At 56.7% G+C, this 52,339-nt stretch carries 59 protein-coding genes, 1 tRNA gene, 1 other RNA gene and 10 pseudogenes (1 of these 71 running past the window's edge); 30 read left to right on the forward strand and 41 right to left on the reverse strand.

Annotation, left to right across the window (positions count from 1 at the left end; all coding sequences use genetic code 11):
* A protein-coding gene (locus B4967_RS02610) for an outer membrane protein assembly factor BamE (protein WP_083023374.1) crosses the window boundary here: on the forward strand, positions 1-308 show its 3' portion. It extends 157 nt beyond the left edge of the window; 308 of the gene's 465 nt are visible here — the last part of the coding sequence; the start codon falls outside the window, past its left edge; it ends in the stop codon at positions 306-308.
* An 8-nt stretch (positions 309-316) separates the two neighbouring features.
* On the opposite strand, the gene B4967_RS02615 is transcribed toward B4967_RS02610, so the two are convergent.
* A complete protein-coding gene (locus tag B4967_RS02615; protein WP_083023376.1) occupies positions 317-628 on the reverse strand; it encodes an RnfH family protein in 312 nt (103 codons plus the stop codon).
* The gene (locus B4967_RS02620; protein ID WP_083023377.1) at positions 618-1,052 is read right to left on the reverse strand and encodes a type II toxin-antitoxin system RatA family toxin; all 435 of its coding nucleotides are present in this window, start codon (positions 1,050-1,052) and stop codon (positions 618-620) included. Before B4967_RS02620 ends, B4967_RS02615 begins: the two co-directional genes overlap by 11 nt.
* Before the next feature lie 127 nt (positions 1,053-1,179).
* On the opposite strand from B4967_RS02620, the gene smpB reads away from it, so the two are divergent.
* Positions 1,180-1,671, forward strand: coding sequence for an SsrA-binding protein SmpB (smpB, locus tag B4967_RS02625; protein WP_062360527.1), 492 nt, complete (start codon positions 1,180-1,182; stop codon positions 1,669-1,671).
* Between the two features lie 44 nt (positions 1,672-1,715).
* Positions 1,716-2,095, forward strand: a transfer-messenger RNA (tmRNA) gene (ssrA, locus tag B4967_RS02630).
* A 65-nt stretch (positions 2,096-2,160) separates the two neighbouring features.
* Here ssrA and B4967_RS18635 read toward each other — a convergent pair.
* Both B4967_RS18635 and B4967_RS18640 read right to left on the reverse strand, forming a co-directional pair.
* Positions 2,161-2,511 (reverse strand): SOS response-associated peptidase family protein, encoded by a 351-nt coding sequence (locus tag B4967_RS18635; protein ID WP_243470284.1) that lies wholly within the window; start codon positions 2,509-2,511, stop codon positions 2,161-2,163.
* Positions 2,459-2,818, reverse strand: a complete 360-nt coding sequence (locus B4967_RS18640) for an SOS response-associated peptidase family protein (protein ID WP_243470285.1) — start codon at positions 2,816-2,818, stop codon at positions 2,459-2,461. The genes B4967_RS18635 and B4967_RS18640 overlap by 53 nt, the downstream gene beginning before the upstream one ends.
* A gap of 179 nt (positions 2,819-2,997) precedes the next feature.
* Between B4967_RS18640 and B4967_RS02640 the strand changes: the two are divergent.
* Positions 2,998-3,952, forward strand: a pseudogene (locus B4967_RS02640) (calcium/sodium antiporter).
* Here the strand turns inward: B4967_RS02640 and B4967_RS02645 are convergent.
* The 4 genes from B4967_RS02645 to B4967_RS18645 form a co-directional block, all read right to left on the reverse strand.
* Positions 3,949-5,433: a diguanylate cyclase gene (locus B4967_RS02645; RefSeq protein ID WP_161491464.1), complete on the reverse strand. Its 1,485-nt coding sequence runs from the start codon at positions 5,431-5,433 to the stop codon at positions 3,949-3,951. The pseudogene B4967_RS02640 and the gene B4967_RS02645 sit on opposite strands and share 4 nt — an antisense overlap.
* A complete protein-coding gene (locus B4967_RS02650; protein ID WP_161491465.1) occupies positions 5,426-5,701 on the reverse strand; it encodes a CHASE3 domain-containing protein in 276 nt (91 codons plus the stop codon). The genes B4967_RS02645 and B4967_RS02650 overlap by 8 nt, the downstream gene beginning before the upstream one ends.
* Before the next feature lie 189 nt (positions 5,702-5,890).
* On the reverse strand, positions 5,891-6,589 hold the full coding sequence (locus tag B4967_RS02655) for a TAXI family TRAP transporter solute-binding subunit (protein ID WP_340638676.1): 699 nt from the start codon (positions 6,587-6,589) through the stop codon (positions 5,891-5,893).
* Positions 6,493-6,873: a TAXI family TRAP transporter solute-binding subunit gene (locus tag B4967_RS18645; RefSeq protein ID WP_243470286.1), complete on the reverse strand. Its 381-nt coding sequence runs from the start codon at positions 6,871-6,873 to the stop codon at positions 6,493-6,495. Before B4967_RS18645 ends, B4967_RS02655 begins: the two co-directional genes overlap by 97 nt.
* Before the next feature lie 398 nt (positions 6,874-7,271).
* On the opposite strand from B4967_RS18645, the pseudogene nhaD reads away from it, so the two are divergent.
* Positions 7,272-8,749: pseudogene (gene nhaD, locus B4967_RS02660) on the forward strand (sodium:proton antiporter NhaD).
* A 64-nt stretch (positions 8,750-8,813) separates the two neighbouring features.
* On the opposite strand, the pseudogene B4967_RS02665 reads toward nhaD, so the two are convergent.
* The 5 genes and pseudogenes from B4967_RS02665 to B4967_RS02690 all read right to left on the reverse strand — a co-directional run bounded on the left by B4967_RS02665 (position 8,814) and on the right by B4967_RS02690 (position 13,647).
* Positions 8,814-11,338: pseudogene (locus tag B4967_RS02665) on the reverse strand (EAL domain-containing protein).
* Between the two features lie 83 nt (positions 11,339-11,421).
* Positions 11,422-12,094, reverse strand: a pseudogene (locus tag B4967_RS02675) (glutathione S-transferase).
* Positions 12,095-12,332: 238 nt separating this feature from the next.
* Positions 12,333-12,911, reverse strand: a complete 579-nt coding sequence (locus B4967_RS02680; RefSeq protein ID WP_083023382.1) for a putative antibiotic biosynthesis monooxygenase — start codon at positions 12,909-12,911, stop codon at positions 12,333-12,335.
* A gap of 116 nt (positions 12,912-13,027) precedes the next feature.
* Positions 13,028-13,411 (reverse strand): hypothetical protein, encoded by a 384-nt coding sequence (locus tag B4967_RS02685; RefSeq protein WP_083023384.1) that lies wholly within the window; start codon positions 13,409-13,411, stop codon positions 13,028-13,030.
* A gap of 8 nt (positions 13,412-13,419) precedes the next feature.
* Complete coding sequence (locus B4967_RS02690; protein ID WP_083023387.1) at positions 13,420-13,647, reverse strand: DUF2835 family protein; 228 nt, start codon at positions 13,645-13,647, stop codon at positions 13,420-13,422.
* 72 nt (positions 13,648-13,719) lie between these two features.
* On the opposite strand from B4967_RS02690, the gene B4967_RS02695 reads away from it, so the two are divergent.
* Entirely contained in the window at positions 13,720-14,346 is a 627-nt protein-coding gene (locus tag B4967_RS02695; protein WP_083023389.1) for a putative metalloprotease CJM1_0395 family protein, read from the forward strand.
* Positions 14,347-14,366: 20 nt separating this feature from the next.
* Here the strand turns inward: B4967_RS02695 and B4967_RS20015 are convergent, their stop codons facing one another.
* From B4967_RS20015 to B4967_RS02760, 18 genes and pseudogenes are all read right to left on the reverse strand, one after another.
* Entirely contained in the window at positions 14,367-14,609 is a 243-nt protein-coding gene (locus tag B4967_RS20015; RefSeq protein ID WP_279384638.1) for an EAL domain-containing protein, read from the reverse strand.
* A 25-nt stretch (positions 14,610-14,634) separates the two neighbouring features.
* On the reverse strand, positions 14,635-15,684 hold the full coding sequence (locus tag B4967_RS02700) for a putative bifunctional diguanylate cyclase/phosphodiesterase (RefSeq protein WP_279384633.1): 1,050 nt from the start codon (positions 15,682-15,684) through the stop codon (positions 14,635-14,637).
* A complete protein-coding gene (locus B4967_RS18655; protein ID WP_243470288.1) occupies positions 15,674-16,129 on the reverse strand; it encodes a PAS domain-containing protein in 456 nt (151 codons plus the stop codon). Before B4967_RS18655 ends, B4967_RS02700 begins: the two co-directional genes overlap by 11 nt.
* Positions 16,130-16,362: 233 nt before the next feature.
* Positions 16,363-16,821 (reverse strand): methyl-accepting chemotaxis protein, encoded by a 459-nt coding sequence (locus B4967_RS18660; protein ID WP_243470289.1) that lies wholly within the window; start codon positions 16,819-16,821, stop codon positions 16,363-16,365.
* Positions 16,818-18,047 (reverse strand): methyl-accepting chemotaxis protein, encoded by a 1,230-nt coding sequence (locus B4967_RS18665; RefSeq protein ID WP_243470290.1) that lies wholly within the window; start codon positions 18,045-18,047, stop codon positions 16,818-16,820. Before B4967_RS18665 ends, B4967_RS18660 begins: the two co-directional genes overlap by 4 nt.
* Positions 18,048-18,176: 129 nt before the next feature.
* Entirely contained in the window at positions 18,177-18,299 is a 123-nt protein-coding gene (locus B4967_RS20020; protein WP_279384634.1) for a hypothetical protein, read from the reverse strand.
* 196 nt (positions 18,300-18,495) lie between these two features.
* Positions 18,496-18,974, reverse strand: a pseudogene (locus B4967_RS02710) (C40 family peptidase).
* An 82-nt stretch (positions 18,975-19,056) separates the two neighbouring features.
* The gene (locus B4967_RS02715) at positions 19,057-19,686 is read right to left on the reverse strand and encodes a histidine phosphatase family protein (RefSeq protein WP_083023391.1); all 630 of its coding nucleotides are present in this window, start codon (positions 19,684-19,686) and stop codon (positions 19,057-19,059) included.
* A gap of 25 nt (positions 19,687-19,711) precedes the next feature.
* Positions 19,712-19,870, reverse strand: coding sequence for an ABC transporter permease family protein (locus B4967_RS18670; protein WP_243470291.1), 159 nt, complete (start codon positions 19,868-19,870; stop codon positions 19,712-19,714).
* Positions 19,840-20,526 carry a PhnE/PtxC family ABC transporter permease gene (locus tag B4967_RS02720; RefSeq protein WP_243470292.1) on the reverse strand — a complete coding sequence of 229 codons (687 nt, stop codon included), beginning with the start codon at positions 20,524-20,526 and terminating at the stop codon, positions 19,840-19,842. The genes B4967_RS18670 and B4967_RS02720 overlap by 31 nt, the downstream gene beginning before the upstream one ends.
* A gap of 62 nt (positions 20,527-20,588) precedes the next feature.
* Positions 20,589-21,416 (reverse strand): phosphonate ABC transporter, permease protein PhnE, encoded by an 828-nt coding sequence (phnE, locus tag B4967_RS02725; RefSeq protein WP_083023393.1) that lies wholly within the window; start codon positions 21,414-21,416, stop codon positions 20,589-20,591.
* Positions 21,413-22,288: a phosphonate ABC transporter ATP-binding protein gene (gene phnC / locus B4967_RS02730; protein ID WP_083023394.1), complete on the reverse strand. Its 876-nt coding sequence runs from the start codon at positions 22,286-22,288 to the stop codon at positions 21,413-21,415. Before phnC ends, phnE begins: the two co-directional genes overlap by 4 nt.
* Positions 22,289-22,411: 123 nt before the next feature.
* A pseudogene (phnD, locus tag B4967_RS02735) lies at positions 22,412-23,378 on the reverse strand (phosphate/phosphite/phosphonate ABC transporter substrate-binding protein).
* Between the two features lie 102 nt (positions 23,379-23,480).
* Positions 23,481-25,235, reverse strand: a complete 1,755-nt coding sequence (locus B4967_RS02740) for a bifunctional diguanylate cyclase/phosphodiesterase (protein ID WP_083023396.1) — start codon at positions 25,233-25,235, stop codon at positions 23,481-23,483.
* 119 nt (positions 25,236-25,354) lie between these two features.
* Positions 25,355-27,276 (reverse strand): annotated as a pseudogene (locus B4967_RS02745) (metallophosphoesterase family protein).
* 42 nt (positions 27,277-27,318) lie between these two features.
* Complete coding sequence (locus tag B4967_RS02750) at positions 27,319-28,683, reverse strand: sensor histidine kinase (protein ID WP_083023399.1); 1,365 nt, start codon at positions 28,681-28,683, stop codon at positions 27,319-27,321.
* Entirely contained in the window at positions 28,680-29,354 is a 675-nt protein-coding gene (locus tag B4967_RS02755; protein WP_083023401.1) for a winged helix-turn-helix domain-containing protein, read from the reverse strand. Before B4967_RS02755 ends, B4967_RS02750 begins: the two co-directional genes overlap by 4 nt.
* Before the next feature lie 54 nt (positions 29,355-29,408).
* A complete protein-coding gene (locus tag B4967_RS02760; RefSeq protein ID WP_422821835.1) occupies positions 29,409-29,774 on the reverse strand; it encodes a PepSY domain-containing protein in 366 nt (121 codons plus the stop codon).
* A gap of 157 nt (positions 29,775-29,931) precedes the next feature.
* Between B4967_RS02760 and B4967_RS18675 the strand changes: the two genes are divergently transcribed.
* Positions 29,932-30,225: a PepSY domain-containing protein gene (locus B4967_RS18675; RefSeq protein WP_243470293.1), complete on the forward strand. Its 294-nt coding sequence runs from the start codon at positions 29,932-29,934 to the stop codon at positions 30,223-30,225.
* A 48-nt stretch (positions 30,226-30,273) separates the two neighbouring features.
* Positions 30,274-30,408, forward strand: a complete 135-nt coding sequence (locus tag B4967_RS20025; RefSeq protein WP_279384635.1) for a hypothetical protein — start codon at positions 30,274-30,276, stop codon at positions 30,406-30,408.
* A 4-nt stretch (positions 30,409-30,412) separates the two neighbouring features.
* On the opposite strand, the gene B4967_RS20030 is transcribed toward B4967_RS20025, so the two are convergent.
* Both B4967_RS20030 and B4967_RS20035 read right to left on the reverse strand, forming a co-directional pair.
* Complete coding sequence (locus B4967_RS20030; RefSeq protein WP_279384639.1) at positions 30,413-30,997, reverse strand: Glu/Leu/Phe/Val dehydrogenase; 585 nt, start codon at positions 30,995-30,997, stop codon at positions 30,413-30,415.
* On the reverse strand, positions 30,994-31,845 hold the full coding sequence (locus B4967_RS20035) for a Glu/Leu/Phe/Val family dehydrogenase (RefSeq protein WP_279384636.1): 852 nt from the start codon (positions 31,843-31,845) through the stop codon (positions 30,994-30,996). Before B4967_RS20035 ends, B4967_RS20030 begins: the two co-directional genes overlap by 4 nt.
* A 116-nt stretch (positions 31,846-31,961) precedes the next feature.
* Between B4967_RS20035 and B4967_RS02775 the strand changes: the two genes are divergently transcribed.
* Complete coding sequence (locus B4967_RS02775) at positions 31,962-32,690, forward strand: DUF1853 family protein (protein WP_340638674.1); 729 nt, start codon at positions 31,962-31,964, stop codon at positions 32,688-32,690.
* A 105-nt stretch (positions 32,691-32,795) separates the two neighbouring features.
* A complete protein-coding gene (locus B4967_RS20645; protein ID WP_340638675.1) occupies positions 32,796-32,993 on the forward strand; it encodes a hypothetical protein in 198 nt (65 codons plus the stop codon).
* 8 nt (positions 32,994-33,001) lie between these two features.
* Here the strand turns inward: B4967_RS20645 and proB are convergent.
* The 4 genes and pseudogenes from proB to rplU form a co-directional block, all read right to left on the reverse strand.
* A pseudogene (proB, locus tag B4967_RS02780) lies at positions 33,002-34,163 on the reverse strand (glutamate 5-kinase).
* Between the two features lie 39 nt (positions 34,164-34,202).
* Entirely contained in the window at positions 34,203-35,393 is a 1,191-nt protein-coding gene (gene cgtA / locus B4967_RS02785; RefSeq protein ID WP_083023403.1) for an Obg family GTPase CgtA, read from the reverse strand.
* 171 nt (positions 35,394-35,564) lie between these two features.
* Positions 35,565-35,822 (reverse strand): 50S ribosomal protein L27, encoded by a 258-nt coding sequence (gene rpmA, locus B4967_RS02790; RefSeq protein ID WP_083023405.1) that lies wholly within the window; start codon positions 35,820-35,822, stop codon positions 35,565-35,567.
* A 30-nt stretch (positions 35,823-35,852) separates the two neighbouring features.
* Positions 35,853-36,164, reverse strand: a complete 312-nt coding sequence (gene rplU / locus B4967_RS02795) for a 50S ribosomal protein L21 (RefSeq protein WP_083023406.1) — start codon at positions 36,162-36,164, stop codon at positions 35,853-35,855.
* A 295-nt stretch (positions 36,165-36,459) separates the two neighbouring features.
* Between rplU and ispB the strand changes: the two genes are divergently transcribed.
* From ispB to B4967_RS02810, 3 genes are all read left to right on the forward strand, one after another.
* Positions 36,460-37,464 (forward strand): octaprenyl diphosphate synthase, encoded by a 1,005-nt coding sequence (gene ispB, locus B4967_RS02800; protein WP_083023409.1) that lies wholly within the window; start codon positions 36,460-36,462, stop codon positions 37,462-37,464.
* A gap of 111 nt (positions 37,465-37,575) precedes the next feature.
* Positions 37,576-37,652, forward strand: a tRNA-Pro gene (locus B4967_RS02805).
* Between the two features lie 114 nt (positions 37,653-37,766).
* Positions 37,767-38,033, forward strand: coding sequence for a hypothetical protein (locus B4967_RS02810; protein WP_083023410.1), 267 nt, complete (start codon positions 37,767-37,769; stop codon positions 38,031-38,033).
* 430 nt (positions 38,034-38,463) lie between these two features.
* Here B4967_RS02810 and B4967_RS02815 read toward each other — a convergent pair whose 3' ends face one another.
* The 4 genes from B4967_RS02815 to B4967_RS02825 form a co-directional block, all read right to left on the reverse strand.
* Positions 38,464-39,174, reverse strand: coding sequence for a DNA adenine methylase (locus B4967_RS02815; protein ID WP_207953563.1), 711 nt, complete (start codon positions 39,172-39,174; stop codon positions 38,464-38,466).
* A 129-nt stretch (positions 39,175-39,303) separates the two neighbouring features.
* Complete coding sequence (locus B4967_RS18680; RefSeq protein WP_243470294.1) at positions 39,304-39,705, reverse strand: phage portal family protein; 402 nt, start codon at positions 39,703-39,705, stop codon at positions 39,304-39,306.
* A 61-nt stretch (positions 39,706-39,766) separates the two neighbouring features.
* Positions 39,767-40,348, reverse strand: a complete 582-nt coding sequence (locus B4967_RS18685) for a phage portal family protein (protein WP_243470295.1) — start codon at positions 40,346-40,348, stop codon at positions 39,767-39,769.
* Complete coding sequence (locus B4967_RS02825) at positions 40,345-42,126, reverse strand: terminase large subunit domain-containing protein (RefSeq protein WP_083023412.1); 1,782 nt, start codon at positions 42,124-42,126, stop codon at positions 40,345-40,347. Before B4967_RS02825 ends, B4967_RS18685 begins: the two co-directional genes overlap by 4 nt.
* 146 nt (positions 42,127-42,272) lie before the next feature.
* On the opposite strand from B4967_RS02825, the gene B4967_RS02830 reads away from it, so the two are divergent.
* From B4967_RS02830 to B4967_RS02910, 17 genes and pseudogenes are all read left to right on the forward strand, one after another.
* Positions 42,273-43,091 carry a GPO family capsid scaffolding protein gene (locus B4967_RS02830; RefSeq protein ID WP_083023413.1) on the forward strand — a complete coding sequence of 273 codons (819 nt, stop codon included), beginning with the start codon at positions 42,273-42,275 and terminating at the stop codon, positions 43,089-43,091.
* A 15-nt stretch (positions 43,092-43,106) separates the two neighbouring features.
* Positions 43,107-44,151, forward strand: a pseudogene (locus B4967_RS02835) (phage major capsid protein, P2 family).
* A 109-nt stretch (positions 44,152-44,260) separates the two neighbouring features.
* Positions 44,261-44,844: pseudogene (gene gpM, locus B4967_RS02840) on the forward strand (phage terminase small subunit).
* Between the two features lie 111 nt (positions 44,845-44,955).
* On the forward strand, positions 44,956-45,429 hold the full coding sequence (locus tag B4967_RS02845) for a head completion/stabilization protein (RefSeq protein ID WP_083023415.1): 474 nt from the start codon (positions 44,956-44,958) through the stop codon (positions 45,427-45,429).
* The gene (locus tag B4967_RS02850; protein ID WP_083023417.1) at positions 45,426-45,641 is read left to right on the forward strand and encodes a tail protein X; all 216 of its coding nucleotides are present in this window, start codon (positions 45,426-45,428) and stop codon (positions 45,639-45,641) included. Before B4967_RS02845 ends, B4967_RS02850 begins: the two co-directional genes overlap by 4 nt.
* 8 nt (positions 45,642-45,649) lie before the next feature.
* Positions 45,650-45,853 (forward strand): hypothetical protein, encoded by a 204-nt coding sequence (locus tag B4967_RS02855; protein ID WP_083023419.1) that lies wholly within the window; start codon positions 45,650-45,652, stop codon positions 45,851-45,853.
* A complete protein-coding gene (locus B4967_RS02860) occupies positions 45,843-46,328 on the forward strand; it encodes a lysozyme (RefSeq protein ID WP_083023421.1) in 486 nt (161 codons plus the stop codon). Before B4967_RS02855 ends, B4967_RS02860 begins: the two co-directional genes overlap by 11 nt.
* The gene (gene lysC / locus B4967_RS18195) at positions 46,325-46,948 is read left to right on the forward strand and encodes an Rz1-like lysis system protein LysC (protein WP_207953564.1); all 624 of its coding nucleotides are present in this window, start codon (positions 46,325-46,327) and stop codon (positions 46,946-46,948) included. The genes B4967_RS02860 and lysC overlap by 4 nt, the downstream gene beginning before the upstream one ends.
* Positions 46,857-47,342 carry a phage tail protein gene (locus B4967_RS02870; protein WP_083023423.1) on the forward strand — a complete coding sequence of 162 codons (486 nt, stop codon included), beginning with the start codon at positions 46,857-46,859 and terminating at the stop codon, positions 47,340-47,342. Before lysC ends, B4967_RS02870 begins: the two co-directional genes overlap by 92 nt.
* Positions 47,339-47,785 (forward strand): phage virion morphogenesis protein, encoded by a 447-nt coding sequence (locus B4967_RS02875; RefSeq protein ID WP_083023425.1) that lies wholly within the window; start codon positions 47,339-47,341, stop codon positions 47,783-47,785. Before B4967_RS02870 ends, B4967_RS02875 begins: the two co-directional genes overlap by 4 nt.
* A 708-nt stretch (positions 47,786-48,493) precedes the next feature.
* Complete coding sequence (locus B4967_RS02880) at positions 48,494-49,033, forward strand: phage baseplate assembly protein V (protein WP_279384640.1); 540 nt, start codon at positions 48,494-48,496, stop codon at positions 49,031-49,033.
* Positions 49,033-49,371 carry a GPW/gp25 family protein gene (locus B4967_RS02885; RefSeq protein WP_083023428.1) on the forward strand — a complete coding sequence of 113 codons (339 nt, stop codon included), beginning with the start codon at positions 49,033-49,035 and terminating at the stop codon, positions 49,369-49,371. Before B4967_RS02880 ends, B4967_RS02885 begins: the two co-directional genes overlap by 1 nt.
* A complete protein-coding gene (locus tag B4967_RS02890) occupies positions 49,368-50,279 on the forward strand; it encodes a baseplate assembly protein (protein ID WP_083023430.1) in 912 nt (303 codons plus the stop codon). The genes B4967_RS02885 and B4967_RS02890 overlap by 4 nt, the downstream gene beginning before the upstream one ends.
* Entirely contained in the window at positions 50,272-50,745 is a 474-nt protein-coding gene (locus tag B4967_RS02895; protein WP_083023431.1) for a phage tail protein I, read from the forward strand. The genes B4967_RS02890 and B4967_RS02895 overlap by 8 nt, the downstream gene beginning before the upstream one ends.
* A gap of 146 nt (positions 50,746-50,891) precedes the next feature.
* On the forward strand, positions 50,892-51,596 hold the full coding sequence (locus B4967_RS02900) for a phage tail protein (protein WP_083023433.1): 705 nt from the start codon (positions 50,892-50,894) through the stop codon (positions 51,594-51,596).
* A complete protein-coding gene (locus tag B4967_RS02905; protein ID WP_207953565.1) occupies positions 51,596-51,913 on the forward strand; it encodes a hypothetical protein in 318 nt (105 codons plus the stop codon). The genes B4967_RS02900 and B4967_RS02905 overlap by 1 nt, the downstream gene beginning before the upstream one ends.
* Positions 51,913-52,326, forward strand: coding sequence for a hypothetical protein (locus B4967_RS02910; RefSeq protein ID WP_083023437.1), 414 nt, complete (start codon positions 51,913-51,915; stop codon positions 52,324-52,326). Before B4967_RS02905 ends, B4967_RS02910 begins: the two co-directional genes overlap by 1 nt.
* Positions 52,327-52,339 lie beyond the last annotated feature (13 nt).

Consider the following 52,339-nt stretch of genomic DNA (forward strand, 5'->3'; position numbering starts at 1 on the left):
TAGCCTACGTAATGGGCCGCCCACTGCCGGAAGCGCCCTTCGACTCCCGCGAATGGGACTACGTCTACCGCATCGATAAAGCCTATGAAGGTGTTGAGCAGCGCCGCGTCACGCTCACGTTTGATGACGCGAGCCGACTGGTCAACATTGAGCAGGAGGGAGACCTATCCCGCGACCTGCCGGTGAGCACAGACCGCGGTATGGGGCCAGCCGTTGAAGGTGCCGACCCGCTAGATGCACTGCCCAGCCAGCGAACGCCCACGCCGGAAACCGCCCCCGAGCCGCAGCCGATCATCACTGGCGAGTAAGCGCGGAGCTACTGCTCGTTGGCCTGACGCTTGGCCCGCTCTAGGCGGGCCGCCTTCGGGTCGATCTGCAGCGGGCGATACACCTCCACACGGTCGCCCTCGCGCAGCGGCTCTTTTTCAGGGTGGCGAATGGCCTTGCCAAAAATACCCAGCGGCGCCTGTGCAAAAATGTCGCTGGGCACTTCTTGGAACAGGCTGGGCAAATCGGCCATCTCGACCGCTTGCCGTGCGGTAGTGCCTTCCGTTACCGCGAGTGCGACGATGCGCTGCTTGTGCGGTAGAGCAAAGGCGACCTCTACCTTCAGCAGGTTATCGGCCATACATCTCGTCAGCGCGCTTGGTAAAAGCATCTACCAGCTGTCCAGCAATTTGCTGGAACAGCTTTCCAAACGCCATGCTGAGTAGCCGGTTGGCAAACACAAACTCCATTTCCAAGCTCACCTTGCAGGCATCTTCGCCCATGGGCGTAAACAGCCATCGCCCTTTCAACTGCTTAAACGGCCCTTTTACCAGCGACAGCTCGATGCGTTCGGGGGCAAACAGGTCGTTACGAGTGGTGATGGTTTGCTCCACCCCGGCGCGCCCTAAGGTCATCTCACCAATGAGATGGTCGGCGTCGTGCTCAAGCAAACGCGCACGTCGGCACCCCGGTAGGAACTCGGGGTAGCGTTCGAAGTCATTGACCAAATCGAACATTTGTTGGGGGGTGTGCCGCACCAAGGCGGTACGATTAACGGTTGGCATTGACCTCTCCGCTGACTTCACAGTGCCCAAAGCGTATCATGGGAAACATTTTTTCAGACCTTGAATGGTATCACGCCTCCCCACATAACGAAGGGGGATGCTACTGACAGATCAACGATGAGGTTCCATGGCCACTAAGAAAGGTAACAGTAAGGGCCCCGGCAGCAGTGTCATTGCCCAGAACAAGAAGGCACGGTTTGAGTACCATATCGACGAAACCTTCGAAGCGGGTTTAGCGCTGGCTGGCTGGGAAGTGAAAAGCCTGCGTGCTGGTAAAGCGCAGCTCACCGACACCTACATTTTAATTCGCAACGGCGAAGCGTTCCTGCTGGGCAGCCATATTATGCCGCTGAACACGGCCAGCACCCATGAAATTGCTGACCCCACGCGAACTCGTAAACTGCTGCTTCACCGTAAAGAGATCGCCAAAATCTTTTCGGTCACCCAGGACAAGGGCCACACTTGTGTACCGCTCAAGCTCTACTGGAAGCGCAACAAGGTGAAGTGCGAGCTGGCGCTGGTGACCGGTAAGAAAATCCATGATAAGCGGGCCACTGAGAAGGACCGCGACTGGAATCGCCAAAAAGGTCGAATTATGCGGGAACATAACAAGGCATAACTGGTCAATTAGCGATGAGCACGTTAGAATGCGGCTCTGACTAAGGGGGCGACATGGTTTCGACGCCGGTGACAAACCCTGCGGTGCATGCCGAGAGCGTGATGTATCTCGTAAATACCACATCACGAAAAATAGTCGCAAACGACGAAAACTACGCTCAAGGCGCGCTGGCAGCTTAAACCCTGCTAGCTTCTTGTCTGGCCCCAAGGTGATGTGCCTATTCATCACTGCGGGGATATGAGCTAAAGCTGATAGGACCGCGGTTGGCGGTGTCTTCTCGTCAACCGTTAAACTTTAGAAGGCTCGCGTGGCTGAATCCTGACCGTCGGAGTCAGTCGCGCTAAAGCAAATGACGGCATCTAAGCATGTAGAGCCAATGGGCGCGTGCTGGCGGACGCGGGTTCAATTCCCGCCGCCTCCACCAGACACCCCTACAAATCAAGCACCTACGGGTGCTTTTTTTGTGCCTGCCGTCCGAAAACGGCCTGTTTAGGCAGGGTTTATGAGTTCTTCGCCTTGCCCTTCCACGGGCTTGTTGACCAAGGTGCTTACAGGCCAGTGCTCAATCAGATCCGCATCTAAATGGTGGACCATGCTGCGAATGGTCTCCCGGTCTGTAAGATCAGGCGCTAACCAGTGTTCAAGGCTAGCATCGTCGAGGATCAGCGGCATGCGCTCATGTACGTCTGTAGCGCTGCCTCGGGCTGGTTCAGTGATGATTGCACAGCCTAGGCTGCCATCCTCACGCTCCGCAAAAATGCCGGCGAAGAACAGTGGTTTTCGGTCTTTACGGCAGAGGTAATGTGGCTGTTTGGGCTTGGTGTCTTTTAATCCATTCATACCAGCCATCTGCGGGTATCAAACACCGATGCCTAGCGAAAGCTGACTTAAAATAAGCATTAGTGGCCACGGTTTCTACACGCGCATTGATCGGCTGATTCCCCGTGCTTTTGGCCCACCTCGGGCGATACCCCCACCACATTTGGTCAATCACCGGCGGTTCGTTCTCTGAAGCCTGACGCACGGCTGTAATCCACGTGCCGGGAGCCACGTTGTAGCGAAATACCACCTTTTGTTCCGGCACAGAAGCACCAACCTTTCTGGCCAGCCGATCTAACGGGGTGAATAATGCGAATCGTCCACACATAAGGGAAGCATAGCCAATAATTACTACTTCGCAGCCGCCCTTGTGCGCCAGTTCAGCGCTTTTTGCACTACTACGTGCATAAAGGCCTTCTTGGGGGGCTTTGCAGCTCTCATGAAGCCAGCTAATGTTAGAGGCTTACGCTTGGCAAATGGCTGAGTGGATCAATAAGGATATGACACATGCTGTATGGGTTGAGCTTGCTGGCCGGTATTGTGCTGTTATTTCTTGGGGGTGAGTCGTTAATTCGCGGCGCCGTGGCGGGTGCAAAGCGCATGGGAGTTTCACCGCTGCTTACCGGCCTAGTGGTGGTCGGGTTTGGTACGTCTGCCCCTGAACTGGTGGTGTCGGTGGACGCGGCAATTAGAGAGCAGCCTGATATTGCCGTGGGCAATATCGTGGGCAGCAATATCGGCAATATTTTGCTGATCCTGGGGCTGTGCGCGGTGATCTGCCCAATGAATGTTCATCCGTTAGCCTTGCGACGGGACGGGGTCGTTGTGGCGCCGCCAGCCTGCTGTTTATCGTTTTAGCCTGGAGCGGTGCCCTAGGCCGCTGGGAAGCAGCGCTATTACTCGCAATGCTCACCGCTTATCTTATGTGGGCCTATTGGACTGAGCGCAACCAGTCACTGCCAGAAGCGGAAATGCACAGCGCTGAAGCCGAGGAGCTTTCTGCTATTCCTAGCTCTACGGCGATGATTATTGTCGCCCTAGTGCTTGGCCTTATCATGCTGATCGGCGGCTCGCAGTTGCTACTGTACGGTGCGATTGGCTTAGCCCAGTCGATCGGTATTTCAGAGGCGGTTATTGGGCTCACCATTGTGGCCGTGGGGACATCGCTGCCTGAAATGGCCGTTTCTTATTGCGGCGCTGCGCCGCCACGCCGATGTGGCCGTGGGTAATATCCTGGGGAGCAATATTTTTAACGTGCTGGGGATTTTAGGTATTTCCGCCTTCCTTCAGCCGTTACCGATTGCAGCGCGGGTAAGCCAATTTGATCAGTGGATCATGCTGGGTTCAAGCAAGCATTCTGCTGCTGTTTCTCTACACCGGTATGCAACTATCACGCTGGGAAGGTGCCGCGCTGCTTGGTGGCTACGCGGCTTATATAGCGCTGAGCTTTACTATTTTTTAAGCAAACTGCTCGGCCGCGATGTGAACCTGATTACGAACGGCACTCTTAGCCTTGTAGAGGGCATCATCAGCTAGGCTAAGCAGTAATTGAGTATCGTCGCCGTGATTAGGGTAGGCGGCGATACCCATCGAGCTTGTGACGTTAAGCTGCTGGTCATCAGCTACCTCAATACGCAATTGCTCAATGCTACTACGCAAATGCTCAGCTCTGAGTAAGGCGATGTCGAGTGTGGCGCCAGGCAAAATCAGCGTGAACTCTTCACCTCCATACCGACATATTAAGTCCTCACCTCGCAGCGCACGCTTTAATAGCTCGCTGACTGCCACCAGCACTTCGTCACCCGCCGAGTGGCCATGTTTGTCGTTGATACATTTAAAGTGATCAAGATCGAGAATAATAACCGCTAACGGCGTCTGCTCGCGTTTTGCACGGCCCAGCTCGCGCTGGATACTTTCTTCAAGGTAGCGGCGGTTATAGAGACCGGTTAGCGGGTCGCGTACTGATTGCTGCTGCAACCGCTCGCGCAATTGAATATTCGCCAAACTTAACGATACTTGCTCGGCCACCGCTTGGGCGAGCTGTTTGCGGTTTTCCCACTCCTTTTGGCGGCCCTCCCTGAGGCCAACATGTAGTACCCCTAACATGCTGCCATGGGCCGAAAGCGGCGTGCAGTAATGGCACCCCCCTACGTTATCAATGTGGGCACAAATAATTTCGTGATTTATCTGGCCGCTTATCTCATAAGGTTTGCCGCGCCGCAGCGCCCAGCAATCCCCTTCAGCCAAACGCTTACCTTCTATGGTGTCAGGCTGACCCCAACTCACCACTAACGGATAGTGTTCGCCTTTTTCTTCGTTTAAAAATAATGCACCTGACATGGTAATAAATAGGCTGGGTAGAATCGACTCTAATACCAGAATCGCCTCATCGCGACGGTGGCAGGATTGCAGCATCTCTACCAGATGATTCATAGCCAGCATCTCTTTTGTGCGGCTCGCCACCATATCATCGACTCGCTGGGCAAGAGAGTGGCGAGCCTTCTGCTCTTCACTAACCATCCTCTCCAACCGGTCGGCCATTTGATTAAACGCCCGGTCCATTTCTGCTAACTCGTCTTGGCCAATTTCAGGGGCTCGCCTACGCCAATCACCCCCGGCCATACGTTTAGCTGCCTGAGTAATGCCATTGACGGATAGCGAGGTGCGGTTAGCTAACAGCAACCACATCACCAACGCGGCCAGCACGGCGCTACCAAAACCTACAATGGCAATCAAATTTGCTCGATGACCAATTATCACGCTTTCCTGCTGTTTGCTCTGGAGCTGCAAATTGGCCGCTTCGGTCAACTCATTCATTAACAAACGGAAACTGTCTACCAGCTGTTTGCCACGCTCTAAATTCTCGACATCAGGCGTGCTGATGCCGTTTCGACGGCGTTCAATAGAGATCGTGGCTGCCTCGCGCTGCCAGCGCTCAAACAAATTTCCCTGCATTGTTGAGGCGCGAAAGCTGCTCTGGCTGGTCTTCAACCATTTGTACCAAACGGTCAAACATTAAGCTGAAAGAGGCGCTAGCCTGTTCATACGGTAAGAGAAACTCCTCCCTACCGGTTAATGCATAACCACGCTGACCTGTTTCTGCATCTACAAAGCGCAATTTTAAGCTGTTAGCAGAGGCAATAATGGCTTGTTGCTGCAGCATTTGCGAAGAGGCACTGAGACTACTCTGTAGCGCCAGATAGAGTGCCACGCCGCCGGCTAGGGTCATAAGAGAGGAATCGCAGCCCCCACAAACATCTTTACAACAAACGTACGACGCATACGCGTTAATCCTTAGCGAAGCAGAGCAAGTCAACCGCCATCAATTTTGCTGAGACTAACACGCTTGTATGTAACAGTATGAGGCACTTCCTTCTTAGTTGATAAATAGCTATGCCGATCATTCCTGGCGTATACCCTCAGGCAACTCAATGCCTGTTTCGTCGTAGTAACGCAGAGCTCCAGGGTGAAGGGGTGTGCTCAAATGGGCTAAATCATCTGGTGATACGCCCTCCCACCAAGCGGACTGCTCAGCAAGGTTAGCCTTCTGCTCCCAGAAACCTTTAGTCAGCAGATAGGCGGTCTCGTCATCCATTTTTTCAGTGGCATAGGCCATCACTGGAAGTGACGTGGTGGTGACGCTATCAGCAATGCCGGGGTAGGTGCCCCCCGGAATGATCTGGCGTACTGCGCCGGTAAGAGCAATTTGCTCATCCGTAAAGCTCACCAAGGTAATCGGCACTAAGGAGGCGGTTTCCATTACATTGGGCGTAGGGAAAGAGCTAGCGGTCACATAGGCGTCAATTTGACCATTGCGTAGTGCTTCAGCCCCGTTGGTGATGGAAGCATCAGCAAGCCGAACTGTGTCTTTTAAGTCAAAGAGTTCAAAGTAGCGCGCCGCTTCACCTGCGCTAAATGTGCCTCGCCCAATCAAAATGTGCTTCTCTTCCAAGGAATCAATGGTCGTTGTGCCGTCGTCTCCTGCCATAACAAAGTGCATCGTCAGCGATGGGACGGGGAAGAGACCTCGAATAGTGTGAAAGTGCCGGTGATCTCCACCGCTAAACGGTTCCTCGCCTGACAGGGCTTGAGCAACCAGCGCTGGGGAGAAGTAAACATATAAAGGCCTTCGCGAGCGGCCACTTCCATGACATTTTGCACGGAGCCTTGGCTCTCTTCATTACTCAGCAATACGGTGCCACTACTGTCTTGGCGAATCGCTTGTGCCAACTCAGCGCCCATTTGGTGGTAAGCCGTACCCGCGAGCGCTGATTTATCAATGATGCGTGTCTGTGCCTGAGTAGACATCGCTTTAGTAGCCAGTACAAACGTGGCCAATGACAGGATAACAATGCGCCACAAGGAATGAGGGTGAACGCGCATGAAAATACCTTCGGGGATCAAGGGCCACATACGTTAGCATAGCCGCACCCCGCCTGTGCGTTGATCCCCCCTACCGGGCTTCGTCTTGATTTCTCACGTGTGCTGAGACGGCTGGAAGTGGCTTTCATTGTGCTGATAAGCCGTGTCTAGCACATTGACTGGTAATGGTAGGGTTACTTATAGCCGACTATCGTCTAACTAATTATCCAGCCTAAATTCATTACATTATCTGGCGAAATTTACTATTAGCGAAACGGATAATTTCCAAAAAAAAGACGCAATAACTTATTTATCACAGGATTTCATTCGGTTTTATTCCGTATTGCAGCGCAATATCGCTTGCTAAACTAGCGTCGCTTATTCCCCCTTCTTTTAACCATTATAAGGATAAACTCACTATGATGACGTTACATCATGACCCAGGCCAGCTTAGAGTGACTCGTTGCTGGCCTTTTTTGTTAGCGGCCTTATTATTTTTTATTAGCCCATCCGCTTTCGCGGTCACAGGTGAGATTGATTTAACCACCTCTGCGGTAGTGTTCTTCGCGGTGGCAATCTTTGTCCTGGCCTATGCCTTGGTCATGGCCGAGGAGAAAATCCACATGCGCAAATCCAAGCCTGTGCTGGTGGCCGCCGGTATTATTTGGGGACTCATTGGCTGGGTATACGTCCAGAACGGCATGTCAGACACGTCCGAGTACGCGTTTCTCGTGACGCTTCTGGAGTTTACCGAGCTAATGTTGTTCCTGCTGGTCGCCATGACGTATATCAACGCCATGGAGGAGCGCCGAGTATTTGATGCGCTGCGCTCTTGGATGCTGCGCAAAGGCTTTAACTATCGTACGCTTTTTTGGCTAACGGGCGGCCTTGCCTTTATTCTTTCTCCGATTGCCGACAACTTAACCACTGCGCTGCTAATGTGTGCCGTCATCACTAAAGTAGCCGAAGGCGACAACGCTTTATTAACCTTGCTTGTATCAATATTGTGGTCGCAGCAAACGCAGGCGGTGCTTTTAGTCCGTTTGGCGATATTACAACGCTGATGGTATGGCAGGCCGGTCTGATTGAATTCCAGGAGTTCTTTATCCTGTTTATTCCGTCGTTGGTTAATTTCCTGATCCCAGCGATGGTAATGGGCCTGTTTATTAAAGATCAAAAGCCCAGCAGCGTATATGAGGATGTACAGCTCAAGCGCGGAGCGCGACGCATTATTGCGCTCTTCTTGCTGACCATTGGTACAGCGGTGCTGTGTCATACACTGCTTCACCTTCCGCCCGTGCTGGGCATGATGACCGGCCTAGGCTACCTACAGTTTTTTGGCTCCTACCTACGCCAGAGCCTGCCCCGTTCACTGGAACGCAAGCGGGAACGCTATAGCCGCCTGGGTGACAACAAAAAGCTGGAGCAGCTAGGGGGCGTCGTGCCGTTTGATGTCTTCAACCGCGTTGCTCGGGCAGAGTGGGACACATTGCTGTTTTTCTACGGGGTAGTGATGTGTGTCGGAGGCCTTGGCTGTATGGGTTACCTGGGGCTGCTTTCAGAAGCACTCTACACCGGCTGGAACGCTACGTGGGCGAATATTGCGCTAGGGTTAGTGTCTGCAGTGGTTGATAACATCCCGGTCATGTTCGCCGTACTTACCATGGAACCTGAAATGTCTCATGGGCACTGGCTGCTAATCACGTTGACGGCGGGCGTAGGTGGGAGCCTGCTGGCGATTGGCTCAGCCGCTGGTGTGGCAGTGATGGGTCAAGCGCGCGGCTCTTATACCTTTATGGGGGCCTTGCGCTAGTCGCCCGTGATTTTGCTGGGGTATATCGCCAGTATCCTGGTTCATATGTGGCTCAATGCCGAAAGCTTCGCACTGTTTGGCTAGCCTTAGTAGGTAAACACGCTAGCCCGCCCAGCGCTCGTGCACTGGGCGGGCTTTTTAATACGCTTTAATACGCTTCGAAAAGATATTCAATGGGCGTGGGCCGCCCAAATAGATAGCCCTGATAGCGGTAGCAGCCGTGGCCTTTCAACCAGTCGAGCTGCTCTTTTTTCTCAACGCCTTCCGCCACCACGTTCAACCCCAAGCTGACCGCAAGTAGAATCGTAGTATCAACAATCGCTGCGTCGGTTTTATCAGTAAGCAGTTCGCGGATAAAGGATTGGTCTATTTTCAGCTCATCCAGCGGCAGGCGTTTGAAGTAGCTAAGCGATGAGTAGCCAGTGCCAAAATCATCGAGCGCAAAGCGGACCCCCTCAGCCGCAGCTTCAGCATGGTATTACGCACCCGGGTTGGTTCACGCATAAGCAGGCTTTCGGTTACTTCCAATACCAAGCGGCCGGGTGGCGCTTGCGTTTGGGCCAATAGCCCTTCCACGTCGCGGACAAATTCCGGCTGCTGAAACTGCACCGAACTAACGTTCACGGAGATCGTCAGCGCCGCATATGAAGGTTGGTTGGCCCATTTAGCCAGCTGCTCGCAGGCACACTGCAACACCCAGTGGCCGATAGGTACAATCAGCCCGTTCTCTTCGGCCAGGGGGATAAACGTTGCCGGAGAAACCCAGCCCCGCTGAGGGTGATACCAGCGCAGCAACGCCTCTACACCAGTAGTAACGCCCTGATGGTCGACCTGAACCTGATAGTGCAACGCAAGCTCATTACGAGCCAGTGCCTGGTGCAAATCGCCCTCTAGGCTAGCTCTTTCTAACACGCTGGTTTGCATCTCCACATTAAAAAAGCACAGCGTATTGCCACCAGACGCTTTTGCTTGCTGTAGCGCCATATCTGCCTGCTGCAGCACACTGTTCACGCCATGGTCTGCACTGTTAAATAGCGTGATACCGATACTGGCGCTAATGGGCAGCGCGCGATCATTGCGCAGCTGGGCAACCGTTTCCAGCAGTTGTCGCGCTAGCTTCTCAGTATTGGCTGCTGCTTCACTCTGCTGCTCACCCAGGCCATTCAGCAGTACCACAAACTCATCGCTACTAAAACGCGCCAGCGTAGCATCGTCGGTAAGCCGTTGCTGCAGCTTCTGCGCTACGTTAATTAGCAGTTGATCACCACTTTCATGGCCCTGAATATCATTCACCAAGCGGAAGTTATCCAGGTCCGCAATCAAAATTGCGCTATATCCGCATGGCCCTCCGGCGGGATCAGTCACCTCGGCAAGCGACTCCAGTAATAGGCGGCGATTGGGCAGCCCTGTCAGCGCATCGTAGAACACCAGATGGTGAGTCCGCGACTGCATCTCCAGGTATTCCGTTAGCTCGGTGGAAATTCCGCAGAGGCAAGGCGCCTCCCCTGGAGCCACTTCCAGTGGCATTTTAATCGATAGAAACGTGCGAACTCGCTCATTTCCCTGCAACACGTTGTGCTCTTCGACGGTGATTTTTTTACCTGAGGCCAGCACTTGACGATCAACTTCGGCCATTTCTGCCGCACTAGCAGTGTCAAAGAACTCATAATCACCCTTGCCGATAATTTGCTCAGCTGGGTAATTAAATAGGTTACTGATTTGGCGATTGACGTAGCGGTATTTTAGCGAGGGTGTTTTGATATAAATATAGGCGTCAACACTGTCCAAAATAGTAGTTAGCAGCGTTTCATTCGTGGTTAATCTCGCTCGACTGATGGTCATCCGCCGCTTAAGCAACACATTACCGCCTAGTGCAGAAGCCAGCACCAGTAACAACAGCGCTATGCCCCACCATAGCCATGCCGGGGCCAGTGAATCGGACGAAATATTTGAGCGCCATGCACGGAGCGTCTCGTAATAGACCGAATTCATATCGTCCTTCCACCCAAGCAGAACCACATCAATACGCTCAAGTACATCAGCAGAAAGCGTCGGGGAAGCCGCATAAAACAGCCGAGTGGGTTGGAATATAATGGGCGTTTCATGCAGGCCGTAATCATGCGCCCGCCAGTCGCCAAAGAGGTGATTTGATGCCACTAAATCCGCATCGCCACTCGCTACTGCCTGGAAACCAGCCGCAAAGCTGTCGACCTTCAGCCATGTCACATCAATAGCAAAACGCTCAATAACCGCTGCTAAATAGCTTTGCTGAATAGAACCATCGACGATCGCAACACGACGCTGCTCAAGGTCAAGAATAGCCTCTACTCGGCTATCGCTAGACTGATAAAGCTGTGACCAGCTATGCATGACCGGTTCACTATGGAAAGCAAAGCGCTGGGCCCGCTCTTCGCTCCAAGCCACGTCGGGTAACAGGTCAATGTCGCCCTGCTCTAATAACGTTAAACACTGCTGAAAGTCACAGGCACGGCTTTCAAGCTGCCACTGTTCTTGATGGGCTATCGCTGCCAAAAGCTCTCCCAACACCCCCCTTAACTGCCCTTGCTCATCAGCAAATAGTTTAGGAGGATTATGATAGACTCCAACCCGCAGCGTCTCGTTAGCCAGCGCTGCACTACTCCAACTACCTAGCGTAAACAACGCAATTAACACTCCGTAGCGTTTTACACACCCGATAGGGAGATTACCTAGCGCCCGGTTTGGCGCAAACATTCCCTTGAGCACCATAGCAGCGTTTACTCACCTGGCATGGTTAGCGGGCCAGCACGCTCCACAACGCGCTGCCAATCAGGATCACTTTCTATACGTTCAATAAAGGCAGCAATAGCAGGGTAAGCCGCTAACGACCGAGTGGCCGCCACCGCCTGCAGGGGAAAGCTCATTTGGATACCCGCACCGCTAGGCCAATCACCTGCAAAGTTAACCGTGTTCAGATAGATGCGTTTCAATGAGGCTAAGATGCTGTTTCAGTTGAGGCTGAATAAAACGTTGCTGTACCGTTGAACTAATGCCTTTGGCAATTGGCTTAATTAGCCACGGTGACTGCTTAGGAATTTGGCTAAAGACGAGTCCCATCACTAACAGTGGCATTAATGAGCCTTCCGCATAATGCAGCCAGTAACGGTAGTTCACCCACTCTTTACCCGCATCGGTAGCAGGCTGTAGCCGTCCTTCACCGTAGCGATTCACTAAATAATCAATAATTGCCCCGGACTCTGCCACCGTTAGATCACCATCTGTAATAACTGGTGACTTACCAAGCGGATGCACCTTTTTTAACGCGTCTGGCGCTTGCTGGGTTTTAGGGTCCCGCTGATAAACCTCAATTTCATAATCAACGTTCAGCGCTTCTCAAAGCCATAAAATACGATGAGAGCGAGATTTTTCTAGATGGTGGACGCGAATCATAACTACTCCATGAGGCGACTTGGTACACCAGCACTAGGCCAGTGTCAGTTATCCATTGACTGCAAGCTTTTCCAGCTTAGCACTATTGCAGCGTTGAACCTCATGGAGAAAGCGACGACCTGCTTATATTACGGCAAGCACATATCATGACATCGTCATTACTTCTCATGATATGCGCTTAAGCTGCTGTTTTAGAAAGGGATTAATAACTTATAAGGAGGCTGAACAATACAAACACTCACGTTCTATGCTGCTGTCGAAAGCGGGCAAAAAGATCCATGGGCGACCACTTTCCTTGTAACCACGGCGCTAGTAAACGTGTTGAAAGCGGGATAAACACAAACACCATGACGGGAGTCAGCATCATGGTACTCACCAGCACCCGCGGAATGAGCGGCCACTCGGCTAACACACTGCCAAACGTCCACTGAAACAGTAGTGAAATGGGGAAAAACGCCAGCCAGACGGGTACGGCTTGCTGCCAGCGTGGCGGGGTAGCTCCAGGGCTTACCTTAAACCACGCATCCAAGCCTGTTGCCCGGTGCTCATGGGGCGCATCGTAAAGGCCTTTACCCCGCTCAAGCCAAGCATGGCGAGAGGCCCAATGCTCCCAAGCAGAAAGGGTTTCCTGGCTGTCAAAGCGAAAAATGATCTGATACTCATCATCTTCTTTAGGGGGCGCCAATACACCGGACCCCAAGTAGCCAGGAAAGTCAGCCGCGAGTTCACGACCTGCATTTAGCCAACGGTTAAAATCTTGGTAGCGACTATTCGCGACGCGACGAGCCACCATCAATGTGACAGGTGAGGCAGACATGGGTAATCTCCTAATGTGTAAGCAGCTGCTGCCGGGTAGGCGAGCTGCAAGCATTCAGGCGGGTAGTCCTGAAGCACGTGCCACATTATACAGACAATATTAATGCCATGCATGCATCACCGGCGCGGGATTGGATGACGCTGCTCGCCACGCTGAAACGCTCGAACATGCTGATAAATATAAATGGCACTTTGAATGGCATCGGCCTCTAACGCATCTGGCTCAATCACCGGGCCATCCACACCGCCATTTTTTCGCATTATTTCATCAACATCGGCGCGATAGCGATCCAGCAAATGCTTAATATTCATGCGGATTCGGTGTAGTTCTAAATTAAATGCTTGGCGCTGTTCGGTGCGCTTAAAGACATCAAGAGGGTTTTCTGCTGACTCAATCAAGCTATCTAAGGTGTTGCACACTAAACGCTCGGCGGTGTTTAAATTAGGTATGACGGAGTAAACAAGCTCATTCAGCGTCATTTTTGCATTATATTGGGGCATAAGCAGGCTCAGCGGCGATTAAGTGGAACAATATCGTGAAAACGGCCTTGCTCGGTAAACGTTAACCGAAAAATACCATGAACCCCCTCCTCCCCCACCACGCGTCTAAGCGCTTGAGCAGGGAAAACAACCCAGCGACCATCTACACTTCGTGTACGCACATTGTCGTACTGCCCTTCATAGTGGGCAATGCATTCGTTGACTCTTAGATGAATAATGACGTCTATTGAGAGCATAACGTTGCGCAATTCGGCTGGCTCGCAGATACTCTATGCTAACTGAGATGGCCTAACCATCGGTAATCGCTTATGGATATTTCTGCTTTAAATGCGTTTTCCGGCTCCACTGCGACTTGGTCGGCTTCCAACCTGCCTACTCCGCGGGTAGAGCGGAACGAGGCTGGCAGTCAACGCTCAAAGGCCGACGGCCCGCTTTCCAACGCTGAGCCAAGCAAAGAGACAGACGAGCGTACAGAGAGTAGCGAAAAGACGGCGGGCCCTACTCGCCCTGATGGCACTCCGTTAGCCCCGGAAGAGATTCAGCAACTTGAGCAGTTAAAGCAGACAGATCGAGAAGTGCGCCAGCATGAAATGGCTCATCAAACAGCAGGCGGGCCCTACACAGGCGGTGCTTCTTACGATTATGAGGTCGGTCCAGACGGCAAACGCTATGCAGTAGCCGGTGAGGTGCCGATTGATTACGGTCCGGTTCCTGGCGATCCACAAGCTACAGTCGAAAAGATGCAGACAGTGATTGGAGCCGCCATGGCACCAGCTGATCCATCGCCAAAGGATCTGCAAGTTGCCGCTCAAGCATGGCAGTACTTACTCGAAGCAAAGCTAGAGGCCGCACAAAAACAGAGCGAGATGAACCAAGCGCGTGGCGAGCATGATAGTGAGCCTGCCAATGACGAGCCGCCCGAGCAGGCGGCTTAAACGCTAAATCATTTGAGCAACTATAGCGTGGCTAACGCTCGCCACTCATGACGCTGGGTCCAATGTGTTAGCCACTCTGATACGGCTTCGGGTGGCATTGGCCGAGCAATACCATACCCTTGGACTAACTTACATCCCAGTGCCATTAGCGCCTTGGCATGCTCAAGCGTCTCTACGCCTTCGGCCAGCATTGGGCGTTTAAATCGATTCGCCATATAAATAACGCTTTCGACAATTGCCATGTCATCCTGGTCGCTCAGCATATCGCGCACAAAGCTTTGATCAATTTTAATTAGATTTAACAGGCAGTTGGCGTAAATGAGTTAACGACGAAAACCCAGTACCAAAATCATCAATGGCAAAACTGACCCCTAGCGCTTGGCAACTAGCCATATTTTTTAGCGCAGCTTTCACATCATGCATTGCCGCACTTTCCAATACTTCCAGCTTTAACAGAGAAGGCGACACCGTGGGGTAGCGGGCAAGCAGCTCTGCTAAGCGTTGGCTAAAGTTGCTCACCAAAAGGTGCGTAGGGCTGATATTGACGTTAATCGGTATTTCAATACCGTCATTTTTCCACTGAGTCAGCTGTTGTAGCGCATGCTCTAACACCCACTCGCCTAGATCCACTTCCAGCGGGGTGGCATCTATAGTTGACAAAAACTGCCCAGGAGATAACAGCCCACGTTCGGGATGTTGCCAGCGAATTAATGCCTCAACACCCACAACCTGGCCGCTGCGCATATCTACCTGCGGCTGATAGAAAAGTCGTAGTTCGCCATGCTTTAGTGCATCCATAAAGCGCTGACGCTGCTCATGGCGTACCTGAAGCAGAAGGTCATGGGTAGGATCAAAAAGGTGGAAGGTATCCCGGCCGCGCTGCTTGGCGCGATACATAGCTTGGTTGGCATGGCGCAAAAGCACATCGCCTTGAGCATGATCGCTTGGGTAGGAAGTAACGCCTAAACTGGCAGTCAGGTAAATTGCCTGGCCTTCAACGATTAGCGGTTGGCGAATGGAGGCCAACAGCTTTTCAAAAAACGATTCCTCAACACCATGGTGAAGCAACAGCACAAACTCATCACCGCCGATACGAGCAAGTACATCATCACCAAACAGTAGATGGCTGATGCGTTGTGCAAATGCCGATAACAAAGCATCACCTACCTGAGGGCCAAGACGGGCATTAATGGCGTGAAAGTGATCAATATCCAGAGAACAAATCGCCAGCGGCAGTTGTCGACTTTCTGCGTGCTGGATGGACTCTTGAATGAGCTGGGTCAGCAGCTGCAGGTTTGGCAACCCTGTTAATGCATCAAAATAGACTTCACGATTCAAGTGGCGGGCGTGGGAAGGAAGCAGAAAGATCTGCCAGCAAAATCACATGATGATCAATTCGGCCCTGCTCATTACGAACCCGGTTTATCGACATCATACCGGGGTAAAACTGTCCGTCGTGGCTACGATAACTAATCTGGCTTTTACTGCGGTCACGCAGTTGAAGCTCCTCGCGCATCAAACGCGTGGTGCGGCTATCGTCGAATGGCAAAATGCTGAATGCTTCCGGCGACCGGCCTCGAATTTCACTCAGCGACAACCCCGTTAATTCGCAGAAGGCTGGATTAGCATCCACCACAAGATTATCAGCATCGGTAATGATGATGGCCTCATTAGCGTAACGAAATGCCGATTCAGCAGGCGCTAAAAGCGTACTAGAATCGGTCACTGACATTGTGGCGGCGCTAAACGGCAAAGATGCTGCTTGGGCAGCGGGGTGAGGCAAAGACTGCTCCTTCGAGTCGTTCAAGGGCGGGCGCATACGTCTCTGCTCTCCTCGTATAAACTGGTTAAATTTAATGACTTTCGATTATATTAACACCGTCTTGCTACATATGTTTTAGATTAAATAGCGTTAAATCAACGTGCTACTTTAGCCTCAGCAGACATAAGCCAACGCCCCTCTCCCCCACAAAAAGGGAACACAGGGTTCCCTTTTTCGCGTTTTACTTAGCGCCATTAACTGTAGGCAAGCTGCTGACTATGGCGTGGCGATATTTCTGCAACGCGGAAACGGCTAACCAGCGTGGTCATTTCTTCAGCCTGGTCATCTAGCGAGCGGCTTGCCGTGGCGACTTGCTCAACCAAAGAAGCATTCTGCTGGGTAACATCTTCAAGCTGTGCCATCGCATGGCTAATCTGCTCAACTCCCGCTGACTGTTCATGGCTAGCTGTCGCAATCTCATCTACCAGTGCCGCCACCTGCTGCACACGCGCAGCAATTTTTTCCAGTGTGTCACTTGTCGTGGCAACTAACGCTTCACCTTCGTTAATACGCGCTACGTTATTGTTGACCAAGTGGCGGATCTGACTAGCCTCTTCGGCACTGCGGCTTGCCAACTTACGTACCTCATCAGCTCCTACTTCAAACCCTCGCCCATGCTCGCCCGCACGCGCCGCTTCTACCGATGCGTTCACAGGTTAGTTTGAAAGGCAATATTATCGATGGCCGTTACGATGGTTGTCACTTGCTCATTCGCCTGATGAATGTGCTGCATTGCCTGCCGGGCCTGCATCGCCACCTCAGTAGCTTCTTGTGCCTGGTTAGCAACGCCACCAGTCATACGCTGAGCTTGATGCGCGTTATCCGCATTTTGCCGCACGGTGGCGGTCATCTGCTCCATACTGGAAGCTGTCTGCACGAGTGACGCTGACTGCTCCTCAGTGCGCTGAGCAAGATCTTGGTTACCCTGAGCAATTTCATTGCTGGCAAGCGCTACCGACTGTGCATTGCGCTTCATTTCAGCAATCAACTGTTCTGTTTGCGCTGACGCATCGTTTACCGCTTGATAAAGCCTAGAAAGCTCATCACTACCGGGCACCGGCAGGCGCTGCGTCAAGTCATCGCCGCGTTCCGCAATGCTTACCAACGCTCGCTGAAGCGGTCGCGTCATGGTGCGAACAATGAGTATTGCCATGCCAATGGCAATCACAGTAGCCACTACAGCAATCGCTAAGTACCACCATAGATCTCGCTGTGCTTGGCGCTTAAGCTCATCAGTAGCGCTTACGATAGTTGCAGAAACACTATCCTCAAGCGCCTTTAAGCGGCCAATTTTCACTGTTTGCCAATCGAACCACTCTTCTGGGTTTACCCCGAAGCCTGCCGTTTGCTGAATCGCTAGTGCGCGCCGCTCCAGCACGCGCTCAACCTCCGGGCCACTCAAAGCTGTCTCCAGTGCCTCACGGTTAGCAGCACCAGATAAGACACGAAAAGTTTCTAGAAATGCACGTTCCTCACCTATTAATGACAAGAGACGCTGCAGGGTCGCTTCAGGCATCGCATCGGCAGCAAATACATTTGAAAGAAGCGCACGCTCAATACCTGCCAAATCTTTTGCCTCTAACAAATTATAATAGGCTGCCAGTTGACGGGTAATCGCGCCCTCTCCCGTTAGGTGGGCAAGCTCGCCAACGAGTACCATCAGCAAGCTATTAAGCCCTGTATAGTGGCCTAGCGCTTCCGGTGTTGCCACACTAAGCAGGTCTACCTGGTCACGCAGCGACTGGTTTTGCTGCCATTGTTGCTCAACCGCAGCCAACTGCGAGCTGATCGTGGAGGTCAGCAGCGTTGCATCAAGTTGATCACGCTGTTGGAAAAAAGCTTCCGCAGCAGCATCCATATCTGAACGCTGCTGGCGCACCGATCTCCGAACACCTTCCCCTGGCTGCCTAAAAAGCCAGCCGTCATGCCGCGCTCCCGCTGCACTTGATGTACCCAGCCCCCTGCCTGTTGAGCCAGTGCAGTTAGTGCTTGCATACGTGACAGCTCGTTAACCACTGCCTGCCGGGCAATGGCACCACTGGGCAGCAAACCATCCCAGCGCTATCAAAGGCAGCACCAATACTAGGGCAAACTTAAACCGCATCGGTAAGCGGTGGAGAATCTCTTTCATCGCGTTGCTTAGCCTCAATTTACATCGTTCAGGGAGGTAAGCGGCGTACTCGTTTTTTTATTGGCCTATATAGACTCTTTATTTACCAAGTTTGCCGCATTTTGCCGGGCAATTAAATGCGATTAGCTGACAAAACAGTCCGAGTGTATAGCGATAAGAAAAATATACCTTGACCTGTATCACCCTGGCAGCTCACTTAAGGGGCTGGACCTGCCGCCCCTAAAAAGCGCTGCTGCCAATAGGCAACATCCAGCGGTACGCTAACCACCGCTCGGCCACTGCCTGGGGCGTGAATCATCTGGCGGTTACCGCCGTAGATGCCAACGTGCGTGGCTTTGTTGCCGTCGCCAAAAAACAGCAGATCTCCAGGGCGCGGGGCGTCTACTTGGGGAAGCGCACGGAACTGACCATCGGCGGTGCGTGGCACGCGGATACCCGCCGCACGGTAGGTCATTTCAACTAAGCCTGAGCAGTCCAGGCCATCAGGAGAGTTGCCGCCAAAGCGGTAGGGAGTACCAATCGCCTGCTGCGCATGGGAGAGAATTAACGCGCGCTCCATCGAGATGCCTGCTTGCGGGCTGGGCGCGGGGGTCATGGCGACCTCTTTACTGGCACTCCTGCTAATAGCAGCAGAGCGAAGAGCGTCAACAGCGGAGAGAGGCGGGTTAACGGCATGAAAAAGCTCCAAGACAACCTAGGCATAGTGCCTCTTATCATGGCCTAAAGCGCCGTTCACCCGCTACTCCATCACTCGCCGTTAACGGCCTATCCACTCGATAAACGTGCTCTCGCCTAGCGCATGGCGCTCGTGGCGCAGGCGGCTCATCGCCGCATAGGGTAAATCCATCACTAAGCCATTACTGAGCGGCTGTTCCAGCACTTGGCGCAGCAGCGCATTGCATACGAACAGATGGGCCACCACCAGCACATGATGACCGGGAGGATTCGCCAGCAGCCGCCGCCACACTTCGCTAACGCGGGCATCCAGCTCGGCGAGGGTTTCACCACGGGGCGGTGCGGCGCGGGCGGGGTCGTACCAGAAGGCGCTCATTTGCTCAGTGCCTTCCTGCGCGTATACCTGCGCATAGGTTTTCCCCTCCCACTCGCCCAGGTGCAGCTCGGCTAGGTCGTCGTCCACCTGCACCGGCAGGTCGAACTCCTCCCCTAACCAAAGCGCGAACTCACGGCAGCGGGCCAGCGGCGAGCTAACGATGGCATCATAGGGTGGCCGTCCATCCACCGTATGGCGCATCACTGCGTCGGTCACCTGCTGCCAGCCCGAATCACTAAGCGGATGGTCGGTACTGCCCCGTAGCATTCGCCCACCCTGCGGTTCACCGTGGCGCATCAGGTCAATCGTTGTGATCTCGGCATTGGCAAAGCGCATAGCGGTTATCCCCTTCACGGACAGGTTAAATAATGGCGTGACGAACGCGAGCCGAGACCCATTCCGACACCAGTACCGTGGCGAAAATCAACGCGAAGATAACGCTGACCTGATTCCACGCTAGGCTGTTGATCGAGGCGTTCAGCTGCAGCCCTATGCCGCCTGCGCCCACCAGCCCCAGCACCGTCGATTCGCGAATATTGATATCCCAGCGGTACACGCTGATCCCCGCCAAGACGGGCATGATTGCGGCAGCACGCCATAGCTCATGACCTGCAGGCGGCTGGCCCCCGTGGCGCTGATGGCTTCCACCGGCGTGGGGTGAATCTCCTCGATGGCCTCGTAAAGCAGCTTGCCCACAAAGCCAATCGAGCGCAGCGCGATGGCGATAATACCCGCCAGCACGCCGGGGCCAAGAATGGTCACCAGCAGCATGGCCCAAATCAGCGAGTTGATCGAACGCGACGAGACGATGATGGTCAGCGCTAAGCTGCGTACGGGCGGATGCGGCGTGGTGTTACGCGCGGCTAAAAACGCCACCGGAAACGCCATCATAATGCCCAGCGCGGTAGCCAAGGTGGCGATATTGAGCGTGTCCCACATGGGTTTCCAAAGCTCGCTGGCGTACTCCCAGCGGGGCGGCATCATACGGCTAATCAGGTCGCTACCCTGGCGGCCAGCGTCTTCCACAAACACCCACATTGTGTTGTCAGAGATCACTTTCCAGCAGAGTAAGAACAGGCTAACGCCCGCCAGCCAAGCGAGGTACTGCAGCCACTGGGCGCGGGTGGTGCGCCGCTGCCACTGTGGCACACCGTTTGAGGAAGTTGACACCGGCATGGAGGATTCCTTTTGCCTTCAGGCTTTACGTAAAGGGTTGGCAACAAGCGTGCGACGGCGCGCTACTGCGTCCAGCGACGCACATGGCTGGAGGCGTACTCACTCATCAGCACAATGGCGATGATGATCAGCAGAATGGCGGCCGAGGGGCCGTACTCGTAGCGGCTGAGCGAGGTGTGGAGCGTCGCGCAATCCCCCCCCGCCCCGACAATGCCGATCACCGACGACTCGCGGAAATTGATATCCAGCCGGTACATGGAGAGCCCGATCAATCGCGGCATCACCTGAGGCTGCACGGCGTGGTTCATGGTTTGCCACCAGCTCGCCCCGGTGGCGCGCACGGCTTCCACCTGTTTCCAGTCGAGGTCTTCGATATCTTCTGCCAGCAGCTTGGCCATAAAGCCGATGGTGGCAAAGGCCAGCGTGAGCATGCCCGCAAAGGGGCCAAAGCCGAACATCACCACGAACAGAATGGCAATGATCACCTCTTGAAAGGTACGCGAGACGGCGATGATGGCCCGACATACCGCGTAGATGGGCAAGGGGGCGATATTGCGCGCAGCCCCTAGCCCCACCGGGATGGCCAGCAGAACGCCGATCACCCTCGATGTCAGCGTCATGGTCAGGCTTTCCATCAACCCCGCCAGAATATCGTTTTGACGGCTGACGAAGTCCGGCTGCAAAAACGCGCCGAGAAAGTTCAGCGCACGCCCGGCACCTTCCGCCACCCGCGCCCCGTTCACTTCCACCGATGCCAGCGCCAGCATCAGGTACACCACGCCACCCAGCGCTGGCGCCCAACGCAGGCGGCGGCTCTCTACCAGCGGCAGTCGCCGCCACTGGCCTTGGCGGGCGGCCTGCTGGCGGACTTGAGCGTCCGTCGTGCTCATTGCGCGCCTCCACTCGCTAAGCGGTTCTGGCGCGGCGCATGTGGTGCTGTGGCTTCCTGCGGCGACGCAACGTGAGCCGTAGCGCCGCTGCTCTCCTCATCGTCGTCATCGGCAGGCCCAGGGGTGGTGTCCCAATCCTCTTCGCCGTAAATGGTGGTCAGCATCTCGCTGGTCAGATCGCTGGGCTTACCGTCGAAAACGATCTCCCCGGCACGCAGCCCGACGATGCGATCAGCAAACTGCTGGGCCAACGCCACATCGTGAATGCTAATGATGGCGGCCAGCTCGCGCTCGGCGCACAGCTCGCGAATCAAGCGCATGATTTGGCGAGAGGTTTTAGGGTCCAGGCTCGCGGTGGGTTCATCCACCAGCAGCAGTTTGGGGCTTTGCAGCAGCGCTCGGGCAATGCCCACCCGCTGGCGCTGACCACCAGAGAGCGCATCGGCGCGGTTATCAATCGCGTGGGGCAGGCCTACACGCTCAAGCAAGCGAAACGCTTCTGCCACGGCTTCCTGCGGGTAGCGGCGTAAAAAGCTGCGCCAGAAACCTACATAGCCCAGCTGGCCAGAGAGCACGTTCTCCATCACGCTCAGGCGGTCCACCAGGGCGTACTCTTGGAAAATCATCCCCATGGAGCGGCGGGCATGGCGCAGGCGGCTGCCAGAGAGTTTTGTCAGCTCCACGTCTTCCAGGCGAATGCTGCCTTGAGTGGGTTCTACCAAACGGTTAACGCAGCGAATCAACGTGCTCTTTCCCGCACCAGACGGACCAATGAGGGCCATAACCTGCCCTTTCGGCAGCGAGAGCTGGATATCGGTCAGCGCGCCGTCGCCGGTAGGGTAACGTTTGCCAACGCCGGTGAGTGTCAACATGGAGGGTGCCTCAGTCTCTTATGCGTCCGTGCTTGCGTTCACAAGCACTTCTCTAATGGCTACATAGCGGCTCGGCCAGGAGGTCGCCCTCCTGGCCGAGAAAATCATGGACCAACCGATGGGTTAGTCGCAGCCGTACGTCACACCGTTAGCATCGGCGATGGTACGGATCACTGACCAGTTCTCTTGGTAGGTGATCGGAATGAACTGAGCTTCACCGGAGTTGGCAAACTCGGCTTCCAGCGCGCTGCCTTCCCAGTCGTAGCTGAAGAACGCGTCCTGAATCTGCTCGGCAAGCTCAGGATTCAGATTGTTCGCCAGGCCATAGGCCGTGGTGGGAAAGGTTTCCGAGGTGTAGATGACGTTGTAATCGCCTTCGCTCACCACATCGCGTGACAGCATGCGCTTGGCGACAGAGTTGGCAATGGCGGCCGCTTCGTAATCTTTGTTCACCACACCCAGGATGGAGTTGTCGTGAGAGCCAGAGAAGGCTGTCTCGAGATCTTCGCCCGCTTCCAGGCCGTACTCAGAGCGCAGCAGCGCGGAAGGCGCGCGGAAACCGGAGTTGGACGTTTCGGAGGTGAAGGCCAGCTGACGACCGGCTAGGTCTGCCACCGACTCAATGCCGCTATCGGGGTAGGTGATAATTTCCATCTCGTAGCCGAAGCTACCGTCTTCAGCAGCCATCATGGCGAAGGGGCGGAAGACACCGCAGTTGACCGCCACCGGCACACCGCCCGTGTTGAAGCCCGCCACGTGAAGACGACCGGCGCGCAGCGCTTCCTGTTTGGGCAGCGTTAGACTGCTCCGGGAAGAACTCGACGTTTTTACCGGTAGCGTCGCTCAGGTGATCCAGGAAACCCGCCCAAACGTCGGCATACACGGCCGGGTCTTCTACCGGCGTGTAAGCGAATACCAGCGTATCCGGGTCAACCCACTGTGACTCATCGCTGGGCACATCGGCGATCATGTCGCCGTCGTTATCCACGTAGCGCGAAGAGAGATCAGCAGAGGCAGTGACCGCTGCCAGTGCAAACGTGCCAGCTACGGCGGCGCTCAACAGCGTACGAGAGAAAGAGAGAGTATGCATGCATCACCTAAGCGAGTTAAGAAGTGTTAACGCCATAGTGGCGAGCCGATGTGACAGCCTCGGGACACTCTCATGACGCCTAGGTGACGAATCCGTGACGACTTAGCAGCCGCCGCCCACGCAGCAGCCGCGCCGCTCCACGAACAGGCTATTGCCCGCGATTTTCTTGGCCTGATGCTTCAGCTCCGAGAGCTGCGCAGCAATATCCAACGCCTTGCAGGGGGCGGGATCAGTAATCGGCTTGACGGCAATCGAGACGCTGACGAAGGGGAAGAACGTCACGCCGCCCTGGCGGCTTTCGATGGAAATCCCCCCCTGCAGACGGTCGCCCTCCTCATAAAAGCCAGGGGCCATGACTTCAAAGGAGTGCAGAATCTGCCTGCACACGCTTTCCCAATGCCCCAGCGGTAGCAGCATCATGAAATCGTCGCCGCCGATATGGCCGATAAAGCCGCCGGCACTCTCCACCTGAGCCTGCAGCAATCGGGACAGTGAGATGATCACGTGGTCGCCGCGGGCATAGCCGTAAGCGTCGTTAAACGCCTTGAAATTATCCAAATCCACGTAGGCCGCCGCAAAGCCGCTGCCTTGGGATAAATACGAAGACAAGGTTTCGTTGATCAGAATATTGCCGGGCAGCCCGGTGAGCGGATTGGCATGGCGCGCTTGGCGCACTTGAATCGCGGTAATTTCTCGCAGCAGGTCGACGATATTACCCATCCCTAGGTACTGACCATCGCCATCGACGATGACGAAATCTTCCTGCTCGATATCGCGGCTGTCGGTGAGCTGCTGACTCAGCGCCTCCAGGGAGAGATCCGCCTCCGCCACGATCATTTTAGGATCGGCGATCTCCAGTACGCAGCGTTTGGCGTACAGCGCGTGGCTGTACTGATTGGTGAACAGGGTCAGAAATGTATTGCGGCGCACCACCGCCACGGGAACGCCCCCTTCGATCACCGCCACGCAGCGCAGACGCGGGTCTTCGCGAAAGCGTTCGGCAAGCATTGGCACCGAGTAAGTCGCGGATACACTCTCAATGGGGCGCAAAATAGAGTGCGCAGTGCGCCCTGCCGGGCTTTTTAGCTGGGTCGTCGCGGGTAATAGCGTATTGAGCTGCATGGGCGGCTGAAGGCTTGGCCGGGCAAAGTAAAACCCCTGCAGCAGTGCCAACCCGCGGTCTAGCTCCCATAGGCAGAGATGCTCGGCAGCCGTCTCGACCCCTTCCGCAATGAGCTGGCAATCCAGACTACGCGCCACATCCAAAATGGAGCGCAGAAACTCGCGCTTGGCAGGCTCTTGATCAATACCAGAGATAAAGTGGCGATCTAACTTGACGAAGTCGGGCCGCAGCTCTGACCAGTGGCGCAGGCTGGAGTGCCCGGCCCCTAAATCATCCAGCGCCACCTGAAAGCCCATATCGCGGTAGTGGTCCACCGCTTGACGCATCAGTTCGTAGTCGTGAATCGGCACGTGCTCGGTCAACTCAATGACCACGCGCTCAGGGGGCAGGCCGCTCTCTTGAATAAAGCTCAGCGTCAGCCCCTCGCGGAAGTCACGCTCCACGATGGTTAACGGCATCACGTTGAGAAACAACAGCCCCGGCAGCTCAAGCTCGGCAAAGCGGCGAATGGCGAGCCGCCGACACAACAAGTCCAGTTCAACCAGCAGGCCAGCCTGGGTCGCCACATCAACTAGCCGCAGAGGGGAGTGAAGCGGGGACGTTTTTGGCCCGCGGATCAGCGCTTCATAGCCATAAATGGCCTGCTGATTGGCGTCCACAATCGGTTGGAAAAGCACATGCAGCTCTTCTGCCGCAATAATTTGATTTAGCCACTGCGCTTCTTGTGCGGTCATATGCCTGCTGCCCTATCAAACGTCCACTATCCCTATGTTTCGTAACGCTCCATGAGGAAGGTTCTAGGGCAGCAAGCGTGCGTCATTTCCATGACATTTGCATGACAAACACAATCACTTTACGGGTCGATTGGCACCTCGGGCGGTGGAAAGACCACATCGCCACCGCTGGGCATCGAGCTGGCGAATATCCGTCGGGTTGCCCTGCTCATCCAGGCTTACCAGCCCAATGCCGCTGGCGTTCCATAGCCGCTCTCCGGCGCTGGCTTGGTCTGGGTCGCGGGGGTAGATGCTAAGCTTGCGCCGCTTGGTGAACCAGTTCAGCGGCGATAACGGCGCGTAGAGCCAACGGTTCAAACGGTCGAAGGTATTCAGCAACTGCTTGGGAAAAGTATTTTTCACCCCACTCGAAGTGATTTGCCATAGCTTTGGAGCCCGCTTCTGGCGGCGTACGACGATATCGTAGGCAAAGGAGTAGTGAACATCACCGGAGAGGATCACGTAGTTACCGGGGGTTTTGGAGTGCCGCCAGATATGCAGCAGCACGTTGGCCGCACCGCGGTGCGCCATCCAGTTCTCGGCATCCACCACCAGCGGTTTGCCCGCCAGGGTGAAGAGTTTTTGGATACTTTCGATCAGCTTGACGCCAAACATGGGCGCAGGCGAGACGATCACCGCGCTTTTAGTGCCCAGCAGCGCCTGCTGCATCTCCATCAGCGCCTCCCAATCCATCAAGCCTGACGGGCGGTTGGGGCTGCGCTCGCTGCGCCAGCGGCGCGTACGGGTGTCCAGCACGATGAGTGCGGGCGTGCTGGTACCTGGAACTCCCAGCCCTGAAAGCGCAGCAGCCGCTCAATCAAGGCATCCTGGGCGCCAAGGTTCAGCGGGCCAACATCGTCAAACAGGGTGATCGCCTGGTGTAGCAACGGATTAAGTTTATCGGGCGCGTTCCCCCACCCTTGGCAGAGCAGGTACGCCACCAGCGCGTTGCCGATAATACGCTTTGAGAACGGGTGGCCGTAGGCACAGCGCTCCCAGTCGGCGGTCAAGTTCCAGTCGTCGGTCACGTCGTGGTCATCAAAAATCAGCAGGCTGGGCACGTGGGCCATCAGCCGCGCGCACTGAGGCAGACCCTCTACGAACGCTTCGATGATCGCCTGCTCTTCCCGGTAAGCCTCGGCCTCTTTTTCGTCTAACGCCGGGGCGTATAGGCAATCACCTGCCACGGCGCGGGCGACCACACCAGGTAGTACATGGCGAGCATCTCGGCCAGCGTCATCAGGTGGTTCTGGGCGTTCGCCGAGGTGAATACCGGCTTTTTTACGCCGCCAAAAAAGCGCTCACGCAGCGCCGCGTTGCTGGTGACATCCGGCAGCAGCGCTTCCCGGTGGTAGTAGCTTTCCGGGGCGTTATACAGCGCTTGGCTGTCATCGACGGTAGCGCCCTCAAGCAGTTCATCCACTAGCCCCAGGCGGGCAATCAGCGCATGAACCGCCCGCAGCATGGGGCCTGCCACGTCATCCACATACACTTGGTCGCCGGTCATGAGCAGCCACGCGGGCCACTCGGCGGGTGACTCTTGGCGCTCGGCTATCCAGTTATCGGCCCGCACTAAGCCATCGGCGCTATCGTGATGGGGTTTACGACAGGAGCCGTGCATCAGACGGTGGTGGCGAGAGGCCAACACAAACCCTGGGTAGTCATAGTCATCGTGGCATAGCCACGGCGCCCACTCCGGCGGGGCTGCCACGCGCCGTCAGTGCTTTGTACCGGCAGGTCGTAGGCAATGGGGGGGTCGGTGGGCAGCGCGGTGGGCAGCGAAAGGTCGATACAGTGAATATAAGCATGCCGAACCAATCGCCACGCACTGGTGGGCGTTATCTAACGCGTGGGTTTGCTGCTCCTCTTGCTCGGGGTTCAGCACGAGCTGCATGGTCGGCGGACGGGTCGCTACCAGCCATAAAATCAGCCGCGACGGCGATAGCCGACGCAGCAAAGGCCCAACCAGTACGTCGGGTAACGTCGTGGCGATTTGTGTCATTTCACACCCTCTGTGCTGTGTGTTGCATCGCTCTTAAGCTCGTTAAGTAGCGACCCCAGGCAGTTCAATGACTACCTCTAAACCGCCAGACTCGGCGCGCTGTAGGCGCATCTGGCCATGATAAAGTGTGACAAGGTCGGTGACGATGGCTAACCCCAAGCCACTGCCTGAACGCTGTTCATCCAGCCGCTTGCCGCGCTGGACCGCTGCCTGGCACTCCTGCGGGTTCATACCGGGGCCGTCAGCGCCCACCACCAACCGCAGCGTGTTCCCCTGTGCCTGCAGGCGGATATGCACATCGCTGTTGGCCCAGCGCCGGGCGTTGTCCAGTAGATTACCCACCATCTCCTGCAGGTCCTGACCGTCCATATGCACCCGCACGCCGCTATCCACGGTTTGGCGCAGGGTAATATGGCGGCGCTGCGCTAGCCGGGCAAGCCCGGTGATGAGCGGGGCCAGTGTGCCTTGGAGAGCCACCGGAGCAAAGCGTAGCCCTTCGCCCGCAGCGGATGCCCGCGCCAAGTGGTGGCGCACGGCCCTGTCGATACGCGACAGCTCGGCCTCCCAGGTATCGCGACTCTCGCCTGGTAGCTGCTTGGCCAACAGCCGCATCACGCTAATCGGCGTTTTTAGGGCATGGGCCAAGTTGCCTGCCGTGTGACGACCCCGTTCGATGAGCCGCTGGTCGCGAGCCAGCACGGCGTTCATGGATGTAGCCAGTGTGGCCAGCTCGTCGGGCAAACGAGTATCCAACTGCTCTGCTCGCCCCTGCTCTACATCACGTAAGTTGTCGTTCATGCGCCGCAGCGGCGCGAGCCCCCAACGCACTTGTAGCGCCAGCACGCCTAGCAACAGCGCGCCCAGGCCTAACAGCCCCAGCCACAGCATCTGCTGAAATTCCTGAATATTTTCGCGTAAATCATCGTCCCGCGCGGCCACGCTCACGTGCAGCGGTGCTTCTAACGGCGCTAAATAAATATCACGTTCAACGACGCGCAGCTGCTGACCACGCGGGCCCGGGAGCCTGCGGGCGGTCACCCGCTCGCTCTCCAGCACCGGCAAACGCTGATCCCATAACGAGCGCGATGCGACCGAGCGGTTCGCCTCATCGGTGATTTGCCAATACCAGCCGGAATAGACATGGTCAAAACGCGAGTCGCCCAGGGCGCGCTCATAGTTCAGCTGCTGGTTCAGCGGGTCGTAGGTGACCCCAGCAATCACCACATTGAGCGTCGCTTCCAGCCGTTCATCAAACGCATTGACTGCAGCGGTGCGGTAATGGTGGGCCAATAGCCAACCAGCAACCGGCAGCGCCAGCAGCACCATGAGCAGCACCGCCAACAGCAGGCGTAGATTGATAGAGCGGTTGGCCCAGCGCTGACTCCAAGAGACCACATTAGCGTTCATGAATCGCTCGGTTCATCAGCTAACAGGCGATACCCCTGACCGCGCAGTGTGGCAATGCGCCACGCGCCTAGGTTGCGACGCAACCGGCTGACCTGAACATCAATGACGTTAGAGTCGGGCTCGTGATCGCGGTCGTACACGTGCTCAGACAGCTCGCTGCGGCTGACCACTCGCGGCGCGGCATGCATTAAGTAGCTTAATAGGCGGGTTTCCTGAGCAGTTAAGCTCACGGGACGCCCCACCAAGGTGACATGCTGGGTATGAGTATCCAGGCTAAGCTCGCCCACTTTAAGCACCGGGTGCGCATGGCCATGGGTGCGGCGTACCAACGCCCGCAGGCGAAACACCCCCTCGGCGGGGTCAAACGGCTTGGTCACGTAGTCATCGGCACCCGCGGTAAAACCAGCGGCTTTATCAGCCCAACGTTCACGGGCCGTTAAGATCAGTACCGGCAGATCAATGCCATCCTCCCGCCCGGAAGAGAGCCAGCGAGTGCCATCGCCATCGGGCAGGCCAATATCCAAAATGACCGTATCGTACGCTTCTGTGCGCACAAAAAAGTCCGCTTCCTGGCCGTTCTCTGCCCGCTCGACGATCCAGTCGCCATCTTGCAACGCTTGACTCAGCTCACGGGCAAGCGCCTGGTCATCCTCTACCAGTAAACACTTCATCAAAAAACCCTTATGAATACACCTAATAAAGACGAGACACCGCAGGTAACTGTGTTAACGCTGCATATCGCGAATACGCACGCCTTCGATTTGCATGAGCTGTCCGCTTTGGCCATCAAACTCGAACTCTACGACCTGCCCTTGGGGACCTAGCAGCTTGATTTCATACTCAACCAGCCCATCGTCGCGCTCGATTTCGACCTCCAGCACGTCGCCGATGTAGTGGGCGTCGAGCAAGTCAAGAATAGTCTCCAACGGCACCACATCACCGCGCCGTACCTCGCTGTGCAGAGCTTCCCAGTGCTGGTCGCCGGTCGCGCTACCCATCAATACGAGGACCAGCGCCAATACCAGCCCGCCCTTATAGGGGAGCCGTTGCCAGGAGCGCTGCTTAATAGAGAGAAGAGACGTCATTTTCATAACAGTAGGATGCCAAAGGCAACATGAACGCTAGATGAACGGCTTTGTCAGGTTAAGGAAAGAACCCCGGTGATATAAATACCCTGTCGCATTCGCTAACTGACCTTCGTTAGGCAGCATCCGGCAATGCATTCACTAAGCAAAGAAGGAATTTGATATGAACGCTATGAAAAAAATGCTGCTGATCCCAACCTCTGCTCTTCTGCTTGCCGCTGCTGCAGGTAGCGCCCAAGCAGACACTCAGCCGATGGACCGGATCGATGACATTCTAACATACGCCGCCGACTACGGGTTCAGCCACATCGAAGAGATCAATGTTGATGACCGTGGCCGTGTCGAAGTGGAAGGCTGGATAGACGATGAGTGGTACGCCGATGTGGATTTCTCCATCGATAACGGCGAAAGCCTGCAAGAAGAGCGCAAGCGCCTGATTACCGGTGCCTGGGCTTGAGCGTAAGAGGACATCCGCCAAGCGCTTGATGCTGCCAGCCAGGAAGGTATGACGGAATTTGAAAGCATCGATATCGATAAAAGCGGCATCATCGATGTTGAAGGCCGCGAGCAAAACGGTCGCGAGCTGGAACTGAGCCTGCGCCAGGGTTCTTTTGAAGTTACCCAGATGGATCGCGACTAATCGTTTAAGCGACCCTCGCATCTATTGGTACCCCCCCTACGGCGGGCCTTCGGGCCCGCCGTTTGCGTTGTGTCGCTTCGCTGATTAGCGACAGGCTTGGCAGTTGCGCCCGGGCCCTGATCGCCTCTGCAATTCGCTCGATGCCTTGCCGATAGGCTGCTTGGCGATCGGTGACTCGCTCCTCTTCCGCCCTGACCAGCACCCGGTTGGCCTCATCGCTGAGCCGACGCTTCAAGCCCTGATTGACTTCCCCTTCTTGCCATTTCTCGCCTGAGCGGTTTTGCAGCCACTCAGAGTAACTCGCGATAACGCCACCGGTATTCGGCAACACGTCAGGCAGCACGGGCACGCCGCGTTTTTCCAACGCCGCATCCGCATCGCTGGTGAGCGGTCCGTTGGCAATTTCGAGCACTGCGCCTGCCTTCACATCGCCCACGTTGTCGCTGTGCAGCTGATTTTCCAGCGCGGCCAGAACCAGCACATCGACCTCTAACGCGAGCAAGTCATCGCCGGATAGCGCTTTGCCTTGCTGACTTTTGGCAAGCTTGCCCTGTTGGGTTTTATCTTTTTTAGCAGCGTCTACATCTATGCCACCGGCGTCAAAAAGTGGCTCCGCGGGGAATCCGAGACCGCCACTACTCGATAGCCGCGCTGGCTTGCCAAGCGAGCGAACTGGTAGGCCGCATTGCCGAACCCCTGCACCGCCAGCGTGGTCTCTTCCGGCTTGCGCTCTTCACGCTCTGCCCAAAAATCCAAGACGGTCAGCGCCCCACTTCCGGTCGCTTCTACACGCCCCGGTGAGCCGCCAAGCGACAGCGGCTTACCGGTAATAGCCGCCGGTGCCTGGGCGCGCAGAATATGTTCGTACTCATCAATCATCCAGCCCATCACAGTGGCATCGGTGTTGACGTCGGGGGCAGGAATATCTCGGTCAGGGCCCATGATGTCGGCAATCGCACGAATATAGCCCCGCGCCAAGCGCTCACGCTCTAACGAAGAAACCGCCTTGGCATCCACCTGCACGCCCCCTTTGCCGCCGCCATAGGGCAAACCTACCACGGCACACTTCACCGCCATCCAAAAGCTCAAGGTGGTCACTTCATGCTGATTCACATCGGGGTGAAAGCGCACGCCCCCCTTGGCCGGGCCTAGGCTGGTGTCGTACTGCACACGCCACGCGGGAAACGCCTCCAAACTGCCGTCGTCCATCCGCACCGGCACACTCACTTGCAGCGAGAGACTGGGCTGCATCAACCGGGCCTGGGCATCGGGATGAATCGCCAGCGCGCTGAAGACCGCTTCAAGCCTCGAGCGGGCATCTTCGAACAGAGCGGCGCCCGTTTCGGGGGTTAGCTGCTGCGGCGCATTGGTGGCGGACATTTTCGCCGAGGATTTCTTCGCTTTAGACTTTTGCTTTTTCGACTTGGCACTGCCCATGCAACACTCCTTTATGTGTATCTTGGGGATTTTATTGGCATCGCGAGGTAATGTGTTTAGCGTAGCAGCAGGCGGCTAACTCAGTCGTATATCGAGCCGATTGATAGGAGAGACTTGTGACAACCTCCGCCGAAGGTGTCAGCGATGGAATTCACCACGCGGTGCTGCGCGATATGGCGTGGCTCATCGTCACACCAGATTTGGTGACCCTTGGCGATTACCCAGGCCGCCCCACACGTTCCGCGCTGGGCTTGGCAGAGGAGCAGCATAAGTGGCTCGACACCCTGCTACCCAGGGTGCAGGCCCTGGATGGCAAGCTGGCCACGCGCATGGGCCACTACCATGAACGGCTGTGGCAGCTGTTACTGGATAACGCCCCTAATACTCGCCTACTGGCCAACAACCTACGCATCACCCAGTGCCGCAACACTTTGGGAGAGCTGGACATGCTCTACCGCACGCGGGACCTCCCCTCCCCCATTCATTTAGAAGTGGCGATTAAGTTCTATCTTGGCCTAACCGAGGGGCCAGAAGAGGCCACTAGCCAAAGCCGCTGGATTGGCCCTGGCGGCTTGGACAGTTTGGCCTTGAAGTGCAGTCATCTGCTCCATCATCAGCTACCGCTCTCCCGTACTCGAGCGGCGCAGGCGAATATTGCTCACTGGTTAACGCCCAGAGATACGGGCGAAGCGACCACGCTAAGCAACCTGCTGACCCAGCAGCTTGCCATGCCCGGCGTACTGTTTTATCCATGGCAGGCCAATTTGCCACCACCTGTCGGGGCAACGGCCGAGCATCGGCGGGGGTGGGGGTGCCATCAACACGCCTGGCCCAGCGTGGCCTAACGCTACAGCACGGCGCTACAGGTCGCGTGGCTAGCAAAGCCCCACTGGTTAGCGCCGCCATCGCTCGACGCGTTTGGCAACGCCAATGAGCGGATGGAGGCCGTGATGGCACAGGTCAACCGCTACGGGCCGCAGCAAGTGATGCTGTACGACCCGAAGGGAGGAGAGAACTGCTGGGAAGAGAACTACTGGGAAAAGAGTTGCCAGGAAAATAGTGGCCAGGAGAGACCGCTAACGCGGCTGATGGTGGTACCCAATGATTGGCCGCGCCAGGTACCGCTACCGCCTAAGCGGCGTGGCTAACCCGCCGTTTAAACCACTACCAAGTTGTCGCGGTGGATCAGTTCGTGGGCTTCCACGTAACCAAGGATGGCTTCAATTTGGTGGCTTGGCTGGCCCTCCAGCTGGCGAGCTTCGTCGGCCCCGTAGTTGACCAAGCCCTTGGCCACGCGAGTGCCCTGCTCATCCACACACAGCACCATGTCGCCGCGCTTAAAACTGCCCTGCACGTCACGCACGCCAACGGCCAGCAGGCTAGAGCCTTTACCACGCAGCACGTTGACCGCGCCCGCATCCAGCACCAGCGTACCGCGCACCTGAAGCTGACCCGCTAGCCAGCGCTTGCGCGCTGCCATAGGGGCTTGTTCAGGACGCAGCAGCTTGCCGAGCGCTTCACCATTCATTACCCGAGTAATTACCTGCGGCTGGCGGCCGCTGGCAATCACGGTTACCGCGCCGGAACGCGCCGCGAGCGGGGCAGCGCGCACTTTGGGTGCTCATCCCCCCCCGGCCCAACGCCCCGCCGCTGCCTGCCACGGCGGCCAAGCGTGGGTCGTCAGCACGCCCCTCAGCAATCAGCGTGGCGTCAGGGTTATGGCGGGGGTCGGCATCGAACAGGCCTTCTTGGTCGGGAAGCAGCAGCAGCGCATCGGCTTCCAGCAGATTCGCCACCAGCGCGCCGAGAGTGTCGTTATCGCCAAAGCGGATCTCGTCGGTGACGACGGTATCGTTTTCGTTGATGACCGGCACTACGCGCATCTCGACCAGCGTGCGCAATGCCGAGAGCGCGTTCAGGTAGCGCTTGCGGTTGGAGAGATCGTCGTGGGTGAGCAAAATCTGCGCGGTGAGCATGCCGTGGCGCGCAAAGAGCTGCTCGTAGCACTGGGTCAGGCCATTTTGCCCCACCGCGGCGGCCGCCTGAAGCTCGTGCACGGCGCTCGGACGCGCCTGCCAGCCCAGGCGTACCATGCCAGCTGCCACCGCACCGGAGGAAACCAGCACCACCTCTTTACCCTGCTGATGCAGGGCGGCAATTTGATCCACCCAGCCGCCAATGGCCGCTTCGTCCAGCCCACGACCCTCATTGGTGAGCAGCGCGCTGCCAATTTTGACCACCACCCGGCGGGCGCTACTCAGCGCCTCACGGCCCGGCAACTGCTCGTTGCTTTCCACGTCGCGACTCTCCCACGCCATCGCGCTCACGCGATTTATCCTAGCTAGTACGCCGCTGGCTTACGGGGCGTACTCCACTTCGACATCGTAATCATCGTCGTCGAAATCGTCATCGTCTTCTTCATCATCGCGCTTACGACGACGGCCAAGGCGGGCCTCGGTACGGGCCACCGACTCCTCCTCCATGCGACGGCGCATTTCCTGCTCGCGGGCATGGGCCTCTTCGTCCTCGTTTTCCAAGCGCTGCTGCTCGGTGAGCCAGCGGTAAGCGGCTTGCACCAGCTTATCGGTGCCTTCACTGCTGATCGCCGAAATGCGGAAGACGGGACCATCCCAGTTCAGCGCATCAATGATCGCCTGGGCGCGCGCCTCGCGCTCCTCTTCTGGCAGCAGGTCGAACTTATTCAGCACCAGCCAGCGGGGCCGCTCGGAGAGCGCCGGAGAGAACTGACCAAGCTCGTGAATGATCGCCTGCGCCGCTTCCACCGGGTCGGACTCATCAAACGGCGCCACATCGACCACGTGGAACAGCAGCCGCGTGCGGGTCAGGTGCTTCAAAAAGCGCAGCCCCAGGCCCGCGCCATCAGAGGCACCTTCAATTAGCCCCGGCACGTCGGCCATCACGAAGTGCTCATGCATACCGAGCTTTACCACGCCCAGGTTCGGCACCAGCGTAGTGAACGGGTATTTGGCCACTTTGGCCTTAGCCGCCGACACCGAACGAATCAGCGTCGACTTACCGGCGTTGGGCATACCCAGCAGGCCCACGTCCGCCATCACTTTCATTTCCAGGCGCAGGTTACGACGGTCGCCTTCGGTGCCCGGCGTGGTGCGCCGAGGCGCACGGTTGGTGGAGGATTTAAAGTGAATATTCCCCAACCCGCGGCGGCCGCCTTCTGCTACCAGCACGACCTGACCAATTTCGGTCACTTCGGCAATCACCTCAAGGGTGTCTTCATCAATCACCGTGGTGCCTACCGGCACTTTTACGTGCAGGTCTTCCCCGGCTTTACCGCTCATCTGGCGGCCCATGCCGCCCTGCCCATTTTCAGCTTTGTAGAAACGCTGAAATTTGAAATCAATCAAGGTGTTGAGCGAATCATCACCAATCAGATAAACGCTGCCACCGTGGCCACCATCGCCACCATCGGGGCCACCCTTGGGCACATATTTCTCGCGGCGAAAGCTCAGACAGCCATTGCCGCCTTTACCTGCCTCAACAATAATCGAGGCTTCATCGACGAACTGCATTGGATTCTCCCGGCCGCTTCCCCCCCCCTCACTGCACTATCCCCACCCGCCTCATGCGGGCAAAAGGGATCGAAAAGACAAAAAAGCCCCGCCATGGCGGGGCTTTTTTGTCCTCATCTTCGCACTGCGTAAGTCATAACCAACCCACTTACACAAAGCAATCGAGGTTGCTTAGGCAGAAACGATGCTGACGAATTTACGGTTGTTCGGACCTTTGGTCTCGAACTTCACGAAGCCGTCGTTCAGAGCGAACAGCGTGTGATCACGACCCAGGCCAACGCCAGTGCCTGCGTGGAAACGAGTGCCACGCTGACGAACGATGATGTTACCTGCGGTTGCCGCTTGGCCATCGAAGAGTTTCACACCAAGGCGTTTGGATTCGGAATCGCGACCGTTACGCGTGGAGCCGGCTGCCTTTTTATGTGCCATTGCAAAATCCTCCTAAAGGGAATTGGCTGCTTACGCAGAAGTTCCGGTAATTTTGACTTCAGTGAACCACTGACGGTGGCCCTGACGCTTCATGTGGTGCTTCCGGCGACGGACTTTGATGATCGTCACTTTATCGCCACGGCCGTGGGAAACGATTTCAGCGGAAACTTTGGCACCGCTAATGAAAGGTGCGCCAATGTTTACGTCATCGCCGTCTGCAACCAGCAGCACTTCATCAAACTCAATCGTTTCGCCGGTAGCGACTTCGATTTTCTCGAGCTTGAGGGTTTGACCTTCTTGAACGCGGTACTGTTTACCACCGCTTTTAATAACTGCGTACATGTCGCTCTCCGGACTTGTCGTTAATGCCGGTTACGCCCCGCGTAACCAACGCTCATCGCCTTCCGCTCTTATCGACCTGCTGCGAGTGGCGCCTCTTTTGGCAGCCATCTGACAGGGGGCATGATGAGTGGGTCGCGGATTATAACGACTATCGCTTCATACCACAAGGCCACCGGGGCTTGTCAATCTTCCAAACGCCTGCCTGGGCCTGCTTAGCGCGGCTATGCCTTGACGCCTTACAGGCAGCCCCATAGCATGACCCCCACTTTCTCACCCGCCGCGATGAACGGAACCCATGACAGCCAACGTCTCCCCAACCTCGCCTGCCAGCCCTTCGCCTTCACCGCTGCACGCCGTGGTGGCCGATGACTTTGAAGCCGTCAACCGCACCATTGTTGCTCAGCTCAACTCTAAAGTGCCGCTGGTGGAAACCATCGGCCAGTACATTATTGAAAGCGGCGGTAAACGCCTGCGGCCGCTACTGGTGCTGCTGGCGGCCCGCTCGCTGGGCTATGAGGGCGACAAGCATATTACTCTCGCCACGCTGATCGAGTTTATGCATACCTCCACCCTGTTGCACGACGACGTGGTGGATGAGTCGCACATGCGCCGGGGCAAAAAAACCGCCAACGACGCCTGGGGCAATGCGCCTTCCGTGCTGGTGGGTGATTTCCTCTACTCCCGCTCGTTCCAAATGATGGTGGATGTAGGCTCCATGCGCATCATGGCGATCCTATCCGGAGCCACCTGCGTGATCGCAGAAGGTGAAGTGCTGCAGTTGACCAACATTGGCAACCCCAGCATTTCCGAGGCGGATTACTTCGAGACCATCCTAGGCAAAACCGCGATGCTGTTTGAAGCGGCCTCTCATAGCGGTGCAGTGCTCGCCAAAGCCACGCCAGAACAGGAGCGCGCCCTGCAGCATTACGGCCGCTACCTGGGCCTGGCTTTCCAACTGATTGACGACTTGCTGGACTATCAAGGCGACGCCGAGGCAATGGGCAAAAACGTTGGCGACGACTTGGCCGAAGGCAAGCCCACGCTACCGCTCATTCACGCCATGGAGCGCGGCACCCCTGAGCAAGCCAAGCTGATTCGTCAGGTGATTCGCAAAGGCGGTCTTGAACAGCTAGACGACGTACTGGCGATTATTCACGACACCGGGGCGCTGGCGTACACCCGCGCACGGGCAGAAGAGATGGCGGATAAAGCGCTAGCCGAACTGGATGCCCTGCCCCCCAGCCCTTATCGCGACAGCATGGCTCAACTTGCCCGCTTAGCCGTGGACCGCCAAGCCTAACCGCCAGCGTTCTTCACGTTGCACAAAGAAAGGGCGTGAAAAAAGAGGCTTGAAAAAAGCCCTTCGCCTGCGTATGATTCGTCCCGTTGTTGAGCACGCTTCAGCAACTTTCGGAATATAGCTCAGCTTGGTAGAGCGCTGCCTTCGGGAGGCAGAGGTCGTAGGTTCGAATCCTGCTATTCCGACCAAAGAATCTAGTAAAAACGGCCACTTAGCTAACATAGCAAGTGGCCGTTTTTTGTTGGATTGGTTCTAGGTAGCAAATAGGTAGCAAAATAAAAACACTCAAGGGGAGGTAGCTAATGACAATGTCATCGCTAAAGCTAACCCGCTTCACCTACCGCCTACGCCAAGACTCGAACGGCGACCAGTGCGCTTGGTTTGAAATACGCTCGCGAAGCCAGCGCGCCAAGATCGGCTTATTAGCAGCAGATACTGAAGAGCTATGGATTACCTACGCTGAAATGCCTCACTCCATAGCACATATGGTTGATGATCGAACCTGGGAAGCCCACCGAAAACCTATCCTAGAAATGCTTTCAGCCCACTACCTCAAGCCTTCTCACTGACCACCACAAAAGCTGCATAAATTCGCATGAAAACGCATAAAAAAATTAACCCCTAGAACCGCCCTTCCGCCCAGCACTGGCGGGGCTTGAACCACTGCCGCCAGAGTGCATAAAAATCACTACATTTAGCGCGCAGGCGGGGCGGGGAGTCGACGGCGCGGCGTGGGTCGCCGCTGGATGCTGACAGGCGGGCCGCACAGCCTGCACAAGGCCCGCTATCAATTGGAATGAGGACGGGACTAGCTATAACGGCACAGCTTACAGCGAACAATAGAGCTAATTAAAAGGCTAATACGACTCATTTAAAAAAGCTTGTCGCGTGTGTGCACATACAAAGAAGCCGCCCTCACTGGGGCGGCTTCTTGGTAATGATTGCGAGCCTATCGGTTGGTGATGATCAACTCGCCGCGTGGGTCTGTTGCTTGCTGCCCTACCGTGTAACGGATTTTCGTGGTGCGGATCGTGAGGCCTTTATATGCATCACGCATCTCTGGCGTTCGTTGACACTAATCACAAACTGCCCCTGCCCTGCTCGAGCCAGCCCGCCCATCCGGTAGTACTCTTCCAGCGGGAAGTCACAGCCATAACCGGCGGTACCCCAGTAAGGTGGGTCGAGATAGAACAGCGTGCCTTCCCGATCATACCGTCGGATGCACTCTGCCCAATCCAGATGTTCAATCACTGCCCTGGATAACCGAAGGTGTGCATCGCTGAGATCCTCCTCAATGCGCAGCAGGTTCATACGTGGAGGTGAAACGGCAGAGGTTCCAAACGTCTGGCCGCTGACTTTGCCGCCAAAGGCCAGCTTTTGCAGATAGAAGAACCGCGCTGCCCGCTGGATATCGGTTAGGTGGCGTGGGTCGATCTCTTTTTGAGTCAGGTACTCTTCTCGGCTAATCAGCCCCCAGCGGAACTGTTTCACCAGCTCATCAGGGTGGTGCTTCACAATGCGGTAGAGATTAACCAGCTCCCCATGTGCATCGTTGATCACTTCCACTTTGCTAGGCGCTTTCATAAAGAATAGCGCTGCCCCACCGCAGAACGGTTCCACGTAGGCAGTATGCGGTTTAAACAGCGGTAGGATCTGTTTGGCCAAGCGTCGTTTGCCGCCCATCCAGGGCAAAATCGGTTTATTCATCATCCTTGAATACCTGTTCATATATACAGTTTTAAGGTATAGTCTTTTTGTCGTCAGCGGGGCCGGATGCTCCCTTTGTTTTCAAGGATGAAACGAGCGATGTGCGCCTGGTCATGCCAGGCGCTTTTTTATTTATGGGTCTAGTGAATACTCCTTAAACCGAATCACCTCCTCCCCCAGCACATCATTGATCTCACTGAACACCGCCTGCACCGGTTCCAGCTCGTTGGTGACGAACACCTTGGCGGCTTTCTCCACATCACCAAATCCACCGGTGTTGTTGGGGATGATACCCATCAGCTGCGGGGGAATACGGTGGCCAGCTAGCTGATCATCGCGAGTGATATTTTTGATCGCCGCGAAGTCGTCCTTAGCGGCCACCTCAGAGATCGGGATGATCTGGATGCCGTCTTTCTTGCCATTGGGGCTATAAAGGAAAAGGTTGCGGAAGTTGCCCACGCCCTTCGACTCTTTCAATGCTGTACGCATGGCATCGATGTCAGTCATATCGTGGGCAGGATCTGAGACGTACATCACAAAGCCCGCGTGGGAGCCATTCAGGTAATACTTGCGCCGGAACGCGTGGCGTTCTCGTTCAGGTAGATCGATTGCAGCGCACCCAGGTAATCCGGCACGCCATACACCTCCTGGTTAATGTCCGGTTCCAGCAGGGGTGGATAATGCTGTCCTCGTCGAACTCGCTGCGCTCCGACCAGTTAGGCACCCAGAAGTAGCGGCTAAGATCCGCCCCGCGGCGAACATACTTCGCCCGCGCCGGTTTCAGTGCCAGCAGTCGGTTCAAACGTCCATAGATCTTCTCCAGGTAGCAATTGCCAAACACCAGGTAATCGGTGGCCAGCGCACTAAACGCCTGGCGGCTAAGTAGTGGATGAGGAATGAAGGAACGCACCAATATATTGCGCTTCACCTGAATAGCCGAGCCATGGTGCGCCGTGGCGCGGTAGGTCTGGGAGAGCGCCGGAAAATCTACCGGTGGCTCGTACCACTCATTGCCCAGCATCCAGCAGCCGGTGTAGAAAAAATCATAGCCATCGATCACTGGCGTCGGCTCGCCAAAGCTGAACGCCTCCGCCTTGGCAGGCGCGGCCGTTGAGCCCGCTTCATTCACATCGTAGGCGGGCACGCGCACCCGCGGCTTTTCTGCCGCTTCGCTCATCCGTACATCTCCATTAGGGAACGGCCCGTGCCATGATCGACCGGGCCATCGAGTGGCTCATTGTGTAAGGCGTGCATGGTCGCCCACGCCAGGTCAGCGTGGCCGGTCTGGTTATTGCGCCCAGCGGTATAGGTCATATGGCGTCCGGAGGCAGTCATTTCACGGCGGATCGCCATGAACGACTGAGCGAGATCCACCCAGCCTGCATCAAACTCAAGCCGCCCTTTATTGATGATCTGCTGCGCCTGCATCACCAGGCGCGCCTTGATTTCTGGGGTATAGCGGTAACGGGTCACCGTGGGGAAGAACTTCGCCACCAGTTGGGCCACGGCTTCACCCAGGCCCGAAGTATCGATACCGATAAAGGTGACGTTATAGCGGTGGGTAACGCTGCGGATAAACTCCGCCTGAGCCTCATAGTCGCGGCCCTTAAGACGGTGGCGTTCAAGAATACGGTGCTTGCTGTCGGAGGTTTTCGGCGGTGCCACCACGACAAGGCCCGCCCCATCGCCATCTTCACCATCACCGGCCGGATCGTAGCCGATCCAAACCGGATGCTCGCCATAGGGTCGCGGCGCGAAGGGTTTCAGATCCCGCCAGGCATCCCAGCTATCCACCATACAGCGCTGCATCATCGCCAGCGGGAAGGCACTTTGCGTGTCGTCCACGAACTCGCACATGAGCAGGTTCTTGAAGGCATCGGGACTATATTTCCGACGAAGTTTGTCTATATCAAGCAGGATGTCACCACCGCGTGCCACGGCATCTTCGACCGTTACGATCTGCCTCCAGTGATCATCCTCACAGCGTCGGCCACCAGATAAGGCGCTGTGCGACACATCGATTTTGATATGGTCAGCTTTAGGACGCCCCACGTTGAAGTGGCTGCCCGTCCAGAACGGATAGGCTTCATGGGTGACCGATGAGGGCGTAGAGAAATAGGTCTCTCGCCACTGCTTCTGCATCGCCATCCCTGATGTCACCTGCTGGAACTGTTCGAAGCCGTGAATCCAGAAGTATTCATCCAGGTAGGTATCGCCGTGGTAACCCTGCGCTGTTTTGGCGTTGGTGCCCAAAAAGTGCAACTCGGCGCCGTTGGCGAGAATGATCGGGTCACCCTTCAGCTCGACGCCGGTGGTCTCGAACACGAAGCGGACAATGTAATTTTTGAAGATATGCGCCTGGGCCTTGCTCGCTGACATGAATATCTTATTGCGCCCCGTCTCCAGAGCGTCGGCGATCGCTTCCCGAGCGAAGTACCAGGTCGCCCCGATCTGGCGACTCTTGAGAATATTACGGATGGCTTCCGTTTCTTTTGCCCGGTACCAATCACGCTGATAGTCGAGCAGCGAGGCCTCGAACGCCTCGACAATCTGAATGACACCTTCGTCACCCACACTGTTGCGGGCTGGCTTCTTCTTCGGCCCCGCGTTACGGCGCTCGATGTTGGGATTAAGGTCGCTCTCCTTCCCGCTGTCCTGGTATTTATGCACCCGTGCTAACCGCTCGATCTGGCGGCCCAGCAGGTCGATCTCCTTAAAATCCTTGCCCTCTTTCTGCTCCTTCCAAATCAGCTGCACCAGGCGCGCTTCAAGCGCCCCCTCTACCCGCTGGGTCGGCGTCGCGTCGTCCCAGGCGTCGCGCTTCTTCCAAGAATCAATGGTCGCCCTGGGGACATCCAGGAACTCGGCAATGCGCGCAATCCGCCACCCCATCCAAAAGAGGTGGCGAGCAGAAAGGCGGTGATGGTCTTCGTCGATGTGAGCTAGCGGTGTCATGTCGCCAGCGTACCTGCCGACTGACAACCCGACGCCTACCCCACCTTGTCTTGCTTAGCTCGTACAACGCTCAAGCGTTGAGTCAAACGCGCGACACGCGGAACCTGACGGCAGCTAACGCCCAACAAACCAACAGAGGCCCGCCCATGCCCTGGCACCGCATTGCAAAAGAAGGCGCAACCACCGATGGCCGCACCATCAGCGCCGAATGGCTCACTCAAATGGCCGCCAACTTCGACCCCACAAACTATGGCTGCCGGGTCAATATGGAACACATCAAAGGCCTGCTGCCGGATGGTCCTTTCAAAGCCTACGGCGATGTCACCGCGCTCAAAACCGAAGAAGGCGACGACGGCAAGCTAGGCCTGTTTGCTGAGATAGACCCGACCGATGAGCTCAAGGCCATGGTCGAGAAACGCCAGAAAATTTACACCTCCATGGAGATCGATCTCGACTTTGCCGATTCCGGTGAAGCGTATCTGGTCGGCCTAGCCGTGACCGACTCCCCAGCCTCTCTTGGCACGTCCATGCTCAAGTTCAGCGCGTCCGAGGGTAAAAACTCCCCACTGTCTGCCCGCAAGCAGCGCCCGGAAAACCTCTTCTCTGAAGCTATCGAAACCGAGCTCTCGTTCAGCGAGGAAGAAGCTTCGGAAGAGAAAGGCCCGTCACTGGCCGAGCGCGTCAAAGCGCTGTTCAAAAAGCAGGACGCCAAAACAGAAGCTGGCTTCGCTGCCTTCCGCGCCGATCTGGAAGAGACCCTTGGCCTGTTCGTGGAAAAACACCAGGCCCTCAGCGAAGCGCTTAAAAAGCGCCCCACCCAGGCCGCCTTCAATGAACTCAAAAGCGACCACGACACGCTAAAAAAGGAGTTCGACGCGCTCTACACCCAGCTCGACAACACCCCCAGCCGCCCGTCACGCACGCCTGCCACCGGCAACGACGGCACCATCGAAACCGACTGCTAAGAGACGCCCCCACCCATGCGCAACGATACCCGCACGCACTTCAACAACTTCGCCGCCCAGGTGGCAAAGCTAAACGGCGTCCCGGATGCCACCCAGAAATCCGCCGTCGACCCCACCATCCAGCAGCGCCTGGAGAAGCGCATTCAGGAGTCCAGCGACTTCCTCTCGCGTATCAACATGGTCGGCGTCGATGAACTGAAAGGCGAAAAGCTCGCCCTCGGTGTTACCGGCCCCATCGCCGCCCGCACCAACGTCAACAACCAGGATCGCAAAACCCGCGACCTCACCACGCTGGACGCTCAGGGCTATGAGTGTCGAATGACCGAATTCGACACTCATCTGGGTTACGCCAAGCTGGATGCCTGGGCAAAGTTCCCCAACTTCCAGGCCATGGTGCGCGATGTGATCGTTCGGCAGCAGGCGCTGGATCGCATGATGATCGGCTTCAACGGCACCTCCGCCGCGACCCAAACCGATCCGGTGGCCAACCCCTACCTGGAAGATGTCAATATCGGCTGGCTGCAGCACTACCGCACCCAGTCACCGGCGCGGGTAATGACAGGCGGTAAAACCAACGGCAAAGTGCTGATCGATCCCACACCTAACGCCAGTGAACCCGGCATCGTCGGCGACTACGCCACGCTAGATGCCCTGGTTTACGACGTGGTGAACAGCCTCATCGCCCCCTGGTTCCGCCGCCTGCCGGGGCTGGTGGTCATCCTTGGCCGCAACCTGATGTCGGACAAATATTTCCCGCTGCTCACCAGCTACCACCCACTGAGCAACTGGCCGCCGACCTGGTTATCAGTCAGAAGCGCATCGGTGGGCAGCAAGGCATGGATGTGCCCTTTTTCCCCGATAACGCGCTCATGGTCACCACCCTGGATAACCTCTCGGTCTACTGCAGAACGGCGCCCGCCGCCGCTATGTCACCGAGAACCCTAAGCGCAACCGCATTGAGAACTACGAATCCTCCAACGACGCCTATGTGGTGGAGGATTTCGGTGCAGGCTGCCTGGTGGAAAACATCGAGCTGTCTGAAAAAGCCCTCAACGGTTAAGGAGACACGATTGACCAGCCCAGCACGCCGCCACTTTGAACGCATCAGCGCTGCCCAGGCAGCCGCTGATGCGGGTGAAGCCCCCATGCAAGGGGAAGCCTTCGAGCTCATGCAAGCCGCTCTATTCGAAGATTACCGCCGCCTCAAAGCCACCCAATCCATCGAACGCAAGATCGAGATCAAGCGAGAGATCCTGCCCCACTACGCCGACTACATCGCCGGGGTATTGGAAGCCGGGCAAGGCGCCCAGGACGATGTATTGATGCGCATCATGTCTGGCGTATTGATGCCGGTGACCTGGGCGGCGCCATTGCGATCGCCCGCTATGCCTTGAAGCACGGCCTCACCCCGCCGGATCAATTCGAGCGCGGTACCGCCGCCATCATCGCCGAAGAGGTTGCCGAGCAGGCACTCAAGCAATTGGATGCGGAAGGGGCTGATTACCTCACGTTGCTCGCCCACCTCATTGAGGTAGAACAGCTCACCCAAGGCGCCGATATGCACGACCAGATCCGCGCCAAGCTGTTCAAGGCTTTGGGGTCTGCACTGCGCGCCGCCGGTCAACTGCCTGAAGCACATGCCAACCTTACCCGTGCGCTTGAGCTCAACGACCGCATAGGCGTGAAGAAAGACCTCGAACGCCTGGAACGCGAGCTGAAACAAAACGCTGCGCAGCCAAAGGCTGACAGCTAACCGAGTCGACCGCCGACGTCAGGGGGCGCGACGTGAGAGCAAAGCGGCAACGCTCGTGCTCAAACGACGCCCACCCCCTTCTTAACCCTGTCGGTCTAACAGGTGGCCACCATGTTTCCGAACAGCACCACCCACAACAGCGCACCGGCGGATGATCAGCTGGACGTCATCACCAACAATGGCTTCTGGCCGGACATCGACCCCAACGCCTTCCGCGAAGAGGAGCGCGTGTTCAAGGTCACACCGCCGCGCTTACGCCAATCGCTGCGTGCTGCCACGGCCGATGTGAACCGCCAGTTGGCCAACTACCAGCACGAACAGCAGCAGGCCGGGCGGTTGACCTGCGATGCCATTCCGCCCGAGGTCTGGCAAACACCAGGCGACATCTCATTGCTATACACCCGCGCCGTTTACGCCCAAGCCCAGGCGGATCTCTTAGAGCGCTACCGCGACGCCTCAGCAACAGGCAAGGGGGATGAACGCGGCGAAGCCAAAGACCTGGCCGCCGATGACTACCGCGCCGATGCCCGCTGGGCCATTGCCGAATTAGTCGGCCGCACGCACACCACCGTTGAGCTGATATGAACCGCACCATGCGCGCCCACCAAGGCGAAACGCTGGATGCCCTGCTCTATCGCGTGTACGGCAAAACCGCCGCCATCACCGAGCAAACGCTTCAGCTCAACCCGCAACTAGCTAGCCAAGGGCCGGTACTGAAAGAAGGCACGCTGGTCACGCTGCCACCGCCGCCGGAAACACGCGAAACCAAACCGCCAAAAATCCAGCTTTGGAACTGAGGGAGCCCATGAGTCACCCCTATGAAATCACCACCGAGAGCGTCAAAGCCGCACCACCGGCCGTCGTCTCCCTGTTGCATGTAGGCGGCATGACACCCGCCGACTGGGTCACGGTACTCACGCTGCTCTATCTCGCCCTGCAGATTGGCTTGCTCGTGCCGCGCTACCTGAAACGCATCCGCAACTACTGGGAGCGCCGCCATGGGAATTAAAAGTCGCATCGCCATCGGAGCCACCGCCGGTGCCATCAGTCTCGCCACCGCTATCGTGTCGTTTTATGAAGGGTATGAACCCACCGCCTACCGCGACCCAGTAGGCATCCCTACCATCTGCTATGGCCACACTGAAACGGCACGCATGGGGCAAACCCTCAGCCAGGCCAATTGCACCGAGCTGCTGCAGGATGACCTCGGTGTCGCCTTCGATGCCGTTGACCGACGCGCCCAGGTCGAACTACCGCCACCCACCCGCGCCGCGCTCGCCTCCTTTGTTTACAACGTAGGGGAAGGCAACTTCGCCCGCTCCACCCTCCTGCGCAAACTTAACCGGGGCGACCTGCGCGGCGCATGTCATGAGCTAACCCGCTGGGTCTATGCAAAGGGTAAGCGACTCAATGGCCTAGTGAAACGTCGCGCCACTGAACGGGAGGTCTGCCTGGCCGGATTGGAACAGGAGCCAACCTCATGACCCGCCTTATTGCCGCCCTCGCCATTCTGGGTCTGGTGCTGCTGGTCACCTGGGCACTCTGGCAACGCACCAACGCCGCCGAAGCCCGCGCGGATCTCGCAGAACAGCAGCTTACCGAATCCCAACAACGGGAACAGGAAAGCCTCGTCGTGATTGACGCCCTATGGGAAAACGCCCGCCGTCTGGAAGCTCAGCGCCGTGCGCTGGATAAGCAACAGGCAGCGCTAACCCGCACCGCCTCCAATCGCCAAGCCACTATTGAGGAACTGCAACGTAAAACGCCACACTTCGCGCTTGGGCTGGCACTCGCCTGCCTGCTGCTGTTATCCGGCTGCGCCGCCGCCCCGCCGTCACCGGTGCCGATGCTTACCATCAATCAGTGCGCAACCCCGAGCCCCTGCAGCCTGCCAGCGAGTAACCCGCACACCAACGGCGAACTGCACCTGCAACTGGAACGCACCGAAGCCGCCTGGGCACAGTGCGCCGCCGAAGTCGACGCCATCATCCACTGCCAAAGCGAAGCCCCCCATGATCAACCTACAATCACTACGCCACCACCTGCTGAACGCCGTGCCCGAGCTAAAGCGCAACCCAGAGCAACTTCACACCTTCGTGAATGACGGTAAGATCAAATTCGCACGCGGCCAGAACCTGAGCCACCAATACACCGTCGACGCCCAAATCATCATCACCGACTACAGCGGCAGCCTCGACACCGTGATGATCCCGCTGCTGCAATGGCTCAACAGCTACGAACCTGACCTGGTGACCGATGAAGCCGTGCAAATAGAGGCCGAGATTTTAAGCAACACCCATTGGGATCTCGCACTGACTGTGCAATTAACCGAGCGTGTGGTCGCCAAGGTGGATTGCCAAACCGGCAGCATCGATGCCCAGCACCAAATGCCCGAATATCCCGCCGATGCCTGCCCCTCAAAAAGCTGGCAGCTCAACATCAAGCACCCTGGGAACGACGACTACACGCTTGAGTCAGCCTGGGAAAGCCCCGCATGAGCGACGAACTCCAACAGCTCGAAGAGTGGCTCTCACCACTCATCAATAAGCTAAGCCCCACAGAGCGCCGCATCCTGGCAAGGGAAGTCGCGCGGGATCTGCGCATCGCCAACCGCGAACGCATCAAGGCCCAAACCAACCCCGACGGCACTCCGTTTGAGCCCCGCACAGAATTACGTGGGCGAAGCGGCCGCATCCGCCGAAAAGCCATGTTCACCAAGCTGCGCACTGCTAAGTATCTGCGAATCAAAACCAGCGCCGACGAAGCGGCGGTAGGCTTTATAGGCCGTGTGGCTAGAATTGCCCGCGTTCACCACTATGGCCTACGCGACCGTGTCGAACCCGGTGGCCCTAAACACCATTATGCTCGCCGGGAGCTGGTCGGCATCACTGCCTCAGACCGCGAACGTATTGGTAACAAAGTGCTGGAACACATCACCTGAAGAAATAACGTTTTTTACCAACGCTAGTCATAACGATGAGTTCTGTAGTAATTGTCATGAAAATACGAAGATTTCATGGGTTTCAATGCCCAGTGGAATCTAGCACCTCGACGAATACCGATAACGAAATCGAGCTTATCTTGGCTGTAATGGTGGTGAGAGAACCGTCGTCTCTCAAATTGTTTATTCCATAAAGGAGCAGTACCAAACCGGTCACCGAACCTCTGCAATATTGCTGCTTCGCAATCGAGGTATGTCTTTGGCTGGTTCTTAACCCTGGGTGTGGCTACACATATCTCGAAACAGTTATCACCAATAAGGTCTATCAGTTTGTTTGCCCAACTTCTGTGCTTAGATATACGCGATCCAACACTGCCCTCCCCAACGTAGATTGCCGGAGACTCCCCTCCTGGATAACTAATTGCAAACCTTCCTGCTAGGCGAATTACATACACGCTTCGATTTAGATAGTTGGCATTCGCTCCTGCTTCAATAAGCCTTGGCTGAACATCCTTAGTCCATGACTGACTAGGTAACCACTCCACACAAGTCCAGCTTAAAGGTACCGTAATAGCGTTCTTCATTGTTGCTCCCTATTTTTTGTAGCAACCATTGTAGGCTTCCATCCGCACAACGCCCACCGCTACCCATACGCGCGAAGCCATCGCAGCATGGCCGCATGAACAACGTGCCGAACTACTCCGCCTGATTGAAAACCTGCTGCGCCTTGGCTCCATTGCTGAGGTAGACCACGGCGCGCCCGGTGAACGCCTTCCCGCCGTGCGGGTGAAATCAGGGGCTTTGCTTACCGGCTGGCTCCCCTGGGCCGGTGGCCGCGCAGGCACTACTCGCGATTGGAACCCACCTACGAAAGGCGAGCAGGTAATGATCCTTTCCCCCGGCGGCGACCTCGCCAATGGCGTGGCCATACCCAGCCTCTTTCAGCTCAACCACCAGCCACCCAGCAACGACCCCGGCAAGATTGCCCGCGAGTTCCCCGACGGCGGATTGATCGAATACGACCACGCCAACCAGGTGCTCCGTATCAACCTCCCTAGCCGCCTAGAAATCAGAGCCCCCGGCGGCACCCAGTGGATAGGCGGCATTAGCCACACAGGCGACATGCAGCGTAAGGGCAGCTACATGCAACAAGGCGGTAGCCATACCCACAACGGCAAGAACACCGGCAGCGACCACAAGCACAGCGGCGTTCAGAGTGGGCCTGCCAATACAGGAGGGCCGGTTTAATGGCAGGCATGAACGTCACCACCGGCAAACGCCTGGAAGGCATCGACCACATCCGTCAGTCAGTGGCAGACATCATCACCACGCCGATTGGCTCCCGCGTCATGCGCCGTGACTACGGCAGCCTGGTGCCCGAGCTGCTCGATAGACCGATGAATGACGCGCTGTTGATGCAGCTCTACGCCGCCACCGTGATTGCGGTATCCCGCTGGGAACCACGAATTCAAATCACCGGCACCCGACGCACCATAAGCACTCAACAGCCTGGCGCTTCCGTGATTGAGCTGCAGGGCAAAACCGCCGATGGCCAATCACTCAGCGTAGGAGTGCCCATCGCATGAACAGCCCTATCGACCTCTCCCGGCTCCCCGCACCCAACATCATTGAGCCACTCGATTTTGAAACTCTCCTGGCTGAGCGCAAAGCGCGGCTTATCGCCCTCTACCCCGAAGAGGAGCGGGACGCCATTACCGAGCTGCTTGCCCTGGAATCCGAACCGCTGGTCAAGCTGCTGGAAGAGAACGCCTATCGCGAGCTAGTGTTGCGTCAGCGAATCAACGAAGCGGCCCGCGCCGTAATGCTGGCCTATGCCAAAGACGCCGACCTGGAACACCTTGGCGCGCTATTTGAGGTGGGCCGCTTGGTTACCGACCCCGGCAAACCGGATGCCATTCCACCGGTACCGCCCAGCTATGAAAAAAACAGCGAACTACGCCGCCGCATTCAGCTATCGCTGGATGGGCTTAGCACCGCAGGCCCGGCGCAGGCGTATGTGTTTCATGCCCTATCTGCCAACGGCAACGTCAAGGATGCCAGCGTCTCAAGCCCCGCCCCCGGCCAGGTCGTGGTGACGGTACTCGCTCGCGATAACGGTGGCCTGGCCGATGCCACCTTGCTGGAGGCCGTCAGCCAGGCCGTCAATGCCGAAGACGTGCGCCCACTCACCGATCAGGTCAGCGTCCAAGCCGCCGAGATCCTCAACTACGCCTTGGATGCCACCCTCTACCTCTACCCCGGCCCCGACAGCACCGTGGTACTCGCCGAGGCCCGCGCCCAGGCAGAGGCCTACACCTCCGAACAGCACCAGTTGGGCCGTGATGTCACTCTTTCAGGGCTATACGCCGCGCTGCGCCGCCCCGGTGTGCAGCGCGTCGAGCTGACCAGCCCCATCGACTCGTTAACCGTCACTCCTCAGCAGGCGGCGCACTGCAGCGGCATCACGCTGCGCGAGGGGGGCATTGATGAGTAACGCCACCCTGCTACCACCCAACACCACGGCGCTGGAGCGCCGCACCGCCCAGGTAAACGGGGGTATCAGTGACCTCGATACGCCGCTGCGAGATCTCTGGCGGCCCGACACCTGCCCGGCACCCCTGTTGCCCTGGCTGGCCTGGGCGCTGAGCGAAGACGAATGGGACGCTAAGTGGAGCGAGAACCGCCAGCGTCGCGCCATTAAGGCCGCCATTGGCGTGCATCGTCGCAAAGGCACCATTGGCGCGGTGAAGCGGGCCCTGGCGGCCATTGACTACGACGTATCGCTGATTGAGTGGCACCAGGATGAACCGCCAGGCGCGCCCTACACCTTCCGCGCCGAAGCGATCATCGAAGACCGCGGCCTGGACGCCGCCACCCAGGCCGAGATTATCCGCCTGATCAATGCTGCCAAGGACGCCCGCAGCCATCTCACCAAGCTGCGCCTGATCGGCAGCCTCTAGGGGCAGGTCTACCTCACAGGGTGGGAACAATCTTCCGACACGGTATCGGTGCTGTCGCTACAGATCACGGAAGCTGAGGTGCCACCAACGCCTTATTACCTTGGCGCCACGACCACTGCCTACGACACCACCACGGTACAACCATTATGAGCCAATTCTTTACCCTGCTGACCGCCACCGGCCAAGACCTTCTCACCCAGGCGATGGGCTTCGGCCAACAGATTGAACTGACCACCATGGCCGTGGGGGATGGCAACGGTACCGCCACCTCGCCTACCGAGGCCCAAACCACGCTGAAACGTGAGGTTTACCGTGCAGGTGTCTCCAGCCTGATTGTTGACCCCCAGAACCCCCACTGGCTGGTCGCCGAGCTGGTGATACCCACGGATATTGGTGGCTGGACAATCCGCGAGATCGGCCTTTTCGACGTCAACGGGAACCTGTTCGCAGTGGGAAATTTCCCCGAAACCTATAAGCCAACCTTAACCGATGGCAGCGGCCGAGAGATCACCGTGCGCATGACGATCCAGGTCAGCGACACCGCTTCCGTCACCCTCACCGTCGATCAGTCGGTGGTGTTTGCGACCCGTACTTACGTCGACAGCAAGGTGCAGGCACACGAACAGAGCCGCAACCATCCCGCTGCCACCACCACGGCCAGAGGCTTCGTCGAGATGGCCACCAGTGCCGAAGCAGTCGCTGGGACAAGCACCGCGCATGCGGTGACCCCGGCCGGGGTAAAAGCTCACGTTGCTCATCAGCTCGATAACTATGGCAACACCGTTGATGGGAAGCTCGCTGTACTAGCCAGCCGGATTCGTCTGAAAACCTACTTTATGGGGCAAAACTGATGTCAGGAAAGCTAGGCTCGGCGGCCCTTGCCGCTGACACCACCACCACGGTTTACACCGTGCCAGCCAGTACCGTGGCGACACTCAATATCGCCTTGGTTAATCGAGGCCCAGATCCCGCCAAAGTCCGTGTGGCCGTAACAGATGATGCCGCACCCAGTGACGCTGATTGGATTGAGTACAACGCCACAATCCCGGCAAATGGTGGAGTATTGGAGCGTACCGCCCTGGTCGTAGGTACGGGCGAGAACATCATCATTCGCAGCGACACGGGCACAGTCAGCGCCCGCGTGTATGGCTTTGAGGAGGCTGAATAATGGGGCGAGTATTAGATGTAGGAGCGCAATTTCAAATAGACAGCACACCTCTTGGGGGGTTAGCAGACATTTTGCAGCCAGGGATTCGCTATCGTCCCATAAACACTCACGTCGCTAGGTCTAAATATCAGAGCTTGGCTAAAGAGTTCCCAAGCTACTCCGGCGGCTCTGCATATTCTGAGACCCTTATCAATGCCAACTACAGCATAACTGCTGCAGGTTTTGGTAATGGAATATTCGCCGTTGGCAACGCTGATGGTGAGATATTTTTATCAAAAGATGGTCGGTCATGGACAAATAAAACAATAGGCCTAACTGGAAGCAAAGTTGATCAAATCGATATGATGGGTGGCTTTTGGTTCTGCCGTGTCGGTAGTGCTATATATGTTTCCAAAAATCTAAGGAAGCTCTGAAAAAGTCACTGCC

The organism is Vreelandella lionensis, assembly GCF_002087295.1.
In the GTDB taxonomy this organism is placed as follows: Bacteria; Pseudomonadota; Gammaproteobacteria; order Pseudomonadales; family Halomonadaceae; genus Vreelandella; species Vreelandella lionensis.

Excerpts from the sequence above, each read along its gene's own strand:
- B4967_RS02750 (WP_083023399.1), bottom strand. The coding sequence starts at position 28,683 with ATGAACGCTAATGTGGTCTCTTGGAGTCAGCGCTGGGCCAACCGCTCT.
- B4967_RS18685 (WP_243470295.1), bottom strand. The coding sequence starts at position 40,348 with ATGAGCGAAGCGGCAGAAAAGCCGCGGGTGCGCGTGCCCGCCTACGAT.
- B4967_RS02890 (WP_083023430.1), top strand. The coding sequence starts at position 49,368 with ATGAACAGCCCTATCGACCTCTCCCGGCTCCCCGCACCCAACATCATT.
- B4967_RS02680 (WP_083023382.1), bottom strand. The coding sequence starts at position 12,911 with ATGTCTGCCTCACCTGTCACATTGATGGTGGCTCGTCGCGTCGCGAAT.
- B4967_RS02620 (WP_083023377.1), bottom strand. The coding sequence starts at position 1,052 with ATGCCAACCGTTAATCGTACCGCCTTGGTGCGGCACACCCCCCAACAA.
- B4967_RS02905 (WP_207953565.1), top strand. The coding sequence starts at position 51,596 with ATGTCAGGAAAGCTAGGCTCGGCGGCCCTTGCCGCTGACACCACCACC.
- phnE (WP_083023393.1), bottom strand. The coding sequence starts at position 21,416 with ATGAGCACGACGGACGCTCAAGTCCGCCAGCAGGCCGCCCGCCAAGGC.
- B4967_RS20035 (WP_279384636.1), bottom strand. The coding sequence starts at position 31,845 with ATGGGCAGTGCCAAGTCGAAAAAGCAAAAGTCTAAAGCGAAGAAATCC.
- B4967_RS02740 (WP_083023396.1), bottom strand. The coding sequence starts at position 25,235 with ATGACCGCACAAGAAGCGCAGTGGCTAAATCAAATTATTGCGGCAGAA.
- B4967_RS02720 (WP_243470292.1), bottom strand. The coding sequence starts at position 20,526 with ATGCCGGTGTCAACTTCCTCAAACGGTGTGCCACAGTGGCAGCGGCGC.
- B4967_RS02810 (WP_083023410.1), top strand. The coding sequence starts at position 37,767 with ATGACAATGTCATCGCTAAAGCTAACCCGCTTCACCTACCGCCTACGC.
- B4967_RS02690 (WP_083023387.1), bottom strand. The coding sequence starts at position 13,647 with ATGCTCTCAATAGACGTCATTATTCATCTAAGAGTCAACGAATGCATT.
- B4967_RS20020 (WP_279384634.1), bottom strand. The coding sequence starts at position 18,299 with ATGAAAGAGATTCTCCACCGCTTACCGATGCGGTTTAAGTTTGCCCTA.
- B4967_RS02715 (WP_083023391.1), bottom strand. The coding sequence starts at position 19,686 with ATGCGCTTTGCCAATGCCGAGATCACAACGATTGACCTGATGCGCCAC.
- B4967_RS18675 (WP_243470293.1), top strand. The coding sequence starts at position 29,932 with ATGAACGCTATGAAAAAAATGCTGCTGATCCCAACCTCTGCTCTTCTG.
- B4967_RS02860 (WP_083023421.1), top strand. The coding sequence starts at position 45,843 with ATGGGAATTAAAAGTCGCATCGCCATCGGAGCCACCGCCGGTGCCATC.
- B4967_RS02815 (WP_207953563.1), bottom strand. The coding sequence starts at position 39,174 with ATGATGAATAAACCGATTTTGCCCTGGATGGGCGGCAAACGACGCTTG.
- B4967_RS02685 (WP_083023384.1), bottom strand. The coding sequence starts at position 13,411 with ATGCCCCAATATAATGCAAAAATGACGCTGAATGAGCTTGTTTACTCC.
- B4967_RS02845 (WP_083023415.1), top strand. The coding sequence starts at position 44,956 with ATGTTTCCGAACAGCACCACCCACAACAGCGCACCGGCGGATGATCAG.
- B4967_RS02895 (WP_083023431.1), top strand. The coding sequence starts at position 50,272 with ATGAGTAACGCCACCCTGCTACCACCCAACACCACGGCGCTGGAGCGC.
- B4967_RS20645 (WP_340638675.1), top strand. The coding sequence starts at position 32,796 with ATGGCACAGGTCAACCGCTACGGGCCGCAGCAAGTGATGCTGTACGAC.
- cgtA (WP_083023403.1), bottom strand. The coding sequence starts at position 35,393 with ATGCAGTTCGTCGATGAAGCCTCGATTATTGTTGAGGCAGGTAAAGGC.
- B4967_RS18645 (WP_243470286.1), bottom strand. The coding sequence starts at position 6,873 with ATGCGCGTTCACCCTCATTCCTTGTGGCGCATTGTTATCCTGTCATTG.
- B4967_RS02695 (WP_083023389.1), top strand. The coding sequence starts at position 13,720 with ATGGATATTTCTGCTTTAAATGCGTTTTCCGGCTCCACTGCGACTTGG.
- B4967_RS02615 (WP_083023376.1), bottom strand. The coding sequence starts at position 628 with ATGGCCGATAACCTGCTGAAGGTAGAGGTCGCCTTTGCTCTACCGCAC.
- B4967_RS02760 (WP_422821835.1), bottom strand. The coding sequence starts at position 29,774 with ATGAAAATGACGTCTCTTCTCTCTATTAAGCAGCGCTCCTGGCAACGG.
- B4967_RS02870 (WP_083023423.1), top strand. The coding sequence starts at position 46,857 with ATGATCAACCTACAATCACTACGCCACCACCTGCTGAACGCCGTGCCC.
- phnC (WP_083023394.1), bottom strand. The coding sequence starts at position 22,288 with ATGTTGACACTCACCGGCGTTGGCAAACGTTACCCTACCGGCGACGGC.
- rplU (WP_083023406.1), bottom strand. The coding sequence starts at position 36,164 with ATGTACGCAGTTATTAAAAGCGGTGGTAAACAGTACCGCGTTCAAGAA.
- B4967_RS02875 (WP_083023425.1), top strand. The coding sequence starts at position 47,339 with ATGAGCGACGAACTCCAACAGCTCGAAGAGTGGCTCTCACCACTCATC.
- B4967_RS20015 (WP_279384638.1), bottom strand. The coding sequence starts at position 14,609 with ATGCTGAGCGACCAGGATGACATGGCAATTGTCGAAAGCGTTATTTAT.
- B4967_RS18635 (WP_243470284.1), bottom strand. The coding sequence starts at position 2,511 with ATGAATGGATTAAAAGACACCAAGCCCAAACAGCCACATTACCTCTGC.
- B4967_RS02885 (WP_083023428.1), top strand. The coding sequence starts at position 49,033 with ATGGCAGGCATGAACGTCACCACCGGCAAACGCCTGGAAGGCATCGAC.
- rpmA (WP_083023405.1), bottom strand. The coding sequence starts at position 35,822 with ATGGCACATAAAAAGGCAGCCGGCTCCACGCGTAACGGTCGCGATTCC.
- B4967_RS02910 (WP_083023437.1), top strand. The coding sequence starts at position 51,913 with ATGGGGCGAGTATTAGATGTAGGAGCGCAATTTCAAATAGACAGCACA.
- lysC (WP_207953564.1), top strand. The coding sequence starts at position 46,325 with ATGACCCGCCTTATTGCCGCCCTCGCCATTCTGGGTCTGGTGCTGCTG.
- B4967_RS02900 (WP_083023433.1), top strand. The coding sequence starts at position 50,892 with ATGAGCCAATTCTTTACCCTGCTGACCGCCACCGGCCAAGACCTTCTC.
- B4967_RS02855 (WP_083023419.1), top strand. The coding sequence starts at position 45,650 with ATGAGTCACCCCTATGAAATCACCACCGAGAGCGTCAAAGCCGCACCA.
- B4967_RS02825 (WP_083023412.1), bottom strand. The coding sequence starts at position 42,126 with ATGACACCGCTAGCTCACATCGACGAAGACCATCACCGCCTTTCTGCT.
- B4967_RS18640 (WP_243470285.1), bottom strand. The coding sequence starts at position 2,818 with ATGTGTGGACGATTCGCATTATTCACCCCGTTAGATCGGCTGGCCAGA.
- ispB (WP_083023409.1), top strand. The coding sequence starts at position 36,460 with ATGACAGCCAACGTCTCCCCAACCTCGCCTGCCAGCCCTTCGCCTTCA.
- B4967_RS02830 (WP_083023413.1), top strand. The coding sequence starts at position 42,273 with ATGCCCTGGCACCGCATTGCAAAAGAAGGCGCAACCACCGATGGCCGC.
- B4967_RS02850 (WP_083023417.1), top strand. The coding sequence starts at position 45,426 with ATGAACCGCACCATGCGCGCCCACCAAGGCGAAACGCTGGATGCCCTG.
- B4967_RS18680 (WP_243470294.1), bottom strand. The coding sequence starts at position 39,705 with ATGTACGTCTCAGATCCTGCCCACGATATGACTGACATCGATGCCATG.
- smpB (WP_062360527.1), top strand. The coding sequence starts at position 1,180 with ATGGCCACTAAGAAAGGTAACAGTAAGGGCCCCGGCAGCAGTGTCATT.
- B4967_RS20025 (WP_279384635.1), top strand. The coding sequence starts at position 30,274 with ATGACGGAATTTGAAAGCATCGATATCGATAAAAGCGGCATCATCGAT.
- B4967_RS02755 (WP_083023401.1), bottom strand. The coding sequence starts at position 29,354 with ATGAAGTGTTTACTGGTAGAGGATGACCAGGCGCTTGCCCGTGAGCTG.